The 56185-nt window shown below is 72.1% G+C and carries 55 protein-coding genes and 1 pseudogene (1 of these 56 running past the window's edge); 25 read left to right on the forward strand and 31 right to left on the reverse strand.

Annotated features, from left to right (window positions below; all coding sequences use genetic code 11):
• Positions 1–43 precede the first annotated feature (43 nt).
• Both G3I78_RS14770 and G3I78_RS14775 read right to left on the reverse strand, forming a co-directional pair.
• Entirely contained in the window at positions 44–808 is a 765-nt protein-coding gene (locus tag G3I78_RS14770) for a DUF4142 domain-containing protein (RefSeq protein ID WP_203615037.1), read from the reverse strand.
• Between the two features lie 169 nt (positions 809–977).
• The gene (locus G3I78_RS14775; protein ID WP_164424415.1) at positions 978–1790 is read right to left on the reverse strand and encodes a tat (twin-arginine translocation) pathway signal sequence; all 813 of its coding nucleotides are present in this window, start codon (positions 1788–1790) and stop codon (positions 978–980) included.
• 188 nt (positions 1791–1978) lie between these two features.
• On the opposite strand from G3I78_RS14775, the gene G3I78_RS14780 reads away from it, so the two are divergent.
• Entirely contained in the window at positions 1979–2653 is a 675-nt protein-coding gene (locus tag G3I78_RS14780) for a DUF6445 family protein (protein WP_164424417.1), read from the forward strand.
• 22 nt (positions 2654–2675) lie between these two features.
• Here G3I78_RS14780 and G3I78_RS14785 read toward each other — a convergent pair whose 3' ends face one another.
• The gene (locus G3I78_RS14785) at positions 2676–3143 is read right to left on the reverse strand and encodes a hypothetical protein (protein ID WP_164424419.1); all 468 of its coding nucleotides are present in this window, start codon (positions 3141–3143) and stop codon (positions 2676–2678) included.
• A gap of 146 nt (positions 3144–3289) precedes the next feature.
• Here G3I78_RS14785 and G3I78_RS14790 point away from each other — a divergent pair, with 146 nt between their 5' ends.
• Together G3I78_RS14790 and G3I78_RS14795 are read left to right on the forward strand one after the other, a co-directional pair.
• Positions 3290–3757, forward strand: a complete 468-nt coding sequence (locus G3I78_RS14790) for a hypothetical protein (protein WP_164424421.1) — start codon at positions 3290–3292, stop codon at positions 3755–3757.
• 73 nt (positions 3758–3830) lie between these two features.
• Positions 3831–6089 carry a LuxR C-terminal-related transcriptional regulator gene (locus tag G3I78_RS14795; protein ID WP_164424423.1) on the forward strand — a complete coding sequence of 753 codons (2259 nt, stop codon included), beginning with the start codon at positions 3831–3833 and terminating at the stop codon, positions 6087–6089.
• Positions 6090–6424: 335 nt separating this feature from the next.
• Here the strand turns inward: G3I78_RS14795 and G3I78_RS14800 are convergent, their stop codons facing one another.
• From G3I78_RS14800 to G3I78_RS14820, 5 genes are all read right to left on the reverse strand, one after another.
• On the reverse strand, positions 6425–6796 hold the full coding sequence (locus tag G3I78_RS14800; protein WP_164424425.1) for a DUF6479 family protein: 372 nt from the start codon (positions 6794–6796) through the stop codon (positions 6425–6427).
• Positions 6797–6803: 7 nt separating this feature from the next.
• Positions 6804–7202: a luciferase family protein gene (locus tag G3I78_RS14805; RefSeq protein ID WP_164424428.1), complete on the reverse strand. Its 399-nt coding sequence runs from the start codon at positions 7200–7202 to the stop codon at positions 6804–6806.
• 92 nt (positions 7203–7294) lie between these two features.
• Positions 7295–7681: a DUF4333 domain-containing protein gene (locus tag G3I78_RS14810; protein ID WP_343243755.1), complete on the reverse strand. Its 387-nt coding sequence runs from the start codon at positions 7679–7681 to the stop codon at positions 7295–7297.
• Positions 7682–7873: 192 nt separating this feature from the next.
• Complete coding sequence (locus G3I78_RS14815; RefSeq protein WP_164424430.1) at positions 7874–8653, reverse strand: class I SAM-dependent methyltransferase; 780 nt, start codon at positions 8651–8653, stop codon at positions 7874–7876.
• A 123-nt stretch (positions 8654–8776) separates the two neighbouring features.
• Entirely contained in the window at positions 8777–9280 is a 504-nt protein-coding gene (locus tag G3I78_RS14820) for a signal peptide protein (RefSeq protein ID WP_343243756.1), read from the reverse strand.
• A 302-nt stretch (positions 9281–9582) separates the two neighbouring features.
• On the opposite strand from G3I78_RS14820, the gene G3I78_RS14825 reads away from it, so the two are divergent.
• Positions 9583–12405 carry a hypothetical protein gene (locus G3I78_RS14825; protein WP_164424431.1) on the forward strand — a complete coding sequence of 941 codons (2823 nt, stop codon included), beginning with the start codon at positions 9583–9585 and terminating at the stop codon, positions 12403–12405.
• Between the two features lie 239 nt (positions 12406–12644).
• On the opposite strand, the gene G3I78_RS14830 is transcribed toward G3I78_RS14825, so the two are convergent.
• Positions 12645–13259, reverse strand: a complete 615-nt coding sequence (locus tag G3I78_RS14830; protein WP_164424433.1) for a phosphoribosylanthranilate isomerase — start codon at positions 13257–13259, stop codon at positions 12645–12647.
• Positions 13260–13387: 128 nt separating this feature from the next.
• Here G3I78_RS14830 and G3I78_RS14835 point away from each other — a divergent pair, with 128 nt between their 5' ends.
• Complete coding sequence (locus tag G3I78_RS14835; protein WP_164424436.1) at positions 13388–14956, forward strand: carbohydrate-binding protein; 1569 nt, start codon at positions 13388–13390, stop codon at positions 14954–14956.
• A gap of 45 nt (positions 14957–15001) precedes the next feature.
• Here G3I78_RS14835 and G3I78_RS14840 read toward each other — a convergent pair whose 3' ends face one another.
• From G3I78_RS14840 to G3I78_RS14850, 3 genes are read right to left on the reverse strand one after another with little or no spacing between them, the layout of a single operon-like run.
• The gene (locus tag G3I78_RS14840) at positions 15002–15316 is read right to left on the reverse strand and encodes an antibiotic biosynthesis monooxygenase (RefSeq protein ID WP_164424438.1); all 315 of its coding nucleotides are present in this window, start codon (positions 15314–15316) and stop codon (positions 15002–15004) included.
• A gap of 36 nt (positions 15317–15352) precedes the next feature.
• Positions 15353–16339, reverse strand: coding sequence for a CU044_5270 family protein (locus tag G3I78_RS14845; protein WP_164424440.1), 987 nt, complete (start codon positions 16337–16339; stop codon positions 15353–15355).
• Positions 16336–16965, reverse strand: coding sequence for an RNA polymerase sigma factor (locus tag G3I78_RS14850; protein ID WP_164424442.1), 630 nt, complete (start codon positions 16963–16965; stop codon positions 16336–16338). The genes G3I78_RS14845 and G3I78_RS14850 overlap by 4 nt, the downstream gene beginning before the upstream one ends.
• Positions 16966–17050: 85 nt before the next feature.
• Here G3I78_RS14850 and G3I78_RS14855 point away from each other — a divergent pair, with 85 nt between their 5' ends.
• Positions 17051–17401 carry a hypothetical protein gene (locus G3I78_RS14855; protein ID WP_164424444.1) on the forward strand — a complete coding sequence of 117 codons (351 nt, stop codon included), beginning with the start codon at positions 17051–17053 and terminating at the stop codon, positions 17399–17401.
• A 142-nt stretch (positions 17402–17543) separates the two neighbouring features.
• On the opposite strand, the gene G3I78_RS14860 is transcribed toward G3I78_RS14855, so the two are convergent.
• The 3 genes from G3I78_RS14860 to G3I78_RS14870 form a co-directional block, all read right to left on the reverse strand.
• Complete coding sequence (locus G3I78_RS14860) at positions 17544–18449, reverse strand: type II CAAX endopeptidase family protein (RefSeq protein WP_343243757.1); 906 nt, start codon at positions 18447–18449, stop codon at positions 17544–17546.
• A 106-nt stretch (positions 18450–18555) separates the two neighbouring features.
• Positions 18556–19215 (reverse strand): response regulator transcription factor, encoded by a 660-nt coding sequence (locus G3I78_RS14865; RefSeq protein WP_164424448.1) that lies wholly within the window; start codon positions 19213–19215, stop codon positions 18556–18558.
• Positions 19216–19338: 123 nt separating this feature from the next.
• Positions 19339–20541, reverse strand: a complete 1203-nt coding sequence (locus G3I78_RS14870) for a sensor histidine kinase (RefSeq protein ID WP_164424450.1) — start codon at positions 20539–20541, stop codon at positions 19339–19341.
• 200 nt (positions 20542–20741) lie between these two features.
• Here G3I78_RS14870 and G3I78_RS51185 point away from each other — a divergent pair, with 200 nt between their 5' ends.
• Positions 20742–20900 carry a hypothetical protein gene (locus G3I78_RS51185; RefSeq protein WP_203615111.1) on the forward strand — a complete coding sequence of 53 codons (159 nt, stop codon included), beginning with the start codon at positions 20742–20744 and terminating at the stop codon, positions 20898–20900.
• Positions 20901–20907: 7 nt separating this feature from the next.
• Here the strand turns inward: G3I78_RS51185 and G3I78_RS14875 are convergent, their stop codons facing one another.
• Positions 20908–22002 carry a substrate-binding domain-containing protein gene (locus G3I78_RS14875; protein ID WP_164424452.1) on the reverse strand — a complete coding sequence of 365 codons (1095 nt, stop codon included), beginning with the start codon at positions 22000–22002 and terminating at the stop codon, positions 20908–20910.
• Between the two features lie 50 nt (positions 22003–22052).
• Complete coding sequence (locus tag G3I78_RS14880) at positions 22053–22751, reverse strand: DUF4328 domain-containing protein (protein WP_164424462.1); 699 nt, start codon at positions 22749–22751, stop codon at positions 22053–22055.
• Between the two features lie 170 nt (positions 22752–22921).
• Between G3I78_RS14880 and G3I78_RS14885 the strand changes: the two genes are divergently transcribed.
• Entirely contained in the window at positions 22922–23416 is a 495-nt protein-coding gene (locus tag G3I78_RS14885) for a hypothetical protein (RefSeq protein ID WP_164424464.1), read from the forward strand.
• 100 nt (positions 23417–23516) lie between these two features.
• On the opposite strand, the gene G3I78_RS14890 is transcribed toward G3I78_RS14885, so the two are convergent.
• Entirely contained in the window at positions 23517–25115 is a 1599-nt protein-coding gene (locus tag G3I78_RS14890) for an alpha/beta hydrolase (RefSeq protein ID WP_164424466.1), read from the reverse strand.
• Positions 25116–25355: 240 nt separating this feature from the next.
• On the opposite strand from G3I78_RS14890, the gene G3I78_RS14895 reads away from it, so the two are divergent.
• From G3I78_RS14895 to G3I78_RS14915, 5 genes and pseudogenes are all read left to right on the forward strand, one after another.
• The gene (locus tag G3I78_RS14895; RefSeq protein ID WP_164424468.1) at positions 25356–27566 is read left to right on the forward strand and encodes an MMPL family transporter; all 2211 of its coding nucleotides are present in this window, start codon (positions 25356–25358) and stop codon (positions 27564–27566) included.
• Positions 27567–27656: 90 nt separating this feature from the next.
• On the forward strand, positions 27657–28892 hold the full coding sequence (locus G3I78_RS14900; protein ID WP_164424470.1) for a sensor histidine kinase: 1236 nt from the start codon (positions 27657–27659) through the stop codon (positions 28890–28892).
• Positions 28893–29033: 141 nt separating this feature from the next.
• Positions 29034–29189, forward strand: a complete 156-nt coding sequence (locus G3I78_RS14905) for a hypothetical protein (RefSeq protein WP_164424472.1) — start codon at positions 29034–29036, stop codon at positions 29187–29189.
• Positions 29182–29976 carry an inositol monophosphatase gene (locus G3I78_RS14910; RefSeq protein WP_164424474.1) on the forward strand — a complete coding sequence of 265 codons (795 nt, stop codon included), beginning with the start codon at positions 29182–29184 and terminating at the stop codon, positions 29974–29976. Before G3I78_RS14905 ends, G3I78_RS14910 begins: the two co-directional genes overlap by 8 nt.
• A gap of 122 nt (positions 29977–30098) precedes the next feature.
• Positions 30099–30641: pseudogene (locus G3I78_RS14915) on the forward strand (TerD family protein); the annotation flags it as partial.
• 4 nt (positions 30642–30645) lie between these two features.
• Here G3I78_RS14915 and G3I78_RS14920 read toward each other — a convergent pair.
• Positions 30646–31917 (reverse strand): acyltransferase, encoded by a 1272-nt coding sequence (locus G3I78_RS14920; protein ID WP_164424478.1) that lies wholly within the window; start codon positions 31915–31917, stop codon positions 30646–30648.
• A gap of 150 nt (positions 31918–32067) precedes the next feature.
• On the opposite strand from G3I78_RS14920, the gene G3I78_RS14925 reads away from it, so the two are divergent.
• The 3 genes from G3I78_RS14925 (at position 32068) to G3I78_RS14935 (ending at position 35797) form a co-directional block, all read left to right on the forward strand.
• Complete coding sequence (locus G3I78_RS14925; protein ID WP_164424480.1) at positions 32068–32787, forward strand: response regulator transcription factor; 720 nt, start codon at positions 32068–32070, stop codon at positions 32785–32787.
• Positions 32784–34241, forward strand: coding sequence for an ATP-binding protein (locus G3I78_RS14930; protein ID WP_164424482.1), 1458 nt, complete (start codon positions 32784–32786; stop codon positions 34239–34241). Before G3I78_RS14925 ends, G3I78_RS14930 begins: the two co-directional genes overlap by 4 nt.
• A 302-nt stretch (positions 34242–34543) precedes the next feature.
• Positions 34544–35797 carry a DUF3500 domain-containing protein gene (locus G3I78_RS14935; protein WP_203615043.1) on the forward strand — a complete coding sequence of 418 codons (1254 nt, stop codon included), beginning with the start codon at positions 34544–34546 and terminating at the stop codon, positions 35795–35797.
• A gap of 361 nt (positions 35798–36158) precedes the next feature.
• On the opposite strand, the gene G3I78_RS14940 is transcribed toward G3I78_RS14935, so the two are convergent.
• On the reverse strand, positions 36159–36380 hold the full coding sequence (locus G3I78_RS14940) for a hypothetical protein (protein WP_164424486.1): 222 nt from the start codon (positions 36378–36380) through the stop codon (positions 36159–36161).
• 682 nt (positions 36381–37062) lie between these two features.
• Between G3I78_RS14940 and G3I78_RS14945 the strand changes: the two genes are divergently transcribed.
• The gene (locus tag G3I78_RS14945) at positions 37063–37575 is read left to right on the forward strand and encodes an ATP-binding protein (protein WP_164424488.1); all 513 of its coding nucleotides are present in this window, start codon (positions 37063–37065) and stop codon (positions 37573–37575) included.
• Between the two features lie 100 nt (positions 37576–37675).
• Positions 37676–39031, forward strand: a complete 1356-nt coding sequence (locus G3I78_RS14950) for a hypothetical protein (RefSeq protein WP_164424490.1) — start codon at positions 37676–37678, stop codon at positions 39029–39031.
• A gap of 24 nt (positions 39032–39055) precedes the next feature.
• Here G3I78_RS14950 and G3I78_RS14955 read toward each other — a convergent pair whose 3' ends face one another.
• The gene (locus G3I78_RS14955) at positions 39056–39607 is read right to left on the reverse strand and encodes a hypothetical protein (protein WP_203614996.1); all 552 of its coding nucleotides are present in this window, start codon (positions 39605–39607) and stop codon (positions 39056–39058) included.
• Positions 39608–40144: 537 nt separating this feature from the next.
• Here G3I78_RS14955 and G3I78_RS14960 point away from each other — a divergent pair.
• Positions 40145–40507: a hypothetical protein gene (locus G3I78_RS14960; RefSeq protein WP_164424494.1), complete on the forward strand. Its 363-nt coding sequence runs from the start codon at positions 40145–40147 to the stop codon at positions 40505–40507.
• Positions 40508–40555: 48 nt separating this feature from the next.
• Here the strand turns inward: G3I78_RS14960 and G3I78_RS14965 are convergent, their stop codons facing one another.
• Together G3I78_RS14965 and G3I78_RS14970 are read right to left on the reverse strand one after the other, a co-directional pair.
• Positions 40556–40897: a hypothetical protein gene (locus tag G3I78_RS14965; RefSeq protein ID WP_343243758.1), complete on the reverse strand. Its 342-nt coding sequence runs from the start codon at positions 40895–40897 to the stop codon at positions 40556–40558.
• Between the two features lie 48 nt (positions 40898–40945).
• Positions 40946–41455: an ATP-binding protein gene (locus tag G3I78_RS14970; protein WP_164424498.1), complete on the reverse strand. Its 510-nt coding sequence runs from the start codon at positions 41453–41455 to the stop codon at positions 40946–40948.
• Between the two features lie 174 nt (positions 41456–41629).
• Here G3I78_RS14970 and G3I78_RS14975 point away from each other — a divergent pair, with 174 nt between their 5' ends.
• Together G3I78_RS14975 and G3I78_RS14980 are read left to right on the forward strand one after the other, a co-directional pair.
• Entirely contained in the window at positions 41630–42457 is an 828-nt protein-coding gene (locus G3I78_RS14975) for a helix-turn-helix transcriptional regulator (protein WP_164425268.1), read from the forward strand.
• Positions 42454–42669 carry a DUF397 domain-containing protein gene (locus tag G3I78_RS14980; RefSeq protein ID WP_164424500.1) on the forward strand — a complete coding sequence of 72 codons (216 nt, stop codon included), beginning with the start codon at positions 42454–42456 and terminating at the stop codon, positions 42667–42669. The genes G3I78_RS14975 and G3I78_RS14980 overlap by 4 nt, the downstream gene beginning before the upstream one ends.
• Positions 42670–42709: 40 nt before the next feature.
• Here the strand turns inward: G3I78_RS14980 and G3I78_RS14985 are convergent, their stop codons facing one another.
• From G3I78_RS14985 to G3I78_RS14995, 3 genes are all read right to left on the reverse strand, one after another.
• Entirely contained in the window at positions 42710–43777 is a 1068-nt protein-coding gene (locus G3I78_RS14985) for an ABC transporter permease (RefSeq protein ID WP_164424502.1), read from the reverse strand.
• Between the two features lie 55 nt (positions 43778–43832).
• Positions 43833–46274 (reverse strand): SpoIIE family protein phosphatase, encoded by a 2442-nt coding sequence (locus G3I78_RS14990; protein WP_164424504.1) that lies wholly within the window; start codon positions 46272–46274, stop codon positions 43833–43835.
• Positions 46275–46632: 358 nt separating this feature from the next.
• Positions 46633–47028 (reverse strand): cupin domain-containing protein, encoded by a 396-nt coding sequence (locus tag G3I78_RS14995; RefSeq protein ID WP_164424506.1) that lies wholly within the window; start codon positions 47026–47028, stop codon positions 46633–46635.
• A gap of 52 nt (positions 47029–47080) precedes the next feature.
• On the opposite strand from G3I78_RS14995, the gene G3I78_RS15000 reads away from it, so the two are divergent.
• The 4 genes from G3I78_RS15000 to G3I78_RS15015 all read left to right on the forward strand — a co-directional run bounded on the left by G3I78_RS15000 (position 47081) and on the right by G3I78_RS15015 (position 52212).
• Complete coding sequence (locus tag G3I78_RS15000) at positions 47081–48073, forward strand: helix-turn-helix domain-containing protein (protein WP_164424508.1); 993 nt, start codon at positions 47081–47083, stop codon at positions 48071–48073.
• Positions 48074–48236: 163 nt separating this feature from the next.
• Positions 48237–48656 carry a hypothetical protein gene (locus tag G3I78_RS15005; RefSeq protein WP_164424510.1) on the forward strand — a complete coding sequence of 140 codons (420 nt, stop codon included), beginning with the start codon at positions 48237–48239 and terminating at the stop codon, positions 48654–48656.
• Complete coding sequence (locus G3I78_RS15010) at positions 48653–51100, forward strand: tetratricopeptide repeat protein (protein ID WP_164424512.1); 2448 nt, start codon at positions 48653–48655, stop codon at positions 51098–51100. The genes G3I78_RS15005 and G3I78_RS15010 overlap by 4 nt, the downstream gene beginning before the upstream one ends.
• Before the next feature lie 101 nt (positions 51101–51201).
• Complete coding sequence (locus tag G3I78_RS15015) at positions 51202–52212, forward strand: RNA polymerase subunit sigma-70 (RefSeq protein ID WP_164424514.1); 1011 nt, start codon at positions 51202–51204, stop codon at positions 52210–52212.
• 96 nt (positions 52213–52308) lie between these two features.
• Here the strand turns inward: G3I78_RS15015 and G3I78_RS15020 are convergent, their stop codons facing one another.
• From G3I78_RS15020 to G3I78_RS15040, 5 genes are all read right to left on the reverse strand, one after another.
• The gene (locus tag G3I78_RS15020; protein WP_164424516.1) at positions 52309–52608 is read right to left on the reverse strand and encodes an SCO5918 family protein; all 300 of its coding nucleotides are present in this window, start codon (positions 52606–52608) and stop codon (positions 52309–52311) included.
• A 138-nt stretch (positions 52609–52746) separates the two neighbouring features.
• Entirely contained in the window at positions 52747–54132 is a 1386-nt protein-coding gene (locus G3I78_RS15025; protein WP_164424518.1) for a DEAD/DEAH box helicase, read from the reverse strand.
• A gap of 184 nt (positions 54133–54316) precedes the next feature.
• On the reverse strand, positions 54317–54520 hold the full coding sequence (locus G3I78_RS15030; protein WP_007383480.1) for a cold-shock protein: 204 nt from the start codon (positions 54518–54520) through the stop codon (positions 54317–54319).
• A 180-nt stretch (positions 54521–54700) separates the two neighbouring features.
• The gene (locus G3I78_RS15035; protein ID WP_164424520.1) at positions 54701–55024 is read right to left on the reverse strand and encodes a MerR family transcriptional regulator; all 324 of its coding nucleotides are present in this window, start codon (positions 55022–55024) and stop codon (positions 54701–54703) included.
• 855 nt (positions 55025–55879) lie between these two features.
• Positions 55880–56185: the 3' portion of an NAD(P)H-dependent oxidoreductase gene (locus tag G3I78_RS15040; protein ID WP_164424522.1), read on the reverse strand. It continues 288 nt past the right edge of the window; the window shows 306 of its 594 coding nt (coding positions 289–594); its start codon lies off the right edge, out of view; the stop codon is at positions 55880–55882.

Raw genomic sequence — 56185 nt, forward strand, 5'->3', positions numbered from 1 at the left:
CTGTTTCTCACAGCCGGCCTGATCCAAACGACAGGCCCTGGCGCTACCCGACGGTCGGCGTCGGGCTGGCGCCCGCGGCCGGGGTGGCGCCGCCGCTCGCGTTCTCGCCGGGGACCGCGAGCGGGGTGGACGTCGGGTTCGCCGGTGGGGTGAGCACGACCATCGGCGCACCCGGCTGCGGGGCCGGTGGCGTGAGGTCGACGTCGGGCAGCTTCGGCGGCGTGGTCTGCATGAACAGCGCCTGGTCGAAGTTGACGAAGCCCGTCTTCTCCATGACCGTGATGTGGTCGAGCACCGTGTCGTTGGCCATGTCGGCCAGCGAGCGCACCAGTGAGTTCTTGGTGGTGGAGCGGACCTTCGCGATCGTGTTGAAGATCGAACCGTGCGTCACCCGCAGGATGTTGGCGAAGTTCGAGTCGAACTGCTGGCCCGAGCTGGAGTCGATCGTGTTCACGAAGCCGACCTGCTGCGGGCTCGCCACGTTCGGGATGGTGATGTTGAGCATCGGGGCGATCTTGCGGCAGGCGGCGTCCAGGGCCGCGTGACCGTCGATGAGGTGCCTTCCCGCCTCCTTGACCTCCGGGGTCGTGCCCTTCTGGAGGGCGATCTCCCCCAGCGGGTACTCCCACAGGCCCGCCGCGCGCACCTTGACCACGAAGTCACGGTCCAGCTCGGTCAGCGGGCCCCACTGGGTCTGCGCGATGATTCTGTCCTGTGCGGTGGCCGCCTGGCTGACACCCAGCATCGAGGGGTAGGCGAGTGCGCCGAGGGTCAAGGTGAGGGCTCCGCCCACGAACAGCGTTCCCATCGCGTTGCGCGAGAGTGGCACCGTGCCTCCTGCCCGGTAGGGGATCCCCGCCGGGAGGCGGGTCGGACGCACTGAAGTACGGGACGGAAGACGCCGGTGTTCAATGTGTGACGCCTTTCATGGGCGGCCTACCGGGACCTCACAGGTCACCGGTGCCCGGCGGTCCAGGTCACCACCCCCCGGCGAAGAAGCCGGCGAGTGCGCGCGACGAGTCCGCCGCGCTCAGCGAGTTGGCCACGGTCACCACGAGCACGACGGCCGCGAGCAGCCCCGAGACGACGGCCCCGGAACGCGCCGCGCGCCGCCACAGCACCACGCTCGCGCCGGTCAGCGCGAGCGCGACCAGGGCGGCCAGTACGGCCAGCACGGCGTGGTAGACGGCGAAGTCGCCGATCATGGCGGTCAGGGCGGGGGAGCGCGGGCCGGTGTGGTCGCCCGCGAGCTGCCGGCGGATCTCGGTGAGCGTGCTGCCCAGTTCACCGTCGGGACCGCCGCCCGTCAGCATGGGCAGCAGCGAGGCGAACGGCGCCGCCGCGCCCTGCACGTTGGCCATCAGCGCGACGAGGGCGAACAGGCCGAACACCCCGACGAGGGTGCCGTACACCGGGATCGGGACGCGACCGCTCCGCCCGCCTTCCCGGAGGGCGGTCCGCTGACGGCCGTACCGGCGAAGGACGACGGCGAGCGCGCACGCCACCGCCAGGAGCAGCGCGGAGACGACGGCCTTGACGACGTGGAAGCGGAACCAGAAGTCGACCGTGCTCTCCAGCCCGGCGGGCAGCTCCCCGCCGCCGGAGCGCCAGTACGCGACGAATCCCCCGCGGAAGGACTCCCCGACGTTCGCCGTGCTGACGGAGGTCCGGGCCAGCGCGTTCGGCGCGAGGAAGAAGGCGACGAGACCCGCACCGGCGAGCGCGGTCAGCAGACCGAGCTGCCGCCGGAGCGCGGCGGCGGGGCGGGACGGAGGGGCGAGGCTGCTCATGCCGCGAAGCTATCCCGGAGGCGGGCGGCCGATCTGTGGTGCAGGCCCCCGAGTCGGGGGTGGGGGCAGCCTCAGTTCGGCGGTCTCCCCCTGATCCGGTGTGGTTGACCGAACGTTGACCGGTTCGCGGTCGAGTCCGGGGGAAATCGCGGGAGAGACCTGACGCGCCCCGGACCTAGATTCGCTGCATGTCCATGCCACAGCAGCGGTCCCTGCCCGTCCTCCCGTACCGCAAGCCCACCAAGGGCCGCGACTACTGGGTGATCGACGACGTACTCCCGGACGCCGACGCCGTACGGGAACGCTGTCTCGCCAAGGACGACTGGGTGAAGGGATATCCGTACACCTCGGAGACCTGGCCCGGGCTGCGGACCATGCCGGGGCTCGAACCCGCCGAACTCGCGCGGGTGGAACGGCTGGTGAGGCAGGCGACCGGGGCCGGGGAGCTGTGGGTGCAGCGGGCGCCCGGCGGGGGCACCCTCAACCACAACTGCGTCCAGGTCGTCGGGGAGGGCGAGAGCGAGCCCCGGCCGCACACCGACTCGCGGGCGCTGTGCCGGTACGCGGCCGTCCTGTATCTCAACCCCGGTGTCCCCAAGGACTGCGGCACCAGCTTCTACCGCCAGTCCATGCCGGGCGGCCGGCTCGGCGGGAACGTCGTGCAGGCCCCGCACAACAACCTCGTCGAGGCGCTCGGCACCCGGTTCGTCGCGCCGGACGCCTTCGAGGAGGACGTACGGGTGCCCCACAAGCACAACCGGCTGCTCCTCTACAACGCCAACCTCGTGCACAGCGCCACCGGTTACTCCGGCCGCACGCTGGAGGAGAAGCGGATGACGGCGGTGTTCTTCTGGATGGCGTGAACCGGGCCGGGACCGGCGGGGATCAGTAGCGGACGGCCCGGGACACCTTCGCCCGCACATCCCCCGACAACTCGTGCGTGCTGCGGGCGGTGCCCTTCCCGGAGCCGCCCGCCGGCACGTCCGACACCGTCACCACCACCGCGTCCAGCAGCTTGCCGCCCCCGTCGGTGAAGTCCACCTCGACGGCGAACGACTTCGCCGAGTCCGCGGAGTTGGCGACGGTGACCGCCACCGTCGTACGGCCGTCCGAGCCCGTCGCGGGCGTGCCGAGCCGTACGTCGCCCTTGGCGTCGACGCCGTTCCTGATGTCGTCGAAGCGTCGGCCCGCCTCCGCCGTCGCCGAGGACACCGCGTCCCCGGCCCGGGAGGCGGCCGAGGCGACCTTGCTCGCCACGGAGGACGGGGTGTCCCCGTCGGAGCAGGCGGTCAGGCCGGTGAGGCCGGTGAGGGACAGGGCCGTCAGCAGCGCGGCCGTCGTCCAGCGGGTCATGTCGCCTCCAGGTGGCTTTCCCCCAGTGAAGGGCCGTCCCCGTACGGCCGCACGCCCGCCGTCACCCGAATGGCCCACTCCCGTGGTGGTCGCCGGGGCTCCGCCGGATGGTCGAAGCACATCGACCACGAAAGGTGGACACGGCCATGACCCAGCAGCCGCACGCCACACAGCCGTCCGCGAGCACACCCCCGGCCCCGGCCCCCGCTCCCGGACTCGGCCCCACCCCGGCGGAGAACGCCTGGGCCGCCGGCGGTGTCGTCTTCGCCGGTGTGCTGATGCTGATGAACGGCATCCTGGCGATCTTCCAGGGCATCTCCCTGCTCGCGAAGGACGACGTCTGGACCCGCGTCGGCGACTACGTCTACAAGATCAACCTCACCGGCTGGGGCGTGATCCTGCTCTGCCTGGGCGCCCTCGCCGCCGTCACCGGCGCGTTCATCCTCAGGGGTGCCTCCTGGGCCCGGATGACCGGTATCTTCCTGGCCTCGCTGAGCATGCTCGCGCAGTTCCTCTTCCTGCCCTACGCGCCGGTGTGGTCGGTCATCATGATCGGCATCGACTTCTTCGTCATCTGGGCGCTCGCGGTCTACCAGCCGGAGAAGCGGGCCTGATCCGCCGAGCGGCATTCACGCTGGGCAGTCGCATGGTTACCCTGTGCTGAGCGGAGTGCTTACGGGGGGTGCCATGGGATTCGGCTTCGGGCAGCGGCGTGGCGGTCAACTCCCGGTGGAGCTGACCAGCTTCGTCGGACGGACCGGTGAACTCGCCCTGGTGCGTGAGGCGTTGCGGCGGGCCCCGCTGGTCACCCTGGCCGGGCCCGGCGGCGTCGGCAAGAGCCGCACCGCGCTGCGGGCCGCCGCCTGTCTCGCGGAGACCTTCGAGGACGGCGTACGGCTCGTCGAACTGTCCGCGCTGCACGACCCGGAGCTGGTCCCCGCGACCCTCGCGGGCGTCCTCGAACTGCCGGAGCAGTCCGGGCTGAGCGTGCTGGACGCGGTCGTCGAACACCTCAGGCAGCGGCGGCTGTTGCTGGTCCTGGACACCTGCGAGCACCTCGTCGACGCGTGCGCGATGCTCTGCGACATCCTGCTGCGCGAGGCCCCCGGGCTCAGCGTCCTCGCCACCAGCAGGCAGCCGCTCGACGTGCCCGGCGAACACCTGGTGCCGATCGCCCCGCTGCCCGCCGAGGACGCCCTCGCCCTGTTCGCCCAGCGCGCGGGCACCGTCACCGACCGGGAGCAGACCCTCGCCCTCGTCGAGCGGCTCGACGGCATCCCGCTCGCCCTCGAACTCGCCGCCGTACGACTGCGCGCGGTGCCGCTGGCCGAACTCGTCGCCCGTCTCGACCACCGCTTCGAGGTCCTCACCGGCGGCCGCCGCACCGCCCTGACCCGGCACCAGACCCTGCGCACCGCCATCGGCTGGTCCTACGAACTGTGCACTCCCCAGGAGCGGTTGCTGTGGGCCCGGCTCTCGGTGTTCGCCGGGTCCTTCGAGCTGTCGGCCGTCGAGCGGGTGTGCGCGGGCGGCGACCTGGCCGGCGGGGAGGTCGTCGAGGCGCTGATCGGGCTCGTGGACAAGTCGGTGGTCCAGCGGATCGGCGAGGACGGCGGCCGCTACCGGCTCCTGGACACCATCCGGGAGTACGGCGCCGAGCGGCTGGCCGGGGCGGAGCTGGACGCCGACGCCGTACGGCAGCGGCACTTCCGTCACTACGAGGAGCTGGCCGGGCGGTTCTGGGAGGAGTTCCTGAGCGCGGCGCAGGTGCGGCTGCACCGGGCCGTGCGGGAGGACGTCGCCGATGTGCGGGCCGCCCTGGAGTACGGCTGCTGCGGGGACGGACGGGCCGCGGACGCGGTGCGGATGGCGGCGCGGCTCGGCTTCCACTGGCGGGCGGCGGGCGCCCTGTCCGAGGGCCGGTACTGGATCGACAAGGGGCTCGCCCGGCTGCCCGAGGACTGCGCCGAGCGGGCCTGGGGACTGCTGATGACCGGCGTCTTCGGGGTGTGGACGGCCGATCTGGAGACCGCCCTGGAGCGGCTGCCGCAGGCCCTGGAGGTGGCCCGCAGGGCGGGCGAGGAGCGGGTGGAGCTGTTCGCCGACTCCTATCTGACCGGGCTCGCCCTGCTCGGCGGGGCCGGGGCGGAGGGCGAGGCGGCCATGGAGCGGGCCCAGCGCAGGCTCTTCGACACCCGGGACCCGCTGGGCATCGTCGTCACCCACTACGAGACCGCCCTGCTGCGCGCCGCGCTCGGCGACACCGACACGGCGACGGAGCTGTGCGAGGCGGGCCTCGCCCACCTGGAGGGCACCGGGGAGCGCCAGATCTACGGCTCCACCCTGACCACCCAGGCCGTCATCCTGGCCCTCACCGGCGAGTACGACCGCGCCGCCGACCTCTTCCGCCGGGGCCTGGAGGCCGCGAGCGAGGTCGGGGAGGTGCTGGTGGCCGCGCTCGCCTGTCTGGGACTGGCCTGGACGGCGGCCCGGGAGGAGCGGTGGGTGCGCTCCTGCTGGCTGCTCGGGTACGCCGAGCACGCGCGGCGGCTCAGCGGCGACCCGGTGGCCATGCTGCCGCGGCTCCTGGAGGAGCAGGAATCGGTCCAGAAGGCGGTGCGGGCCGCGCTGGGCGCCGAGGAGTTCGAGCGGTGGCATCGCGTGGGCGCGAAGATGCCGGGGCGGGCGGTGCTGGAGGCGGTCCGGGCCGGCCTCGACGAACCACCGGCGCCGGAGCGTGCGGTACCGGGCCCGCGCACCGCCTCGGCGGCCCTCACCCGGCGCGAGCGGGAGGTCGCCGCGCTGGTCGCACAGGGCCTGTCCAACCGGGAGATCGCCGAGCGGCTGGTCATCTCCAAGCGGACCGTGGACGCCCACGTCGAGCACATCCTCGCCAAGCTGGGGGTCGCCTCACGGACGGAGATTCCGGCGGTGGCGGGGCCGTGAGGTGTGGTTGCTCGACCCTGGGGAGCGGTCGCGCGGTTTTGGGCAGCCGTGCGTGCCGGGGCCCCGTACGTACCTGTCCTGTCGGCTAGGTACACCTATCTGTCGGCCCCGGTATACCGATCTTCGTCGTTCCGGTCGGTGGCCGGTCCCGCGCTGCGACATGCTGGTCGTGCCGCCGGGGGAAGGACGTGCGGGGTGTCGGCAGTGCTGGTCAACCCCACGGCTGTCATGGCAAGGCACCCGGTACCGCGCCTCCCCGGCGGCACCACGCAGCACCCCCTGGCGTGGGGCTGCCCTGGTCGGCGGGGCAGCCCCCACTCCGGGCTGCTGCGGGCTCACACGTGCCCGAGGCCACCGCTGCCGAAGCCGCCGCCCGAACCGGGCTGCCAGCGCTTGCGGTGCTGGTCCTTTCCTCGTCTGCTTCCCGAGTGACGGAGCTGGTACGGCATCAGCCGCTCCCGCCCGTCCGCGGCGGCCGGCATCTCGTCCGGCTCCCGCATCTCCCGGATCTCATGGACCGGCCCGGTCTCCGGGAGGTGCGGCTGCTCCTCGCTGAGCGGCCGCGGCAGCTCCCGGTCCTGGACCCGCATGCCGAACTGCACGGCCCACACCAGTGCGCCGGCGATGAACAGCCCACCGGCAAAGGCGGCGATCACGTTGAGTACTTCGCTCGACGAGGCCGCCAGGACAAACGTCGCCGTACTCATACTCCGATTATCGCCGAATCGGCTCGATCGGGGAGTTCCGCGGCACCACCGTGACCCGGTGGAAGTTGCACTCGGCCGGGCCGCCCGGCTGGGGGCCCTTCTGGTGGGCCTTGAGGGCCACGCTGACCAGGCTCATCAGCAGGTCGACGTCGGTCTCGCAGTCGAGATGCACGGTGACCCAGCGTGACCCCGGCACCAGCCGCACCGCGGTGGACTCCAGGAGGTCGGCGTGGAACCTGTGGATGGCCGGTTCGGTGAGATGCAGGTCCACGTCCCGGCCGGGGTGGAAGTGGACGATCTCGCTGGGTCCGCAACGCAGCGCCAGCCCGGCGCCGCAGCTGGGCAGGTCCTCACGGAGGTCGGACCACGCCGCCAGGCGATCCAGGGCACGCTCGGCCGGAGTCATGTCTCCATCGTCGCCCGATCACCGCCCCGCAACCAGGGGTTGAGTGAAATGTAACCGGGGCGTGAGGTGTCGCGTGCGCCACAAGTGACGCGTCAGCGCTCGAACTTCCAGGTGATGTGGGTGTCCGTCGCGTCGACCACCGTGACCGGGATCTCGACGGTCCTGCCGTTGTGCCGGGTGCCGGTGCAGGTCATCGTCGTCCCGGGGACGGCCTTGAGGCCGGTCGGGCAGGACGGGGCGTAGAGCTCGGTGCCGACCCAGGGCAGCGGGTGGTAGAGGCTGAGGATGCGGCCCGCGACGATCTTGGGTTTGAGGGCCGGCCGGCCGTCGACCGTCACCGTGTCGTACCGGTTCAGCTCGGTCGTCGAGCGGTTCTTCGAGACCATCACGTTGACCAGCGCGAAGAAGGCGAGCAGCGCGAGGGCCCCGCCGACGACACCGGCGAGGATCCCGGAGTTCGGCGGACGAAGACGGGGCACATCGGCCAATCTACGTGGTCAGGGGCGTGCGCGGGGGTGGAGGGTGAGCGGGGTCACGGTGGCGGGGCCGGGCGGGCTGGCGTGGGTGCCGGGGGTGGCGTGGTTGCTGTGGCCCTGTGTGTTCCACGTACTCCACCGTCCCGAGGCCCTTCCCACGGCCTCGCACATCCCTCGCCCGGTCCTCCCCGGTTCTCACCCGGTCCTCCCGCGGATCGCCCAGGCCCGTGCCGACAGGGTGATCGAGCCGTCGGGGGCGGTGGGGACGGCCGTGCGCAGGGTCTCGCGCAGGTCTTCGCGGTCGGCCAGGGTGAGGGCGGCGACATAGCCGGGGGCGGGGCCCTGGCCGGCCAGGAAGGGGCCCCACAGATCGGCGAAGTCGGCGAAGACGGTGGGGACTTCGATGGCCCGTACGACCACGTCGTCGAGTCCGGCGTCGGTCCACAGGTCGTGCAGGGACTGGGGACGGCAGTGCGGGAAGCGGCGGCCCTCGTCCAACTCGGCAGCGGCCGGGTCGAGTTCGGCGGCGGTGTCCCAGAAGTGCCGCAGCAGGCCCATGCCTTCGGCGTAGTCCCACACGTACGCGGCCACGAGACCGCCGTGCGGCCGGACCGCGCGGACCATGCCGGTGACGGCCGCGGCGGGGTCGGGCAGGAAGTTCAGGGTGAGCCCGCTGACCGCCAGGTCGAAGGCGCCGTCCCGGACCGGAAGCGCCTGGGCGTCCGCCACGACCGCGCCCCGGGCCGCCCGTACGAAGGCCTCGGAACGGTCGCAGCCCAGCACTCGGCCGGGGCGGCAGCGCTCCCGCACCACCGCCGACAGCACACCGGTCCCGCAGCCCACGTCCAGCCAGGCGAATCCGTCCGGCCGGCCGAGCCAGGCCGTGAACTCCCGCGCGACCGCCCTGCTCCAGCGGCCCATGAACCGGTCGTAGGCGGCGCCGGACGCCCACACGTCGTATCGCTGTTCGTCCATGCCTCCCACGATCCTCGCCCGACCGGGTTTCTTCTCGGCTTCGCGCCGGGAGGGCGGGGACGAGGGAGTTCACGGCCTGGCTCGGCCGGGACAGGGCGGCACCGTCCACGTGCCCGGGCGGGCTCAGCTGTAGAGCGCGACCCTCGGCTGGACGGTCCCCTGTGCCTGCGGGTTCAGGACCGTGATCCGGTACGTCCGGGTGAGGGTCTCGCCCGGGTGCAGGGTGTGCTGGGCGGAGGGCAGGTCGGTGAAGAGGGTGCCGGTCTGGGAGGCGGTCTGGACGGGCTGCCAGCAGCCGTCCGCCGTGCGCTGTTCGACCAGGACGTCCGAGGGGGTGAGGAACGGGCCCGCGTCGGGGGACTCCAGGAGGAGTTGCGGGGCGACCGCCCGGTCCGCAGCGGTGTCGTTGCGGTAGGTGACGGTGACCTTGTGGTGCTTGCCGTCGGCCGTGAGGGCGGTGGCGGGCCGGTCCACGAAGTCGACCGGTACGGCGGGCTGCTGGGCCTGGGCGACGGCTGCGGGGCTGGTCCGCACGGCCGCCGCCGCGGGGCCCGCGGCGGCCAGGCCCGCGAGGGCCACGGCCACGGAGACGAACGCGATCCTGATCTTTCCGGTGCTCTTCGACACGTTCACTGTTCCTTGGGGTACGTGGGGGAGTTCTCCGTAGATGAGACATCAACTAGTGGGAATGCGTTGCTCGTATCCCGTGGATATTTCGTGAATACCACCCAGTAGGTCATCTACGGCTTCCAATTCCGCCATAGCGGACTGATAGCTTCCGCGTCACCGGCCAGGGGGAACGTCGCCGGTAACCGACCTTCACAAATGAATCCAGGCGGAATTCCTTGCGTACCACGCGTGAAAACCCCAGTGGAAGGCACCGCTGGGTGCCGAGAAGCAGGCGCGGGAGAATACTCGCGGCCTCCGGCATGTCCGTATTGGCGCTGGCGCTCGTCGCTCCTCTCGCGTCCGCGGCCCTCACCAACCCCTCCGACCCGACCCCACCGGTCTCGGCGGACCACGTCACCGACACCTCCCGACTGCCCTCGGGCTGGCAGAAGTCCGGCGACCGGATCGTCACCTACGACGGCGACGGCACCGGACTGCACGTCCTGGTCGCCGACGCGGCCGACGCCTACAAGTGGCACACCGCGGCCACCCTCTCCGAGCCCGGCGTCGACACCGACCAGTGGATCGGCCAGACCTGTCTGACCGGCTCCGGCGACCGGGCCGTCGTGGTCTACGCGCCCCGGCAGGCCGTCAACGACCAACAGGGCTTCCAGCAGGGCGCGTTCGCCGCCGTGGTCGACCTGGCCGACGGCAGCGTGACCAAGCTGCCCGAGCTGGTCTCGCTCGCCTACTTCAACCCCGGCTGCGGCTCCGGCGAACAGGCCGTGCTGACCCGCCCGCAGGGCGACGGCACCGAACTGCTCACCGTCGACACCGCGCGGGCGAAGCTGGTGCGGCAGCAGACCGTCGCCGGGCAGCTGACCTCCGCCGTGCCCTTCGGGGACGGCATCGCGGCCGCCAACGGCGACTCCGTGGTCTCGGTGGACGCCAAGGGCGCCACCAGCACCCTCGCCAAGACCGGCGGCACGCCGTTCCGGCTGGTCCCGGACGCCCACAGCGGGCTCGCCTACCAGGTCCCCGACGGGGCGAAGGTGCAGGTCCGCCGGGTCACCTCGGCGGGCACCGACAAGGTCCTCGGCTCCGGCACGCTGGGCTCCCTCGCGGTGCGCGGCACCGGCGGCCGGGTCTTCGTGACCGGCACGGCCGCCGAGGACGCCGTGAAGTCCCTGCCGAAGAGCTGGCGGACGCTGGACGTACCGGCCACCGCCGAGGTCTCCAGCACCGGCGATCTCGCGCTGACCTCCGTCGGCAACGGCTCCGAGGCGTCCGGCGGCAAGAAGGCCGCCGCGGGCACCGCGCAGCCCGTCGGCATCGACGCGGTGCTGCCCGGCAGCGACACCCGCCTCGACTTCACGGTGAAGCCGAAGGGCGCCGCCGCCCAGGGCACCGAGCAGTCCCCGGCCCTCTCCGAGGGCGTGCACACGGACAGCGTGACCCCGGGCGACGACGACCCGTCGACCTCCACCACCGACCCCGACCGCGCCTGCGCCGTCACCCGCAACGACCCGAAGCTCCAGTCGCTCCAGCCCTCGACCGCGCAGGCCGAGTGGGCGACGGACCTCGCCGTGCAGGGCAAGCTCGACGTGCGCCGACGCAGCGGCTGGAACGGCAGCGAGCTCCCGTCGTACACCCCGCAGGGCCTGTTCCCGTCCACCCCGCTCAAGGGCGGCGGCCGGGTCCCCGCGCAGATCATGCTCGGGGTGCTCTCCCAGGAGTCCAACCTGCTCCAGGCCAGCTCCCGGGCGGCGGCAGGCGAGAGCAGCAACTTCATCCAGGGCGGCTACTACGGCAACGCCGGCAGCGTCCACACCGTCAACTGGGCCGCCGCCGACTGCGGTTACGGCATCGCCCAGGTGACCAGCGGCATGGCCGAGGGGGACACCACCTACACCGCCGAACAGCAGCAGGCGATCACCGTGGACTACGCGGCCAACATCGCCGCCGGTCTCCAGATCCTCCAGGACAAGTGGAACCAGCTGTACGACAAGGGCCTGCTCGTCAACGGCGGCGACCCGAAGTACCTGGAGAACTGGTGGCTCGCGCTGTGGGCCTACAACAGCGGCTTCAACCTGCCCAGCTCGACGGACGCGAGCGCCCCGTGGGGCCTTGGCTGGTTCAACAACCCGGCCAACGGCCTCTACCCGGCCGACCGCAAGATGTTCCTGTCCTCCGGCTACGACGACGCCCGCAACCCCAACCTGTGGACGTACCCGGAGCGGGTCCTCGGCTGGGCGGCCTACTCCCAGCAGAAGACCGACCCGGCGACCGGTGGGACCGTCAAGTCGTTCACCGTCGGCGACTGGCCCACGGGCAACGCGCCCGACGCGCAGCCGGCGTACGACACCTTCTGCGAGCCCACGGTCAACGACTGCGACATCACCAAGCCGCACAAGGTCGAGGGCTCCAGCCAGCCCGTGGGTCCCTGCCAGCGCGACGACTTCAAGTGCTGGTGGAACGAGCCGGTGAAGTGGACGGACTGCGCGGCCACTTGCGGCACCGAGGTGCTCAAGTACGCGACGCACGACCCCGAGCCGAAGGTCACCTCGCCGCGTCCGGCGGCCTGCGCGTCCACGCTCCCCGCGAACGCGCTGATCGTGGACGACGTGCCGAACACGGTGAAGTTCCGGGTCGGTTCGGCCAACCCCTGTGCGGGCCAGCGGAACTGGACCAGCCGGGGCACCCTGAAGTTCACCTTCGGGTCGGCGCAGCAGAACGGCGCGACCGTCTACCCGTCGAAGATCGACTTCCATCAGCTGGGCGCCGGGTTCGGCGGGCACTTCTGGCTCACCCACACCCGGGTGCCGAGCTTCACCGACTCGGTGGTCACCGGCACCTGGACGCCGGACCGGAAGATCGCCGGGTCGGCGGAGGTCATGGTGCACCTGCCCGACCACGAGGCGAACACGCCGTCGGCCACCTACCGGATCGACCTCGGTGACGGGACGGTCGTGGAGAAGACGATCTCCCAGGACACCGGGGGCAAGAACGCCTGGGTGTCGCTGGGGTCGTACGACTTCAAGGGCACGCCGAGTGTGTCGTTGCGGTCGGACACGGCGGACGGGACGGGGGACGCGTCGATCGCCTGGGACGCGCTGGCGTTCGTGCCGGTGAAGGGGAAGTAGTGCCTCTGCCGCGCCGTCGTGGCCGGTCGCGCAGTTCTCCGCGCCCCTGAAAGCCGTGACTGAACCGGCGTAGTCCACTGAGCGCCCGCCGTCGATCCACCGGAGCGACGGCGGGCGTTCCCCTGCACGCACCAGCCCTCTCGACACCGGCCACCCCCACCCACCTGGGGGCGCGGGGAACTGCGCGACCGGCCCCCACCGGACCCGCACCCGCCGACGGCCATCCCCCGGAGGGGGACTCACCCCAGAGACACCCCCGCGCGTGCCGCCTCCACGAACGCCGTGATCAGGGCCGGGTCCTTGACGCCCCGGCTCGCCTCCACCCCGCTGGAGACGTCGACGCCCCAGGGGCGGGTGACGTCCACGGCCTCGCGGACGTTCTCCGGGGTGAGGCCGCCCGCCAGGAGCCACTTCTCGCCCGCGCCCGCGATCTGCTTCCTCGACCAGTCCCACGCGATGCCGGAACCCGGCACCGGGGCGTCGAGGAGGAGCATGTCCTCGCCGAGTTCGCCGCAGCGCGGCACGGCGTCGCCGAAGGCCGCCGCGCGGATCAACGTCCAGCCGCCGCCGGAGAGTTCGGCGTAGTAGGCGCGGTCCTCGGGACCGTGCAGCTGGACCGCCCCGATGCCCGACCCGGCGGCCGCGGAGCGTACGTACTCGAGAGGTTCGCGGCGGAAGACCCCCACGGTCAGGATGTGCTCCGGCACCCGGGCGGCCAGCCGGGCGGCCGTCGCGGGGTCGATGCGGCGCGGGCTCTCGGAGAAGACGAACCCGATGGCGTCGGCGCCGGCCTCGACGGCCGTGTCGACGTCCTGCTCGGTCCGCAGGCCGCAGATCTTCACGAAGAGGGTCATGCGGCCAACCGTATCCAATTCGTATCCATGAACAACGATCACATACGTAACCGTTGACGCGGCCATGGCAAGCGCTTACCGTCCCGAAGGATAAGTGCCCCCGTCGCCGCACACCATGGAGACGAACGATGCACCTGAGATCCTTCATCGCATCCGCCGGCCTCGTCGCCGGCACGCTCGTCGCACTGTCCGGCACCACCGCGCAGGCCGCCACCACCCGGTACGAGGCCGAGACCGGCCCCGCCATCTGCACCGGAGCCATCGAGACCGAGTACGCCGGCTACTCCGGCAGCGGTTTCTGCAACGGCACCAACGCGACCGGCGCCTACGCCCAGTTCACCGTCTCCGCGGCCTCGGCGGGCACGGCCACTCTGAGCGTCCGCTTCGCCAACGGCACCACCACCGCCCGCGCCGCGGACATCATCGTGAACGGCTCCACGGTGTCGTCGGCGTCCTTCGAGTCCACCGGCGCCTGGACCGGCTGGACCAACAAGACCCTCACCGTCCCGGTGAACTCGGGCACCAACACGGTCCGGCTGAACCCGACCAGCGCCAACGGGCTGCCCAACGTCGACTATGTGGACGCCGAGACGTCCGGTACGACCACCCCGCCCGCCGCCGGCACCCTGTACGTGTCGCCGAGCGGCACCGACGGCGCGGCCGGCACGTCGACCGCGCCCACCACGCTCACCTCGGCGATCAGCCGCGTCTCGTCCGGCGGCACGATCTACCTGCGCGGAGGGACGTACACCTACTCCTCGACGGTGACCATCCCGGCCGGCGGCAACGGCACCTCGGCCGCCCGCACCACGCTCGCCGCCTACCCGGGCGAGACGCCGGTGCTCAACTTCGCGGCGCAGAGCGAGAGTTCGTCCAACCGCGGGATCCAGCTGAACGCCGACTACTGGAAGATCCAGGGCCTGGTCGTCGAGCGGGCCGGGGACAACGGCATCTACGTCGGCGGCAGCCACAACGTCATCGAGCGCACGGTGACCCGCTACAACCGGGACACCGGGCTCCAGTTGGGCCGTATCTCGTCCTCGACCCCGGCGAGCGCGTGGCCGTCGGACAACCTGATCCTGAGCGCCGAGTCGCACGACAACGCCGACTCCGACGGCGAGGACGCCGACGGCTTCGCGGCGAAGCTGACCACCGGCACCGGGAACGTGTTCCGGTACACCGTCTCGCACAACAACATCGACGACGGCTGGGACCTCTACACCAAGACCGACACCGGCGCGATCGGCCCGGTGACCGTGGAGTACTCCCTGTCGTACAACAACGGCACGCTCAGCGACGGCTCCCAGGCCGGCAACGGCGACCGCAACGGCTACAAGCTCGGCGGCGACGACATCGCGGTCGACCACGTGGTGCGCAACAGCATCGCCTACCACAACGGCCATCACGGGTTCACCTACAACAGCAACCCCGGCTCGATGACCATCACGAGCAACGTCTCCGTCGGCAACACCGAGCGCAACTTCAACTTCGAGAAGGGCGGTTCGGTGTTCCGCTCCAACACCTCGTGCGACAGCGGGGCCACCGACCGGTACGTCGGCGACGCGGACAGCTCGAACCAGTTCTGGTCCGGCACCAACGGCTCCCGCTGCTCCGCGTACACGGGCGCGCTGGGCTGGTCGTACGCCTCGAACGGCAGCCTGGTGGTGACCTTCGGCGGCAGGCCGGTCACGCTGTAGGGCACGACGGGGACCCCGGGCGCCGGGCCCGGGGTCCCCTCGCCGTCACTGCTGGGGCGAGGCCTGCTGGACCACTTCGAACGACCACAGCGCGGAGCCGCTCGCGGCGGGCTTGGGGCGGTCCGCGCCGCCCTGGTGGGACGTCGTCGTCGACCCCTCCATCCACGCCTTGAACGACTCCTCGTCGCGCCAGCGCGTGTAGACGAGGTAGGTGTCGGTGCCCTCGACGGGACGCAGCAGCTCGAACCACTCGAATCCGTCCGAGTTCTCGACGGTCCCCGCCCGAGCGGCGAACCGCTTCTCCAGCGTCTCGCGCTGCTCCTCGGGGACCGTGAGTACGTTGATCTTGACGATGCTCATGCCCGCAATTGTGCTGCAAGGGGCATCAGAAGGACGTCAGCGGGCGGCGGCCCGTGCGGGCACCTCGCCCTTCCCGTCGACCACCGCGGTCTCCAGCACGGCACTGGTGCCGGCCAGGGTCTCCCTGGTGATTCCCCGGTCCGGGTCGGTGATGTAGAAGCGGGAGCCGAGCAGCGCCAGGGTCTTCCTGTCGAAGATCCACTCGTCGCGGGTCGCGAAGCCGGTGTCGTCGAGGGTGATGGCGATGCCGTGCCGGCCGGTCGCGTCGACGGCGTCCGGGATCTCCCTGACCCCGGGCAGCTTCGCGGCCGCCCGGTAGAACGCGGCGGCGTTGACGGGCGGCATGACCGTGCCGCTGATCAGATCGCCGATCAGGGAGAACACCGCCTGGTCCGTCGACTCGCCCTCCACGGGCCTGGCCTCCTTCCGGAGCCGGGCGAGCAGGACGTCGGGGTCGGTGGGCAGGGAGGCGAGCCAGCGGTAGGTGGGGCGGGCGGCGCCCGGCGGGACCGGCTCGGTGGCGTCGACGGGGATGAGCTGCCCCGGCATGACCGCGTCCTTGCCGCTGGACCTGAGCCATCCGGTGATCCGCAGCGGTCCGGATGCCTGGGCGCTCCAGCGCTCCTCGGTGTGCAGCGCGCCGAGCCTGACCGGCCCGGTGAAGGTCCCCGTGTTCGCGCGCTCCAGCGACCGCACGTACACGAACTGGTCGTCGCGCACCGGGAGGGTGTCGCTCGCCATGGCCGCCGTGGCGATCCGGTTCAGGGTGCCGGAGGCGCCCGAGGTCTTCGCGGCGGGAGTGTGCCCGCCGCCGGTGAGCGTGGTGAGCAGGACTCCCGCTAGGGCCGCCGAGACCAGGGGCACCAGCACGGCCGGACGGACGAACCGGCGCCGTACGGAAGGCTGTTCGGCGTGCCGGGTGTCGTGATCGATCTGCTGCATCAGTACGTCCTTGACGTGACGGTGACGCTCCGGCGGGAGGTCCCACTCCGCCGTGGCCAGAAGGTCCTCGGCCTCGTTCATCGGGTCTCCTCCTTCAGGAACAGGGCCGCGAGCGCGGCCTCACTCTCCATCTCTCCGCGGGCGGTGGGCGGTTCCGCCTCCGCGCTCAGCCGGGCGAGCCGGGCTCGGGCCCGCGACAGCCGCGAGCGCACCGTGCCGACGGGCACCCCGAGGGCCTCGGCGGCCTGCCGGTAGTCGAGCCCGGCCGACACGCACAGCGCCAACACCTCACGGTCCTGCCGCCCCAGCCGCGCGAGCATGCGGTGCACCACGGCGAGCCGCCGCGCGTCGTCGATCCGGCCCGCGGTCTCCTCGGCGAAGTCCTCGACCGGCCGCGGCTGCGGACTGCGGGCCAGGAACGCGAGCCGCCGCCGCAGTCCCCGGTTGACGTTGTAGGCCTTGTGCGTGGCGATCCCGAGCAGCCAGGGCCTGAGCGAGCCCCCGTCCGGTTCCACCGTCTCCCGGGTCCGCCAGGCCGCGAGGAACGTCTCCGACATGACCTCCTCGGCCTCCGCCCAGTTCCCGGTCAGCCGCAGGGCATGGTTGTGGACGGCCCGTGCGTACAGGTCGTACAACTCCCCGAAGGCCGCCCGGTCGCCGTCCCGGATCCGGGCGCGGGGCGGCTCCACCGCATCTGTTTCCCTCACACCCGTAACGCTCCGGTCCCCTCTGCCGAGTTCCTGTGCACTGCATCACATGTCGCGTCCCGTGGAGCACATACGCTGCGGTGTCATGGAACAACGCGAGGTCATGCAGAGGGTCGTCGGCATCCTCACCGAGGCGCTTGAGATGCGGCGGCAGGTGCGTGAGCACCCCGAGCGGCAGGTCGCGTTGACCGGGGCGGTCTCCGCGCTGCTCGTGGAGACGCTGCCGCGGATCCAGCTGCCCGCGGACGCCAGCGGGCACGCGGCGGCGGACGCCGTGGTCGAGGAGCTGGGGCCGGCCATCGTGAGCATCGCCAACTGCTTCGCGTTCGCCTTCGTGCAGCTGGCCGAGGTCCATGACGAGGGGCGCGCGGAGGTCTCGGCCGCGGACGTCCTGCGCCACATCTCGCTGCGGTTCGCCGACGGCGGCGGGCAGTAGCCCTGTCGGGTTCTCCCCGAGATTTCCGGGGCGGAACGACATCCGCTCGGCCGCGAGCGACGAACAGCACCCGGGGATGCGCCTGAACGGGGTTCCCGGAGCGGCGAGGGAGGCGCCGGGAACCCCGTTCCGTGGCGGTGCGTCAGCGCTTGGGCAGGCCCAGCCGGCCCCGGGTCGCCGCCAGCAGGACCAGGGCCGCCGCCGTCGCGGCGATCAGTGTGGCGCGGGCGGCGTCGCTGTCGTGCAGCGAGGGGAACATGTCCGACCAGGCGAGCGACAGGAAGTTGTTGACGCCGGTGTGCAGCAGCATCACCAACGGCATGCTCTCGCCGGACCGGTTGAACACCCAGGTCATCACGCAGCTGAACGCGATCGTCATCGCCACGAACTGCACCGGCACGGTCCACGCCACGTGCGGTCCGCCGCCCCACTGCGTCAGGAACAGCGGCAGGTGCCAGCAGCCCCACAGCACACCGACGACCAGGGTCGCGGTCAGGGGGCCGTAGCGGGCCTGCATCCGGGGCATCGCGAACTCCCGCCAGCCGGGCTCCTCCGCGAGACCTGTGGTGATCATCTGGATGAGCAGTCCGGGGAGGTAGGCGGCAAGGATCGCCGCGGACGGCAGCGCGGGTCCGCGCCCGGCGAGCGCGGCCGAGGCGAGGGTGAGCGCGGCCGGCACCGAGACCAGCACGACCAGGTACCAGCGCCAACTCACCTTGAACCGCAGCATCCTGGCCCGCCACAGCCGTAGTCCCGCCCGTCCCTCGGTGAGGCCGGTGACGAGGAGCGCGGAGGCGATCGGGCCGAGGTAGGCGCCGGGCAGGACGCCGGTGAGCTGGCTGCCCGCGCGGCCGCCGGGGAAGGTGAAGTGCCAGACGCCCAGGCCGTTCTCGGACAGGATGTAGGGCGTCCAGGCGGCCCAGCTCAGCGCGAAGGTGAGCGCGAAGAACCAGAGCAGGGGGCGGCGGCGGACGGCGGCGCGCAGGCCGGTCGCCCGGTCGCCCGAGGGCGGTCGCTGCTGGGTGGTGACGGGGGCTTGGACGCTCACCGCGGGGTCCCTTCGAAGGGGCTGATGTGATGCCTCAAGCACACCAGCGCCGACCTCGCGGATCATTGCCGCGCGCGCCCCGAACTCCGGTACAGCAGGCTGTACTTCACCGCGCCCGGCGCGCGTCCTCCAGGTAGTGGAGCACGGCCGCCACCCGCCGGTCGACCTGGTCCGTGGGCGCGAGGTCGAGCTTGGCGAAGATGCTCCGGATGTGCTTGTGCACGGCCCCGTCGGTCACGAACAGCTTCCCCGCGATGGCGGTGTTGCCCAACCCCTCGGCCATCAGGGCGAGTACGTCCTTCTCGCGTGGGCTGAGCCGTTCGAGCCGGGCGTCCTGGTGGGAGCGGGTGAACAGCTGGGCGACGACCTCGGGGTCGATGGCGGTGCCGCCGGACGCCACCCGGTGCAGTGCGCCGAGGAACTCCTCGACCCGGCCCACCCGTTCCTTGAGCAGATAGCCGAGGCCGCCGACCCCGCCGGTGAGCAGCTCGGTCGCGAAGCTCTGCTCCACATAGGCGGAGAGCACCAGGACGGCGAGGCCGGGCCTGCGCCGCCGGGCCTCGACGGCCGCGCGGACGCCTTCGTCGGTGTGGGTGGGCGGCATCCGCACGTCGAGGATGGCCACGTCGGGCTCGTGCGCGGCCACCGCGTCGAGGGCGCCCTCCGCGGTGCCGGCCGTGGCGACCACGTCCAGCCCCTCGGCCCGCAGCAGCAGGGCGAGCCCCTCCCGCAGCAGGGCGTCGTCCTCGGCGATCACGATCCGCATGACAGCTCCATCTCCGGTTCCCCCGGGCCGTTCGCTTCGGCGGCCCGGCACACGTTCACGCACCGCAAGGCAGCTCCATCTCCGCTCTCCCCGGGCCGTTCGCTTCGGTGGCCCGGCACACGTTCACGCACCGCACGGCAGCTCCACCTCCAGCACCGTCGGACCACCGGCCGGGCTGGTCATGCCGAGGGTGCCGTCGTGGGCGGCGACCCGGCGGCGGATGCCGGTGAGTCCGGAGCCGGCGGTCTCGTCGGCGCCGCCCCGGCCGTCGTCGCGGACGGTCAGCGTGAGCCGGTCGCCGGCGGTGCGGACGGTGACCGCGGCCCGGGACGCCCCGCTGTGCCTGACGATGTTCGTCAGCGCCTCGGCGACCACGAAGTAGGCGGTCGCCTCCACGGAGGCGGCGCACCGGCGCGGGACGTCGACGTCGACCGCGCACGGCACCGCGGACTCCGCCGCGAGCCCGGTGAGCGCCCCCGCCAGGCCCCGGTCCGCGAGCACCGGGGGCAGGATGCCCCGGGAGACGCTCCGCAGCTCGGCCAGCGCCTGCTCGGCCGCCGACTGGGCGCGCTCCAGGAGTTCGTCGGCGCCGGCCGGGTCGCGGGCGACCATCCGGCGGGCCGCCCCGAGCAGCACGGTCACCGTGACGATCCGGTTCTGTGTCCCGTCGTGCAACGACCGCTCGATGCGCCGCAGTTCGGTGGCGTGGGCGTCCAGCGCGGCGGCCCGGGTGGCGGTCAACTCGGCGATGCGCAGGGAGAGATCGGCGTCGGGCCCGGCCGACAGGAGCCGCCGCCCCGGGTCCGCCTGGAGCCGTGCCATACCGGGCGTGAGGCCCAGGATGATCGCGGTCCAGCCCACCCCGAGCAGGGTCACGGCGAGCGCGTCGGGCCAGCTGTGCGCGCTGCCGATGCCGATGGACGTGGCGGTCGCGTTCTCCGGGGCGAGCGGCCAGTACAGCGGGAACGCCGTGTCCCGTACGGCGACCACCGGCAGCACGACACCGAGCAGCCCCAGCGGCAGGCCCAGCACGAAGTGCCGTACCAGCCAGCGCAGTTCGCGCCTGGTCGTGGGGTCGGTGACGGCGGCCCGCAGCCGGGTGGGGGGCGGCTCGGGCGGGACCACCTCGGGGCCCCAGCGGGCGAGCCGGACCCGCTCGGCGCCGGCCAGGGCGTGCAGCGCGCGCACCCCGCCGGGCAGCGCCAGCCACAGCAGCACGAACGGCGCCAGGACGGCCGTACCGAGTCCGGAGACGAGCTGTCCGAGGGCGGCGGCCGCGGTCGCCGCGGTTCCCGCGACCAGGCGCCCGAGGCCGATGGTGGTCATGCGCACCCCTCTGAGCGGAGGACAACGACCTTATGCCGAAGGGGGGTTCGGATCGCCGTCCCGAGCCGGAAAGTACAGCCTGCTGTACCCGGGACCGGGCGGAGTACGGGATCGGCCGGAGCGGGGGCCGGCTCGTAGCGTCGAGGGCGCCGAGAACGACCAGGCGATACCGAGAACGACCAAGCGATCTGGAGTACCCCGTGAACCTTCTTCTGTGGCCCCTGCTCGTGCTCAGCGTGCTCGGCAACGCGGTGGCGTCCTTCACCCCCGCCGACACCGCCGTCCACCTGGCCTTCGGCACGGTCACCGCGCTGACGGCGACCGCTCTCGTCGTACGGCGGCTGCGCATCGGCCCCTGAGACGGCCCTACTTGAGCCCGATCGCCGCGCAGTCCGCCGCGTAGGCGGCGGTGCAGATCTGCTGGACGGTGTAGACGCCGTCCTTGACGACCGTCTGCCGGATGTTGTCCTTGGTGAGGGCGACCACCGGGACCAGCAGCGAGGGGATGTCGTCCTGGGTGGGGCTGTCGACCTTGTCGCGGATCAGCGCGTCGAACTGGAGGTCGCGGCCCTGGACCTTGTACACCGCGATCTGCGCCGCGTTGGTCGCCTCCAGCAGGAACGACTTGTACACGGTCATGTACTGCTCGCCCGCCACGACCCGCTGCACCGCCGCCAGACTCGCGTCCTGCCCGGTCACCGGCAGGGTCTTGGTGGCGCCCGCCTCCTTGAGCTCGTCGAGGACCGCGCCCGCCATGTCGTCGTTGGCCGAGTAGACGGCGGCGATGTTGTTCAGCCCGATGGAGGCGATCGCCTTCTTCATGTTGGCCTTGGCGACCGACGGCAGCCACTCGCGGGTGTCGTACTCCTTGGCGATGACCACCTTGCCGTTGAGCTCGCTCAGCGCGCCCTTCTTGAACAGGGCGGTGTTGGGGTCGGCGGGCGAGCCGTTCATCATGACGACCTTGCTGGTCTCGGCCTTGTCGCCGAGCGCCTCGACGATGGCCCGGCCCTGCACCTCGCCGACCAGTTCGTTGTCGTGCGAGACATAGGCGTCGATCGGGCCGCGGGCGAGACGGTCGTAGGCGATGACGGGGATGCCCGCGTCCTTGGCCTTCTGGACGTCCGGCTCGATCGCCTCGGCGTCGACCGCGTCCACGAGGATCACGTCCACCCCGTCGGAGACCATCTGCTGGAACTGCTCGCTCTGCCGCTTGGCGCTCGCCCCGGCGTTGGAGTAGCTGACCTTCCCCTTGCCGTGGGTGAGGGCCGCCACCTCCTTCTTGATGAGGGGGTAGTCGAACTTGTCGAAGCGGCTGGTGTCCCGGTCGGGCAGCAGCAGACCGAGCGTGATGTCGTCGCCCTTCTTCGGGCTCACGGCGGTGTTGCTGCTGCCGACTCCGCACGAGGTCAGCAGGAGGGCCGACACGCAGACGGCCATGACGGAGGGGAGGTGACGCATGGCGATCCTGTGGGTGGGGGGCTGTCACGTAGGCGCAACAGTAAGTGCCCTCAATCCCGATCAAACGCCCTGACCGTTTCCTTCAACGGATCACCACTCGGCGTCCGCAACTGATCATCGATGCGCACAAGTTGTACGGCGGTCAGGGCGCGGATCATGAGGATCGCGGCGACGGCCGCGGCGACGACGGCGAGGTCGGCGACGAGCAGACCGGTCACTCCGCTGTAGGCGCGGGCGATGACGGCGTCCGAGTCGTCGACGCTCTCCAGACCGGCGCCGGTGAACATGCCGGCCAGCCACAGCACCCACCACACGTTCACCACGACCGGCAGCTTCCGGCCCGGGGCGGTCTTGCGGAACGCGTCGGCGACCAGGCCGCGCGGGATCCACAGGTTGGCCACCGGCACGATCCAGGAGGCGTAGACCCAGACGCCGGCGTACCGGGGGCGCTCGCTGGACAGGGCCCGCGCGTTGTCCCGCAGCCGCCACAGCCAGCCGATGAACGCGGCAGCGCACAGCAGGGTGATCAGATAGCCGACGCCGCTGACCAGGTGGTACGAGTTCTCCAGGGCGTTCAGCGGCCGGTGCCGTCCCTCGCCCTGGTCCGGCGGCCCGCTCGCCGGCACCCCGGCCACGGCCAGCCTGATGTGCCACACGGCCCGCAGCGCCCACGCGGCCCCGGCGAGCCCCAGCGCGACGACGGCGATCCGGGCCGCCCCACGCAGCGGCCGAACGGCGTTCTCACTCACGGTGTCCCCCTTCGAAAGGTCACTTCACCCCGTCATCGTCGCGAGGGCACCGAACGGTTCACGCGCCACCCCGTCATCGCACCGAATCCGCGAACGGCCGATACTGCTCTCCTGCGCCGCCGGCGCCGGCAGCCGCCCCGACCGTCCCGAGCAGCGAGGAAGTGACCGACATGCCTCTCGACGACCAGCGGATGTGGGCGCTTCTGCGGGAACTCGACGATCCGGACCACATGGAGTTCCCCCGCGGCTACGACCACACCGCCACCCGGGCCCGGTTCGACCGGCTCGCGGCCGGGCTGGACCGGTGCTTCCGCTGTGCCTGCTCCGTCGATCGCGGGGTCCAGGACGCCAGCCACCACGGGACGATCCTCGTGCCCGCCGCCGCGACGGACAGCGGCGACCACATCAGCGTCACCGTGAGCAACTTCGGCGACCTCGTCGCCGTCACCCTGGGCAACCCCGGCAGCTACGGCGAGGAAGAGGAGGACCTCCTCCTCGAAAGGACCGACCGGCAGCGCCTCGACGCCGAACTCGGGGCGCTCGGCTACGTCACCGTCTCGGAGCATCTGCTCCGGGCCCGGTACGACGGTGTGAGCAGGCTCGCCGCCTCCTACCCGGCCGCGTACCCGCCGACCTGGTGGACCCGCTTCTTCGACTACCTGTGAGCGCGGACTACCTGTGAGCGCGCGGGAGCGGCTCCGCGCACCGCACAGCCAAAAGGCCCGGGTCGCCGAACGACCCGGGCCTTCCTGGATGCCGTACCGGTCAGCGCAGTGAGCCGATGCGGTCCAGCCGCTCGTTCACGCCGTTGCGGAGTTCCGTCAGGGTCGTGCCCGGCGGGGCCACCGTCGGTTCGACGGACGGCGGCTGGGTCTCGTCCGCGCAGGTGGTGCCGCGGGCCGGGACCTTCAGGTCGACCAGGTAGCTCGTGATCGCGTCCGTGGCGCAGACGCTGCGGCCGAAGGCGGTGTGGCCCTCGGCGTCGAAGGTGAGCAGGCGGCCGTTGTCGAGCTCACGGGAGAGGGCCACCGCGTCCTGGTACGGGGTGTCCGGGTCACCGGTGTTGCCGACCACGAGGATCGGCGCGGAGCCCTTCGCCCGGAAGGAGCCGGAGTAGCGGCTGGGGTGCTCGCCCTTCCACTGGACGCAGGCCGTGGCGTGCTGGTGGTCGTAGGTCGGCGGACCGTAGGCCATGGCCGGGCCCAGCAGCGGGGCCAGCCTGGCGTTGGCCGTGACCTCGCGCTTGAGCAGGGCCTTGTCGGTCGGGTACTTCTTGTCGACGCACTCGACCGCGACGTTCGGGTTGAGGAAGTCGTAGCTGGCCGGGGACGGCGGGCGCAGCAGGAACGACGTGTTGTCGCGCAGCTGCGCCTTGCGCAGGGCCTCGCCGAAGGACGGCCATATGACCTTGCCCTCGTTGATGTTGAACATCAGCCGGTAGACCAGGGTGTAGCCGTTCGCCTGGCCCCCGTTGGCGGTGGGCACCGGGTTGGCGTCCAGGTCGGCCTTCAGCTTCTCGAACGCCCCGCGCGGGTCGCCGTCGCCGAAGCCGCAGGTCGCCTGGTCCGCCTTGCACCAGTCGAGGAAGCGGCCCATCGCGCCGTCCAGGGCGAGGTACTGCGGGCGGTCGTAGGCGTAGGGCCGGTTCGTGTAGTGCTCGGGGTCGTAGGACCCGTCGAGCGCCAGCGCGCGGACCCGCTTCGGGAACATCGACGCGTAGACCGTACCGATGTAGGAGCCGAACGAGCGCCCGTAGTAGGTGAGTTGCTTCTCGCCGAGGGCCTGACGCAGCAGGTCGATGTCCCGGGCGACGTACTGGGTGCCGATGTACGGCAGCACCTCGCCCGCGTTCGTCCGGCAGCCCTCGTCGAACTCGGCGGCCTGCTTGACGGCCGGCTCGTAGGCGTCGGGCCCGGGGACGCCCTTGGCCGCCGTGACGGCCTGGGTGTACGTCGGGTCGTCCCAGCACACGACCTGCGAGCTGCGGCCGACACCGCGCACGTCGTACCCGAAGACGTCGAAGTCGTCGCGCAGGGCCTTCGGCAGGTCCGCGTGGTTGCCGCGCACGAAGTCGACCCCGGAGTTTCCGGGGCCGCCGGGCTGGAGGAAGAGGGTGCCCTTGCGGTGGGCGGGGTCGGCGGCCGGCTTGCGTATGACGGCCAGCGTGATGGTCTTCCCGTCGGGATCCCGGTAGTCCAGGGGCACCTGGGCATTGGCGCACTGGAAGCCGTCCTGGCAGTCCGACCAGGTCAGGGTCGGCACGGTCGGTGCGTCCTGGGCGGCAGCGGACACCGGGGACCCGGTCCAGGCCACGGCGAGCGCGCTCACCCCGGCTCCGGCGAGTCTGAGTCGTCTGAACTTCACTGTTCTTGTTCCCCCTTGGGCTGGTCAAGCCTCAGAGAATCGGTTCTCTCACAGAGCAGACACAGAAAAACACGCGTCCCGGTTCCCACGATCGGCGGGTAGTCCCAGCGGCCTACCCGGGAACGGCCGCGTACTGCGTTCCGAGTACCGGGGATTGTCGGCAGGCGCACGACGACATCGCCGCCGTCGTCCCGACAGCCTGGTGGGACCGTTCGGCACCAGATGTGGAGATCCCCTGCCGTGGCTACTTTCCTTTATCGCGTGGGCCGACTGGCCTTCCGGCGGCGCTGGTACGTCGCCCTGGTCTGGGCGGCCGTCCTGGCCGCCGTCGGGCTCGGGGCGCTGAAGGCCCCGGCCGCCTCCGACGACGAGTTCTCCATGCCGGGGATCGAGTCCCAGAAGGCGTTCGACCTGATGGAACAGCGCTTCCCGGGGGCCACGGCCGACGGCGCGACCGCCAGGGTCGTCTTCGTCGCTCCGGACGGACAGAAGGTGACCGCGGCCGGCAACCGGAAGGCCGTGGAGGACACCGTCGGCGACCTGGCCGACGGCTCGCAGGTCGCCTCCGCGGTCGACCCCTTCCAGGCGAAGGCCGTCAGCAAGGACGGCACGACCGCGTACGCCACCGTCACCTACAAGGTCGGCGCGAGCGACCTCACCGACGCGAGCAAGGCCCAGCTGGAGAAGGCCATCGAGGACGCCCGGCACGCCGGGCTGACCGTCGACGCGGGCGGGACCGCCATGGACGACGGCGGGGGCGCGGGCGGCGCGGCCGAGGTCATCGGTGTCGCGATCGCCGCGGTCGTCCTCCTCATCACCTTCGGCTCACTGGCCGCCGCCGGACTGCCGCTGCTGACCGCGATCATCGGCGTCGGCGTCAGCATGGCCACGATCCTCGCCCTCGCCGACGCGCTCGGCCTGTCCACCACCACCGGCACCCTGGCGATGATGCTGGGCCTGGCCGTCGGCATCGACTACGCCCTGTTCGTCGTCTCCCGGTACCGGGAGGAACGCGCCAGGGGCCGGTCGGCCCAGGAGGCGACGGCCCTCGCGGTCGGTACGGCGGGCTCGGCGGTCGTCTTCGCGGGCCTCACCGTCGTCATCGCGCTGGCCGGTCTCGCGGTGGTCGGCATCCCGATGCTCACCAAGATGGGCCTGGCCGCGGCGGGCGCGGTCGTCGTCGCCGTGTTCGTCGCGCTGACCCTGGTCCCGGCGTTCCTCGGCTTCTGGCCGAGCGCGGTGCTGCGCCGCAAGGACCGCAAGAGCGGCCGGATCGAGGAGGAGGCCGGGGACAACGGCGGCACCCGCTGGGCCCGGTTCGTGCTGCGCCGCCCGCTGCCCGTGCTGATCCTCGGCGTGGTCGGCCTCGGCGCCCTCGCGCTGCCGATGACCTCCCTCCAGCTGGGCATGCCGGGCGACGAGGCCAAGTCGACCTCCACCACCGAGCGCCGGGCCTACGACGCGCTCGCCGAGGGCTTCGGGCCCGGCTTCAACGGGCCGCTGACCGTCGTGGTGGACGCCAAGGGCCACGACGACGCGAAGGGGGCCGCGGCCACCGTCGCCAAGGAGATCGGCGCGACGAAGGGCGTCGTCTCGGTCTCCCCGGCACGCTTCAACCAGGCCGGTGACACCGCCGTGTTCTCGGTCGTGCCGGCCACCGCGCCGACCGACGAGAAGACCAAGGACCTCGTCACCACCATCCGCGGCGAGCGCCCCGGCGTCGAGTCCGCGACCGGCGCCACCTTCGAGGTCACCGGCACCACCGCGCTGAACATCGACATCTCCGACAAGGTGCAGGCCGCGCTGGTGCCGTACCTGATCGTCGTCGTGGGCCTCGCGATCGTGCTGCTGCTCGTGGTCTTCCGCTCGCTGCTGGTCCCGCTGAAGGCGGCCCTCGGCTTCCTGCTCTCCGTCCTGGCCTCCCTCGGCGCGGTCGTCGTGGTCTTCCAGGAGGGGCACGGCGCCGGACTGCTCGGGGTGGAGACCACCGGCCCGATCATGAGCCTGATGCCGATCTTCCTGGTGGGCATCGTCTTCGGCCTGGCCATGGACTACGAGGTCTTCCTGGTCTCCCGGATGCGCGAGGCGTACGTCCACGGGGAGAGCCCGGACCAGGCGGTGACCTCCGGGTTCCGGCACAGCGCCCGGGTGGTCGTGGCCGCCGCGCTGATCATGATCGCGGTATTCGCCGGGTTCATCGGCGAGAGCGAGTCCATGATCAAGATGATCGGGTTCGGGCTCGCCTCCGCCGTCCTGCTGGACGCCTTCGTGGTCCGGATGGCGATCGTGCCGGCCGTGCTCGCCCTGCTCGGCGACAAGGCCTGGTGGCTGCCGAAGTGGCTGGACCGGATCCTGCCCCGGGTGGACGTCGAGGGCGAGGCGCTCACCAGGAACGCCGACCAAGCCGAGCCCGCGCCCGCCGGCGCCGGCCAGGAGACCGCACGCGTCTGACCCTCCTCCCCCCAGGGGCCGCCCGTGTCGTACGACACGGGCGGCCCCCTTCGATGACCATGGGTCCCAGTCCACCCACCGGAGAGCACGATGACCACCAGCCACGAGCGGCGCTACACGGAGCGCCTGGAGGAGTTCTCGGACCGGCGTCCCTTCCTCGTCGACCTGTCGCTCGTCCTGGCGCTGATGGGTTCCGCGACCCTCGGCGCCTCGCTCACGATCCCGGGCGCCGAGCTGCCGTCCGACGACCGGTTCGCCGTGGCCCTCATGGGCGTGTCCTGTCTCGCCCTGCTCAAGCACCGCACCCACCCGCGCCTCACGGTCGTGGTGAACGCGCTCTGCGCCATGGTCGTGATCGCGCAGGGGTATCTCCTCACCCCGCTGCTGCTGGGTCCCGTCATGGCGTCGCTGTACTGGCTGGCCACCCTCACCGAGCGCAGGACCATCCGCCAGTACGGCCTCACGACCATGGCGATGCTGACGCTCGCCGCGGCCTTCTCCGACTCCATGGACCATGTGTCGCTGATCCTGAGGACCATCGGCCCGGTGTTCTGGCTGCTGCTCCCGCTCGCCGCCGGCACCATGACCCGGCTGCGGCGGGCCTATCTGGAGGCCACCCAGGCCCGCGCCGAGCACGCCGAACGCACCCGGGAGGAGGAGGCGCGGCTGCGGGTCACCGAGGAACGCATGCGCATCGCCCGGGAGTTGCACGACGTCGTCGCCCACCACCTGGCGCTGGCCAACGCCCAGGCCGGCACCGCCGAGCACCTCGCGCTGACCAACCCGCGGCAGACCAAGCAGATCCTGCACGACCTCACCGGTACGACGTCGTCCGCGCTGCGCGAGCTCAAGGCCACGCTGGGCCTGCTGCGGCAGACCGACGACGAGGGCTCGGCCCCGCCGGAACCGGCGCCCGGCCTGGCCCGGCTGCCCGAACTGGTCTCCTCGTGCGCGTCCGCCGGGATCACCGTCACCGTCACCACGGAGGGGGAGCCGCAGCCGCTGTCCCCGGGCGTGGACCTGACCGCCTTCCGGATCGTGCAGGAGGCGCTCACCAACGTCACCAAGCACGCGGCCACCCAGACCGCGCACGTCCGCTTCCTCTACGCCGGCACCCGCCTGCTCATCACGGTCACCGACGAGGGCCCGCCCACCGCACCCGCCCCCGGCCCCGCCAAGGGCTTCGGCGTCATGGGCATGCGCGAACGCGCCCACTCCATCGGCGGCGAACTGCGCGCGGGACCGCGGCCGGAGGGCGGCTTCGAGGTGACGACGGCGCTGCCGTTGCAGCCTTCCGTGGCAGAGGGGGAGGAGCGCGAGGAGTAGGAGGAGCGGGCGGGTGATGGTCCAGCTCCTCGGCACGGTCGCTCTCGTGACCCGGCTCGACGCACTCGGGCCACTCGGCGGAAGCCGTCCGGACACCTGGGAGCGGTTGACCAGCCCTACGGTCGTACGGCCTGGTCGATCGTGCCGAACATGTTCTGCGGCTCGGCGGAGGCGACGGCCGCGGTCCGGGCCCGGGACGAGCGGATCACCCTGTTCCTGACGGCGGAACTGGTTTCCTGGGGCGTGGACGCGATCATCGGCAACGACGTGGAGGGACTGGTGACGAGCTGTGGCTGACGTGGATCTCGACCGGGCGCTGGAGGTCGCGCTGGAGCTCGCGGACTGGGCGGCGGAGACGATCCGGCGCCCGCGCGACCCCGCCGACGAGGTGCGGGAGAAGGACGGGCCCGCGGACATCGTCACCGCGACCGACGAGGCGGTGGAGAGGCACGTCCGCGAGACGCTGGCGCGGGCCTTCCCCGGCCACGGGATCGTGGGCGAGGAGTACGGCACCACCCTGGGCGCGGCCGACGCCCCGCACTGGGTGGTCGACCCGGTCGACGGCACCACCAACTACGCCCACGGACTGGGCTGGTGCTCCTTCTCGCTGGGCCTGGCGGCGGCTGACGGCACCCCGCTGCTGGGCGTGGTCGCGGACCCGTGGCGCGGGGAGACGTTCAGCGCGGTGCGGGGCGCGGGCGCCCATCTGAACGGCGTCCGCACCCACGCGGCCGCCCACACCACCCTGACCGGCCATGCCTTCCTCACCGAGTGGGCGGCCCACGCCCACTGGCCCGGCATGGACGCACTCCTCGCCGAACTCGCCGACCGGCACTGCACGGTCCGCGTGATGGGCTCCACCGCGCTCTCCCTCGCCCAGGTCGCGGCGGGCCGCGCGACCGCCGCCGCGATCGGCTCCTTCCACGCGGTCGACGGCCTCCCGGCACTGTTGATCGCCCAGGAGGCGGGAGCGGTGGCCCTGCCCGAACTCCCGGACCACAACGAACCGTTGCTGCTCGCGGCCCCCGGCGCGGCGGAGGAGGCGGCCGCGCTCTGGCGGGGCGCGGGGGTGGTGGCGGGCTGACGGACCCGGACCACTTCCTGCCCGAGATCTGACCAGGAGTAGACCCACCGGGGATACACCAAAGGGCTGGTCAGCGCACATACTTCAGGCAGGCGGGGTGGGCCCGCGGTGGTCCGACGGGGGGGAGCGGCTCGATGAACGCCGACGGCGACGGGCTCGGCAAGGTCCAGGTGAGACTCCGGTGGGACCCGAGCCCCTACGGGGAACCGGCCCGGCATCTCGACATCGTGGCCGCGACCTACGCGGCGGGCGACCCGTACGGGCGGCCGGAGTACGTCGTGTACCACGAGCACCGCTCGCCGGACGGCACCATCACCATGACCCGGCACAGCGAGAACGGCGTGGGCCTCGGCTATGTCGAGGTCATGGAGCTGGAGTTCGACCGGCTGTCCGCCGCGTACGGGCGGGTCGTGGTCGGGGTCGCCATCCACCAGAACGGCGGACCCCGCACCTTCGGCGACCTCTCGCACGCCGGGGTGGTCGTCGTCGAGGGCTACCGCCAGCTGCTGGCCGACGACTTCACCCGCGTCCCCGACGCCACCGCCGCCACGGTCGCGGAGTTCACCCGCGACCCCTCCGGCGCCTGGCGCCTGCGGGAACTGGTCCGGGGCTTCGACAGCAACCCGGAGGGGTTCATGGCGGAGATGGGCCGGGTACGGCAGTGAGCCGCTATCCGATGGTGGAGTTCGGGGCGACCGCGACACCGGGCACGGCGGGAGCCGGGCGCGGGGACCTCGACCGGTGGGCCCGGCGCAGGAACGGTTTCTCGATGGCGTAGTAGGAGAGGAGCGCCATCAGCACCGTCAGGACCACCGTCGCCGCCAGCTGCCCGTCCTCCAGACCGAGCGAGCCCAGCAGCCGTACGACGGGGTAGTGCCACAAGTACATGCCGTAGCTCAGATTGCGGCCCACCCAGGCGAGCGGGGCCAGCGACAGCACCTGGGACAGCCGGCTGTCGGGCCGCAGTTCGAGCCCGGCGACCAGCGTGGCGGACAGCAGCGCCACCAGCAGGAAACCGCCGGTGTACCAGAAGGCGGTCAGCGCCCCGGAGTCCCCGGTGATCGGCACCTGCCAGGCCACCAGCGCCAGCAGCCCGAGCGCGGGCAGGGCCAGCCGCCCGGCCCAGGTCCGCAGCCGCGCGAGCCGCGGGTCGTCCGTCCGCAGCCGCGCCAGTACGACGGCCACCAGGGCGCCGGCCAGCAGCTGGTCGGCGCGGGTGTCGGTGCCGTTGTAGATGCGGTGGGCGGCGTCCGGGTTCCACAGGACACAGCGCCACAGCAGGGGCAGCACACAGAGCGCGGCCGTGCACAGCAGGACCGTGCGGGCCCGCAGCCGGCGCAGCAGGACCAGCAGGACCAGCGGCCACAGCAGATAGAACTGCTCCTCCACACCGAGCGACCAGGTGTGCGCGAACGGCCCGATGGCGTTGGAGTAGGTCCCGGGCTCCAGGGCCCGTACGACGTTCGTCAGGAAGGTCGCCGCCAGCCCCGCGGACCCCAGGGTGGCCTCGCGGCCCAGCAGGGTGGTGGTCGCCACCAGCACCGCGCACACCGCGCACAGCGCCAGCAGCGCCGGGACCAGCCGCAGCCAGCGGCGCCGGTAGAAGGCGAACAGCCCGATGCCGCCGGAGCGGGCGTACTCGGCGAGCAGCAGCCGGGTGATGACGAAGCCGCTGATGGTGAAGAAGAGGTCCACGGCCACCGAGCCGCCCGGCACCAGATCCGGGTCCACGTGGTAGGCGAGGACCAGCGCGACCGCGAGGGTGCGCAGTCCGTCCAGCCCGTTCACCCGGCCGCTGCGCACCGTCGCCGACGGAAAGCCCCGGCCCGCACGTGATGCGGCCGGGGCTGCGGCTCTGCGGACGCCGTCCGCCGTGTCCGCCGTATCAGCCCGTCCGGGAGCGTGCTCCGTCGCGGCCGTCGTGTCCGGTGCCTTCGTCATGGAAGAGATCGCTTTCCACCTGCCGACTGAGTGAGGTAACCCGGTGCGCCTGTCCGCAAAGCACGCTCGCATGCGTCTTTAGGACCCACCTGTGATGAACCACAGGTTTCGCACAGGCTGTCCTTAGCGGAGCGATACAGGGTTCACGGCATGCCTGCCGGAATCAGCCAGGGCACCGTCCGCGTCCTGATCGTCGACGACGAGCCCGAGCTCACCGAACTGCTGGCCTGGGCCGTCGCCGAGGCGGGCTGGCAGCCCTTCCTGGCCGGGGACGGCCGCACCGCCCTCACCCTGGCCCGCGGCTGCGCCCCGCACGCCGTCGTCCTCGACGGGATGCTGCCCGACCTGGACGGCGTGCACGTCCTGCGCCGGCTGCGCTACGAGAACGCCCGCCTGCCCGTCCTCATGCTCACCGCCCGCGACGCCCTGGAGCACCGCCTCGACGGCCTCGCCGCGGGCGCCGACGACTACGTCACCAAGCCGTTCTCCCTCGACGAGGTCATGCTCCGGCTGCGCGCCCTGCTGCGCCGGTCCGGTGCCGAGCAGGACGCCGCCGACGAGCCCGTACGCGTCCTCGGCGGCCTGGTCCTCGCCGAGCGGACCCGCCAGGTCCAGCGCGACGGCACCCCGATCGCCCTCACCGCCAAGGAGTTCGACCTGCTGCACTACCTGATGCGCCACCCGCGCCAGGTGCTCAGCAAGGCGCAGATCCTCGGCGAGGTGTGGAACAGCTCGTTCGACAGCGAGGGCAACCTGGTCGAGGTCTACATCTACGGCCTGCGCGCGAAGATCGACCGCGGCCGGGCGCCGATGATCCACACCGTGCGCGGGGCCGGGTACGTGCTGCGGGCGGCGGACGGCGGGGCATGAGGTTCCGCGCCGGCGTCCGGTCGCTGCGGGTGCGGCTGGTGCTGCTCACCACCGCCGCGCTCGCCGTCGTCTGCGCGACCACGGCCCTGACGACGGTCCTGGTGCAGCGGGCCGACCTGCTGGACGACCTGGACCAGCGGGTACGGGACGCCGCCTCGCGCAGTCAGGGCGGGGTCCGCTTCCGCACCGGGACCACCACCGACCTCAGCTTCCTGGAGGAGCAGGGCCAGCCCGCCGGGACCGTCGCGGGCCGGGTCGAGGACGGCGAGGTCACCGTCGCCAAGGTGGTCGCCAGGGGCGGCACCCGCGAGAGCCTCACCGCCGCCCAGCGCGCCGCCCTCGCCGGCATCGCCGCAGACGGCACCCTGCACACCCGCACCCTTCCCGGCCTCGGCACCTACCGCGTCACCGCGGTCAGCGGCGACGACGCCGGCGTCCTGGCCGCGCTGCCCACCGCCGCCGTACAGGACACCGTCCACCATCTGATCGTCACCGAGACGGCGATCGCCGCCGGCGGTCTCGCCGTCGTGGGCTGCGTCTGCGCGGTGGTCATACGACGACAGCTGCGCCCCCTCGGCCGGGTGGCCGCGACCGCCGCCGAGGTCGCCGGGGCACCCCTTGACCGCGGCGAGGTCACCGGCCTCACCCGCGTCCCGGCCCGGGACACCGACCCCGGCACCGAGGCCGGACAGGTCGGCGCCGCCCTGAACTACCTGATCGACCGGGTGGAGTCCGCGCTGGCCCAGCGGCAGCGCAGCGAGGAACGCATGCGGCGCTTCCTCGCCGACGCCAGCCACGAACTGCGCACCCCGCTCGCCTCCATCGCCGGATACGCCGAGCTGATGGACCGGGGCGCGGCCCCCGTGGAGCCCGGACTCGCCTGGCGCCGGGTCTCCGCGCAGTCCGCCCGGATGACCGGACTCGTCGAGGACCTCCTGCTGCTCGCCCGCCTCGACGAGGGACGGCCGCTCCAGGAGCTGGACGTCGACCTCGCCACGCTGGTCGCGGAGACCGTGTGGGACGCGCGGGCGGCGGGCGCCGGCCACGACTGGCGGCTCGCCCTGCGCCTCGACGAACCGGCCACGGTGACCGGCGACCCGGCCCGCCTCACCCAGGTCGTCGCCAACCTGCTGGCCAACGCCCGCGCCCACACCCCGCACGGCACGCGGATCACCGTCACGGTGGAGGCCACGCGCGCGTGCTGCGCGATCCGGGTCCGCGACGACGGTCCGGGCATCCCGGCCACCCTGCTCCCGACGGTCTTCGAACGCTTCACCCGCGCCGACGCGTCCCGCAGCCGGGGGAAGAGGGGTGGCGGTGGGGACGGAGGCGGGGGAGCGGGGCTGGGGCTCGCCATCGCGGCGGCGATCGTGCAGGCGCACGGGGGGCGGATCGGGGTGGAGAGCGAGCCGGGGTGCACGGAGTTCGCGGTGACGTTGCCGAGGTCGGGCTGAGGTTGCCGTAGGGGCTTCTGTGCGGTGGGCCGGTGTTTTCCCAGGGGATTCACAGACGCGCAGGCCAGTCGCGCGCCGGGCCGGGGCGGGGGCGGGGTGGTTCAGCTGGGCCTCAGTTCGGTCCCCGAGGGTGGGCGTCGGTGGCCGCCCGACGACGGACGGGCCCATGACGAAGGGAGCCAGCGACGATGACCGAGGCTGAGACGGGGGCCGGGGGCACCGGGCGAGCGACGTCCGCGGGGACCGGGGGTGACGTGACCGGCGGGACCGCCCGGGGCGCGCACGCGGGCCGTCGTGACTTCATGCGGAAGGTCTTCCTCGCGTCCGGTGCCACGGCGGTCGCCACGATGGGCGGCGCCGGGGCGTGGTCCGCGCTCGCCGACGACTCCACGGGTACGGCCGACGCCTCCGCGAGCCCCGTCCCGAGCGGCGCGCCCAGCGGCGGCCCGGGCGGCGGTGCAGGCGGCCCCGGCAACCAGACGATCACCGAGGACTTCTTCGGCCTCACCACCGACGGTGAGCGGATCGACGACCTGTTCACGATCCACTCGACGGGGGTGCGGACCGCACCCGTGATCACGGCCGCGAACGCCTTCCTCGCCGGGCTCTCCGACACCCAGCGGACGTCGACGCAGTTCACCGTCCACTCCACCGAGTGGCGCCTGTGGAGCAACGTCGACTCCTACGGCCGTCAGGGCGTGTCCCTGGCCGACCTCACCGACGCCCAGAAGGCCCTCGGCACGGCCCTGCTGAAGTCGGCGCTGAGCGCGGACGGATTGGAGACCGCCGAGAACATCCGCAGGATCAACCAGGCGGCGGGCGAGGCGATCGGCAACACCACCGCCTTCAACGAGGACGCGTACTACTGGACCCTGATGGGCACGCCGTCCGCGGACGAGCCCTGGGGCTTCCAGTTCGACGGCCACCACCTGGTGATCAACTACTTCGTCCTTGGCGACCAGGTCGTGATGAGCCCCTGCTTCTGGGGTTCGGAGCCGACCTCGATGGCGATCGACGGCGAGACGGTCACGGTCTGCCACGAGGAGGTCACCGCGTCGCTGGCCTTCGTCAACTCCCTCACCGCGGACCAGCGGTCCGTGGCGATCGCCTCCGCGACCAAGACCAACGAGTCCATGAAGGCGGGCGCCTTCGCCGACAACACGGTCCAGGCGTACGAGGGTCTGCGCGCGAACGCCCTGAACGCCGCCCAGAAGCGCAAGCTGCTGGCCGTGGTGGAGGCGTTCACCGGCCGGGCGAAGGCGGACGCGGCGAAGGTGCGGCTCGCGGAGGTCCGGGCCCACCTCGCCGACACGTACGTCACCTGGGCCGGCGGCACGGCGGACGACTCGGCGTTCTACATCCGCGTCCACAGCCCGGTCGTCTGGGTCGAGGTCGACTGCCAGGGTCCGGGCCCGCTGGCCGGGGCGTACGGCGCCGCCCAGGGCGACGGGCCGACCCAGAAGCACGTCCACTCGGTGATCCGCACACCGAACGGCAACGACTACGGGAAGGAGCTCATCCGGCAGCACTACCTGACGTCACCGCACCATCGGTGAGACATGGATGTCCCGTCATGGCGGAGGGCCCGTACCCAGGTGGGTGCGGGCCCTTTGTCCACATGCCGGTGCTGTGCGGCCGGTGGCGGGTGCCGGATACCGGGTCCGGGTCCGGTGGCTAGGCGGCCTCGGGCCGGGCCTGGGCACGCGGGCCGGTGTCGCCCTCGACCGGGGTGCCGCCCTCGTCGTCCCCGAAGTCCGGGGCCTGGAAGGGGTTGGTGGTCGGCGGCGGCAGCACCGCGGGGGTGTGCCGGGGCTGCCCCTCCGGAGCGGAGAACAGCGAGGTCAGGTCTATGAGAGGGCTTCCTTCCGGTACAGGCCCGTGAAGGGACCTGGCGTGCCGTGACCGGGCACAGCGGTCCTACAGCTTGGTCATCTTCGAGTACGGGCTCAGAATCCGCATCTGTGACGAGCCGAAATCCACGAGCACAGCGATTCCGTCCTCGACACCGATCACGCGGCCGAGACCGTACATGTCGTGCGTGACCTGGTCCCCCACGGCGAAGTGCTTGGGTACCGGGGCGACCGGAGCCTTGAAGGGACTGGTAGGCAAATGACGCTTCGGTGCAGCAGGCTTTGTCATCGCACCCAGTATGCGCCTATGGAGGCTCGGCTCGCTGCGGGTGTTCACAACGGTTGGGCGACGCCTGGGACTCGATTGCTGCGGACAACCCCTGACCTGCGGTTCTCTCAGACCTACGAGGAACGACGTGAGCAGGGCGACGCCGTACCGACGATGACGCCGCCGTCAGCCGCCGTTGTCGGTGCCCGCCCGCAGGCTCCTGAGGCGCGGCCGGCTTCCGTGGGTTCCGGCTCTGCGATCTCTGCGATGAGCGGTCGCATCCCCGGTCTGTCCGGGGGTGGCCCGCAGAACCCGTCCGGGCCCCAACCGACGACCGGGCCGGGCCGATGACCAGGGGAGACCTGCCAGCGTCGGCCGCGCGACCTCGCTCCGGCGGGGGGCGAGGGGTGGTGCCGAGACCGAGTGCCGCGAGGCCGGTTCGACCGTGGTGGTTGCCCAACGACCCCTACGGCGCGTCCCGTTCTCGCCACCCACCGCACCGAGCCGTCGACGCAGCGTGTCCACAACACCGGATCACCGTGGTCCCACTCCTGGCTCGCACCGGCTCCCGAGGCCGCTCGCGCTGCCACGGACCGGAGCGCGGCCGTGGCGGTCAAACCGGTTCCGTGGCCCGGCGTGGCTGCGTCAGCATGGGGTGAGCGGTGGGAGTGAGCGGTGGGCTGAACTGTTGTGGAGGCAGTCGATGGACGACACGTGTGCCGGGCCGCCCAGGCTGATTCTGCTCTGCGGGCTTCCCGGGTCCGGGAAGACGACGCTGGCGAAGCGGCTCGCGGAGGAGATTCCGGCCGTACGGCTCTGTCCGGACGAGTGGATGGCGGACCTCGGCGTCGACCTGTTCGACGAGGTGACGCGGGACCGGCTGGAGGAGCGGTTCTGGGTACACGCCCAGGAACTGCTGCGGCTCGGCGGCACCGTGATCCTGGAGTTCGGGTTCTGGGCCCGCGCGGAGCGGGACGAGAAGCGCCGGGCGGCCCACGAGCTGGGTGTCCGGGTCGAGTTGCACTACCTCAAGACACCGTTCGACGAACTCGACCGCCGCCTGGAGGGCCGTAACGGACAGGCAGGCCACGGAACCGTCCCGATCACCCGGGCCCAACTCACCGCGTACGCGCACGTCTTCGAGGAACCGACCGAGCACGAGCTGAGCCTCTTCGATGTTCCGCCGCCCCACCGATCACGATCAAGAAGTCGGTAAGAACCCCGTACCGCCTACAACTTTCGCCCCCGACGGCCCGTCGAACTCGCGCCCGGCCCTGATCACAGCGCCGGAGTCCCTGTCCCAGCTGGGAGAAGTCATGAGTTCTGTCTCCGTCGGGCCCGCCCTGCGCCGCGCCGCCTGCGCCGGAGCCGTGGTCGCCCTGTCCGTCACCGGCCTCGGCACAGGCGTCGCCGTCGCCGACGACGAGCCGCAGAGTGACCAACTGTGGGTCCAGGCACCGTACGAGCAGGCGCTCACCGTCGCCCCGGCCGGCGGCACCGCCCAGTACCGTTCGCTCGCGCTCGGCCTGTACCACGACAACGCCGGCTTCCAGGTGACCGAAGGCCGTCTGACCGTCGACGTCTCCGGCCTCAGCGGCGTCGCCGAGGTGTCCTGGCCCGACAACTGCACTCCGGACGGCACCGGCACGAAGGCCGTCTGCGACACCGGCGACGTCCCGACTCGCTACACCCCGCAGGTCCGGCTGAAGCTGCGCGCCGCGTCCGGCGCGGCCGTCGGAACCCAGGGCACGATCGAGTACGCGGCCACCGCCACCGGCGGCCCCGACGGCACCCTCACGGCCCCCGACTCCTCCGCGGAAACCACGGTGACGGTCGCCTCCGGCCCCGACCTGGGCATCCCCACGCCCCAGGACCTCACGGCCGTGCGCCCCGGCACCCGCCTGACTGTCCCCACCGCCATCACGAACACCGGCAACGAGACCGCCCACGGCTTCACCCTCAAGATGTGGTCGACGTACGGCCTCGCGATCACCACCCGCTACCCGCAGTGCACTTACCCGGACCCGGACGCCAACACCCCGTCCTCGTCGGTGACTTACGTGACCTGCGCCTTCGACACCGAGATCCCCGCGGGCGCCACGGTGCAACTCCCCGCCCCGCTCCGCCTGAAGGCCACCCGCCACGCCCTCTACGACCGCTTCGACTACGAGGTCGAGCCCACCGACGGCACCACCGACCTCGACACCTCCGACAACGGCCGTTCCTGGCACGTCACCACCGACAACACCGCCGACTTCGCCGTCCACGGCACAAAGGTGACCGCCGCGGCCGGCGACACGGTCACCGCGGGCTTCCGCTTCACCAACCGGGGCCCGGCCTGGGTGGCCGACGTGGCCTCCGGCGACCCGGTCCCCGCGATCGACTACTACCTCCCGCCGGGCACGACAGCCACTTCGATCCCCACCACCTGCCACACCGCGCACAGCGCCGGCGACGACCCCACGGTCCCCCACTACACCTGCACCCTCCCCACCTGGACCAAGCCCCACCTGAAGGTCGACTTCCCCTTCCAGCTCCGCATCGACGACGCGGTCCCGAACGCGACCGGCCACGTCACGGTCCGCCCCTACGACGAGACCGCGACGACCTTCCCGTTCGACCCGAACACGAAGAACAACTCGACGAAGGTGATCGTGAACCCGTCGGCGTAAGGGGGAGGAGTCCGCGGGATCCGCTCAGGCGGGCGGCCGGGGTGCGAGAACCGCGATGTCATCGCCGAACCCCACCACCAGCCGCCCGTCGGACGCCATGGCCACGGCGGTCACCTCCGAGGGGAACTCCAGATCCGAGCCCACCTGACGACGGGCGACGAGGTCCCACACCCGTACGACCCGGTCGTCCCCGCCGGTGACGACGAGCGGGCGGCCGTCGACCACGGCCGAGGCGAGGGCCCACACGGGACCGGCGTGGCCGACCAGAGCCGCCCGCCCGGCCTCGTCCCACAACTGGACCCGCCCGCTCCAGTCACCGGTGACGGCGACCAACCGCTCCCCGACGGTGGCGGCGGCCAGCGACACCCGCTGCGCGCCGCCGCCGGCCGGGGGCGCGAGCTGCCCCCGACACCGGCCGTCGGCCAGGCTCCACGCCCGGACACTGCTGTCGTCGTGCAGGGTGACACCGACACTCCCCCCGTCTGCGACGGCCACCGCCACCACGGCCCCGACACGCTCCGCCGACGGATCGAGGCCTTCGACCACGTCACCCCTGACGGGATCCCACAGCACCACCCTGGGAACACTCTCCCGCCCCAGGAACACCAGGAACCGCCCCTGCACCACTGCCGTCGCGACAGCCCACCCCCCACCGTCGAGACTCCCCAGCCGCCGCCGCGCACCCAGATCCCAAGCCCCACCCAAAGCAGACGGCCCGACCACAACGCCGACACCTCGACCGCCCACGGCCACACCCCACACCGCCCCACCAACGACCAACGGCTCACCGATCCGCTCACCGGTCCCCAGATCCCACACCAGCACGCCCCCGTCATCACCCCCGCTGACGACGACATCCCGCCCACCCACCACACCCACAACCACCGACCGCACCGAGTCCCCGTGCCCGGCACCACCCCCACCACCACTGACCCACTCCACCCGCCACCCGGCCCCCGGGCTCACCACTCGCACCACCACTGTGTCCTTCCTCGGCCAACTGCCCAGCCCCTGAGACGACTTCGGCCGCCTCCACTTCACCGGGGTCCTTCCGGGTCCCCGGTCGGTACGCTGCGCAGCCCAGGCATTGTCCACGTGATGGGGGAGGGGCAAGTGAGGACCACAGATCCGGAGTACCCGGCCGCGGTCGAAGCGGCTGTCGAGGTATTGCGGGGGCGGGCCCGTCAGGGGAGGACGATCACCTACGGGGAACTGAGCGCCGAACTGGCGGAGCGGGGCTTCGACTCCGTTCCGCCGTATCGCGGGGTCATGACCTACCTGCTCAGGGATGTCTGCCTGCACGGCAACGCCGACGGGCGAGACCCCATGCTCTCGGCGATCGTGGTGAACAAGGCCAGCCGCGAGCCGTCCGAGCAGTTCTCCATCCTGGCCCGGAGCCTCCCCTTCTCCCGTTCGGGAGACTGGAGTTGGCGGGACGAGCAGGAGAGGGTGTTCGGGCGGTACCGCGAGGAGTGACCTGCCGCTCCGCCGACCTCCGCTCCAGGAGTTCGCTCCGAGCACCGGTCAGCCGAAGACGAGTTCGACTTCCCTCTCCAGGCAGAACCTGATGACGGCGACCAACTCCCGGACGTCGTCGACGCGTCGTCGTTCACCGGCATCACGCCGCCGCTGCTCCACGATCGCCTCCAGCCGGGGCAGCATCGCGACGCACTGAGCAGGCGTGAGGTCGGGCCCGGTGTCGTCCGGATGGTCGAGCAGTGGAGTCAGCGTGGTGGACACGCTGTTCCACGGACGGTCGCCGCCGAAGCCGTGCATGTCGGTGAGGGCGAACCCCTCGGCCTCGGCCAGCCACTCCCGGAACAGGTTGAAGCCCGTGTAGGACCAGGAGACGTCCGGGCTGGTCACGTCACCGTCTCCCGGAAAGAGTACGAGCCCCACCCTGTCCCCCTCACTTCACTGCCGCGGCCCCAGGATCGGTCGAGGAGAGGAGCACGGGCAACCGAAATGATCGCCCTTCACCTCGCACCACACCGTCTTGGTGTACGGATCTCCACAGGCCGTTCCCCAGTGCGTGGACAGCGCCTCGACGAGGAGGAGGCCACGGCCCGAGTCGTTCTCAGGGGAAGGGGCCGGGAGGGTGCCGGGGACCGGTGGGCGATCGGCCGGTCGGGGGTCGGTGACTTCGACGCGGAGGGTGGCGTCCTCGGGGTGGAGGGTGAGGCGGAGGCGGAAGTCACGGCCGGGAACGCGGCCGTGCCGGGCGGCGTTCGCGGCGAGCTCGGCGACCAGGAGGACGGCCGTCTCGTGGGCCTCCGTGCCGTACGGCCAGCCCCAGCCGTGCAGTTGCTCCGCCGCCAACCGGCGCGCCAGCCGGGCGCCTCTGGGCGTGGCCGACAGGCGGACGGCGAAGTGGTGGGTGACGGCGGGCGAAGCGACCGGCTGATGGTCGATATCGGCGTTCATGTCACTCAGCGTGGTCGGCTGACCCTACTCTGAACAGCGACGAAGGTGGTACGCGGCGTCACTGTCCGGGTGCTGTCCGGCGCTGTCCGGGCGGTGCGGCGTTACGCCCCGTACCGACGGGAGTTGGGTACGGGCGGCACGTGGAGGTGGCCGGGCGTGGGTAACGGTGACGGGATGGAGCCCTACGGCGCCGACGACGAGGAGTCGGCGGCGGTACTGCGGACCGTGGGCAGGGTCGTCAAGACGCGCCGGGAGCAACAGGGGCTCAGGCAGGCCGAGTTGGCGACAGCCATCGGATACAGCGAGGAGCAGGTGTCCTCGGTGGAGCGGGGGCGACGGGCGCCGAGTCCGGCGTTCCTGAAGGCAGCCGACGAGGTACTGAGCGCCGGCGGGCTGATCGACGCGCTGAAGAAGGACGTCGAGCAGGCCCGGTACCCGAAGAAGGTACGGGACCTGGCCAAGCTGGAGGCGGAGGCGGTCGAGATCTGCGCCTACGACAACTCCGTGGTGAACGGGCTCCTGCAGACCGAGGAGTACTTGACGGCGGTGTTCGCCTCACGGCGCCCGGCGTTCTCGGAGGAGGACGTGGAACGGCTTGTCGCAGCACGGCTGGCACGCCAGGGAATCGTCGGCGGAAACGGGATGATCCCCGCCTTCAGCTTCGTGCATGATGAGGCCGCCCTGCGCCGTCCGGTCGGAGGCAGGGCGGTCCTGCGTCGACAGCTCGAACGGCTGCTGGAGATCGGGCAGATGCGGAACGTGGAGATCCAAGTGCTGCCCATCCACTGCGAGGACAACGCCGGTCTCGACGGTCCCTTCCATCTGCTGCGGCTGAAACAGGGCACCACAGTGGCGCACAGCGATATCCAGCTCGTCAGCCGGCTGGTCTCGGACCGCAGGGAGATCCAGATCCTCGAACTGCGCTATGGGATTATCCGAGCGCAGGCTCTCACCCCGAGAGAGTCGCTGGGCTACATCGAGAAACTGCTGGGAGAGTCATGAGCCTCAAGCCCTTGGCCGGTGAAGCCACCGCGCTGGAGTGGTTCAAGAGCAGCCACAGCAATCCCGACGGCGCTGCCTGCATCGAGATCGCCCCCACCCCCACCACCATCCACGTACGGGACTCGAAGCACCTCCCGGGCCCCCAACTCGCCTTCGGCCCCCACCAGTGGTCCGCCTTCGTCTCGTACGCCGCCACCACCCGCTGCGCGTGACCCGGGGCACACCCGCCCCGGGTCACAGGAACAACACCCCTCAGCCCGCGGTGGCAGCGACCGCGCCCCGCCCTTCCCGCCACCACGAAGCCCCCAGGGCCAACACGACCCCGCCCACCGCATAAGCGACCAGCACCCACAGCGCCGCCCCCGTCGCATGCCCGGAGAAGTACACCGTGTTCCGTACCAGCGTCGTTCCCGCGCCCGGCGGGAGCGCCTGGCCGATCGCGCTCCAGAAGGCCGGCAGCAGGGGGGCCGGGTAGACGCCGCCCGAACTCGGGTTGCCCAGCACCACGAAGAGCAGGACGACCACGCCCGTGCCGAGGAGGCCGAGCAGGGTCTGGAGTGCGAGGGCGGTTGCCGCCGAGGCCATGACGACCAGGGTGCCGATTCCGCTCAGGGCCCAGAAGTGGCCGCCCAGGGCGTCGAACACCGGTCCCACGATCACCGCGCCGGCGATGCCCGAGACCACCGCGTACGGCACGAGCACCCCGAGCCGGATCAGTGTGCGGTGGCGGTTGGCCGGGCGGGAGCCCGAGGCCATGCCCATGATGGTGGCGGTGAGGTAGCCGCCGATCACCCAGCCGAGGACGAGGTAGAAGGACGTCATCCCGCGCCCGTCACCGGAGTTGGGGGAGCGGATGTCCGTGACCGTGATCCGGCGCTTCTCCGACGCCTCGATCTTCTGGGCGATCTGGGTCGCGGTCTGGGAGACCGAAGGGCCGCCGGCCGAGGCGACGAGGAGGGTGTCCTCGGTGCCGGTCGCGTTGAAGAGGAAGGCCGCGTCCGCGCGCCGGGTCAGGACCCGATCAGTGGCAACGGACTTGCTGGAGGCGGCCGTTGCCTTCACGGGGTCGCCGTCCAGGGCGTTGAGCTGGGCGACGATCTTCGCGGAGGCCTCCTGGGGGGCGACCACGGCGACCGGGATCCGGTGCGGGGTGGGGGAGTGGAAGGCGCCCACGTACGAGACGACGAAGGCCAGTTGGACCAGCAGGCCGCCGAGGACCAGGCCGAAGGCGCGGAAGGTGACGGCGTCCTTGAACTCGGCCGCGAAGCCGGAGGATTCCGTGGGGGGTCTGCCCGAGGAAGGGCTGGGGGGTGCGTTCACGGCCGCATCGTCGCACAGCTGGATGAATCCAACGTTCCGCTTGACGGACGGCGTCTCACCCCGCCGAGGCCGGCAGCCCCAGCTCCGCCCAGATCGTCTTCCCCGTCTCCGTCTGCCGGCTCCCCCACCGCTCCGCCATCTGGGCGACCAGCAGCAGCCCCCGCCCGCCCTCGTCGAACACCCGCGCCCGCCGCAGATGCGGGGCCGTACTGCTGCCGTCCGAGACCTCGCAGATCAGCGTCGAGTCACGGATCAGCCGTAGCACGACCGGATCGTCGCCGTAGCGCACGGCGTTGGTGACCAGCTCGCTCACGATCAGCTCGGTGGCGAAGGCCGCCTCGCCGAGGCCCCACGCCGACACCTGCTCGCCCGCCGCCTTGCGGGCGCGGGCCACCGCGGCGGGGTCGCGCGGGAGGTGCCAGGTGCGGACCTTCGCGGTGTCGAGGGCGGAGGTGCGGGCCAGCATGAGGACGATGTCGTCGGCCGGGCGCCCCGGCAGCACCGTCCGCAGCACCTGGTCGCAGGTCTCCTCCAGGGGCCCCGCCTTGTCGGCGAGCGCCCCGCGCAGCAGTTCGAGACCGACCTCGATGTCCCGGTCGGCCGCCTCGACCAGCCCGTCGGTGTAGAGCGCGAGCAGACTGCCCTCCTCCAGCTCCACCTCGACCGACTCGAACGGCAGCCCGCCCAGGCCCAGCGGCGGCCCGGCGGGCAGGTCCAGGAACCGCACGTCGCCGTCGGGGGTGACCACGGCGGGCGGCGGATGGCCGGCCCGGGCCATGGTGCAACGGCGCGACACCGGGTCGTAGACGGCGTACACACAGGTCGCGCCCACCTCGCCGGAGGTCGGGGCCGCCGCCCGGCCGCGCGCCTCGGGGCCCTCCTCGCGGTCGAGCCGTACGACGAGGTCGTCCAGCTGGGTGAGGAGCTCGTCCGGGGCGAGATCGACGTCCGCGAGGGTGCGTACGGCCGTCCGCAGGCGGCCCATCGTCGCCGAGGCGTGGATGCCGTGGCCCACCACGTCGCCCACGACCAGGGCGACCCGGGCTCCGGACAGCGGGATGACGTCGAACCAGTCCCCGCCGACGTCCGCCCCTGACCCGGCCGGGAGATAGCGGTAGGCCACCTCCATGGCGGCGAGGTCCGGCGGCCGGTCGGGCAGGAGGCTGCGCTGGAGGGCGAGGGCGGTGCGGCGCTCGCGGGTGTAGCGGCGGGCGTTGTCCACGCTGACCGCGGCCCGCGCGACGATCTCCTCGGCGAGCAGCAGGTCGTCCTCGCTGAACGGCTCCGGAGTGCGGTGCCGCAGGAAGTGCACCAGGCCCAGGGTGACCCCGCGGGCACGCAGCGGCACCATCATCACCGAGTGGATCAGATGCCGGTGCACGGACTCGGCACGGGCCCGGGAGGACCGGATCCACTCCTGGAGCCCGGGATCGCCGGGCTTCGGCAGGGTGCCGCGGCCCGCGACCAGGGCCCGCATCGGAGGCGTGTCCACCGGGTAGAACGTCGTACCGCCGGACGGGACCACCGACTCCGGGCACCCGTCGAGCACCGACCGCTGCGCGGTACGTCGTACGGTCACCGGCCGGCCCGCGGGGACCGGCTCCGGCTCCTCCCCCTCGGCGACCGACTCCAGCAGGTCCACGGTCACGAAGTCCGCGAACCCCGACACGGCCACCTCGGCCAGCTCCTCCGCCGTCCGGGTCACGTCCAGGGTGCTGCCGATGCGGAGGCTGGCGTCGTTGAGGACGGCGAGCCGGCGGCGGGCCCAGTACTGCTCGGTGGTGTCGAAGACGGCCGCCGACATCCCCCTGACGGTCCCGCCCTCGTCCTTGAGCGGCGACAGGAACATCGACCAGGCGTGCCCCCGGACCTCGCCGGGCGCCTGACCGTGGTTCTCGTGGAAGACCGGCTCACCCGTCCGCAGCACCTGCCGCTGGAGACGGTCGTACTCGTCGAAGGGCGGGTTCGGCTCGATCTCCCACAGGGTCAGGCCCCGCATCTCCGCGACGGTCCGGCCCATCACCCGGGTCATGACCTCGTTGGCGGCCACCAGCCGGGCGTCCAGGTCGTAGATCGCCACCGGCACCGGCAGCTGGGCGAGCGTGAGATCCCACAGGGCCTCCGCCGACACCTCGGCGGGCCCGGCCACCCGCTCCGCGGCGGCCCCGGTCACCAGCCACGGCCGCCCGCCGTCGCCGTCCGCGAGAGGCGTCCCCTGAAGCCGTACGACGACCCGGTCGCCGTCCCTGTGCCGCAACGCCACCTGTGTCGCCCACCGCAGCCCGCCGGCCACGTGGCGCCGCGCCGACTCGGGCAGGTCCGCCGCGAGCAGCTCCGCCGCAGGCCTCCCCACGATCTCCCCGGCCTCGTACCCGAGCAGCTCCCGCGCCCCCGCACCCCACACCGCGATCACCCCACGGCCGTCCACCACGACCGCCAGGTCCTCCGGTACCCGACCCTCCACGGCGCCTCCGCCTGTACCGCCCCAGCTGTCCATACCCCAAGCCTCCCGCCGCACGGCTCCCCTCTCAAGCGAGGAGGGGGTGCGGTGGGCTCGGCGTGGGGTGCCGCAGTCTTGCACGGGGTGGTGGGGGTGGGGGTGGGAATGGGTGATCTCGGGGGAGAGCGATTCGTCCGCTCCGGCACCGGGGCTCCGTTGCGGCTGTGCGGGCGGGTTCAGCCGTACTGGTGGGGAGGGAGTGCGGCGAAGACGAAGCGCTTCACGGACCGTGGCCGGGCCTGGAGCCGGCGCCGGGGCGGCCCGGTGTTCGTGGACCGGGCGCCGGAGTCGGTCGTGCGGCTCGGCCGGCAGGCCTTTCGCACTCCGTCGTCGCGTGACAGCAGCCGTCCGTCGCTCACGCGTTGAGGACGTGTCCGGTCGTCGCGTCGACGTGGGCGGGGATCTCGTCGTGGCGGTCGCCCACGGTCGGCGTCCCGGTCGGCTCGAACATGAGGATCGCGGCTCCGGACGGCGCGTACGGCTTGTGCTCCGTACCCGCGGGGACCGTGAAGGCCGCCCCCTGCCGCAGCAGGACCGCGCGCTCACCCTCGGGCTCGCGCAACGAGATGTGCAGTTCCCCGTCGAGCACCAGGAAGAACTCGTCCGTGTCGTCATGAACGTGCCAGATGTGTTCGCCCTCGACCTTGGCGACCCGGACGTCGTAGTCGTTGACGCGTGTGACGATGCGCGGACTCCACAGCGCGTCAAAGGAGTCCAGGGCCTGGCGAAGAGAGATCGGCTGGTTGCTCATGGCCTCATCCTCGGCGGCTTCGCACGGGCAGTGTGAGTGCTAGGAATTGCACATGGCGAAAGAATCCTCGCACGCCGCTCACTCGGCAGGCGTACATCGGGTGGTCGTGATCGTGGACGAGAACTCCAACCCGTTCGAGCTCGGCTGCGCGACCGAGATCTTCGGTCTGCGCAGGCCGGAGATCGGCCGCGAGCTCTACGACTTCCGGCTCTGCTCCCCCGAGCCCGCCACCCCGATGCGCGACGGATTCTTCACCCTCACAGCAGTCGCCGGCCTGGAGGCGGCCGATACGGCGGACACCTTGATCGTCCCCAACCGCCCCGACGTCGAGGTGCCCCGCCGACCCGCCGTCCTCGACACGATCCGACGGGCACGCGCGCGCGGCGCACGCCTGATCGGCTTCTGCAGCGGCGCCTTCACCCTCGCCGAGGCCGGAGTCCTCGACGGGCGCCGGGCCACAGCCCATTGGCAGTGGGCCGATGCCTTCCGCGCCCGCTTCCCTGCCGTCCGCCTCGAATCAGACGTGCTGTTCGTGGACGACGGCGACATCCTCACCGCCGCGGGAAGCGCGGCCGCACTCGACCTCGGCCTGCACGTGGTCCGCCGCGACCACGGCGCCGAGGTCGCCAATGCCGTGAGCCGTCGGCTGGTCTTCGCGGCGCACCGCGACGGCGGACAGCGGCAGTTCGTCGAGCGTCCCCTGCCCGACCTCCCCGACGAGTCCCTGGCGCCCGTCCTGGCCTGGGCGCAGGCACGGCTCGACACACCCCTCACGGTCTCGGACCTCGCGGAGCGGGCGGCGGTCAGCCCGGCCACGCTGCACCGCCGTTTCCGGGCACAGCTGGGAACGACACCGTTGATGTGGCTCACGGGGGAACGGCTCACCTTGGCCTGCCGACTGATCGAGCGGGGTGAATCACGTTTCGAGGTGGTCGCACGGCGGAGCGGTCTGGGCACCGCCGCCAACCTGCGCACGCTGATGCGCCGCGAGACGGGCATCACCCCGTCGGCGTACAAGCGCAGGTTCGGACCCGAGGTGAACTGACGGAGAGGACATCCAGCCCTGCCGAGCCGGCTGAAAGATCACACGTCCGAGTCGGCACAGGCGGACTCGCGCTCCGCATGACCGGTACGACAGCGGCTTCCGAGCGGCGTTTCCCCGGGCCGAGTTTGCGGTACGAGCAGGGCCGCAGGCCAAGGAGTTGGGGATGAGTGCGGAGATCGTTCAGTTTGTGGGGCAGGCGGGGCCGTATCTGACGGCGGCTCTGGGGGCCTATGGGGCGGGGGTGTTGACCCGGACGGAGAACGCCGCGGTGGACGCGACGGCGAACGTGGGGCGGCGGATGTTGCAGTCGCTCTGGCGTCGTCGGGACGAGCAGGGGCGTGCCGAACTAGAGGCGGCGGTGCAGGACGCGGCCGAGGAGGACGGCGACGGCGACGCGGCGGCTGCGCTGCGGCAGCAGTTCAGGCGGGCGCTGCGCGAGGACGCCGAACTGTTGCGGGAACTGGTCGCGTTGCTGCCCGCCGGCGCGGGACAGGTGACCGTGACCGCGTCGGGCGAGCGGTCCATCGCCGCCCAGACGATCGGTACCGCGATCACCGGTGACAACACCACGCTCGGGCCGTGAGCGGTGATCGGCCGTCCACGCCGAGTGGGCCACAGGCTTCGGGTCCCCGATCGATCGCCGCGGCCGACATCGCCGTAGCGATCACCGGTGACGGCGCCCGGGTGGTGATGCTGCCGCCCGAGGCGGTGCGGTGGGCGCGGGAGGTGAGCGCACCGCCGGGAGCGGCGAACCTGCCCTGGTCGGCGTCCGGCGTGTTCGTGGGCCGGGAGCAGGAGCTGAGGCGGCTGCGGGAGCTGCTGGCCCCGGAGGACGAGGCCGCCGCGGTCCGGCTCCCGTCGCGGACGCAGGCCGTTCACGGCCTGGGCGGGGTCGGGAAGAGCTCGCTCGCGCTGCACTACGCGCACGCGTACCGGCGGGAGTACACCCTGGTGTGGTGGATCACCGCCGAGTCCACCGAACAGATCGTCACGAGTCTGGCCGCGCTGGCCGTGCGGCTGTGCCCGCAGTGGGCGGCGGCCGTGGGCGTGGAGGAGCGTGCGGCGTGGGCGATCCTCTGGCTCCAGTGGCACCCGGGCTGGCTGCTGGTCTTCGACAACGTCGAGGACCCGACGGATCTGCGCCACTACCTCGGCACCCTCGCGGACGGCCATCACCTGGCCACCAGCAGGAAGGCGACCGGCTGGCACACCGTCGCCCCGGCCATGGCGCTGGGCCTGATGGACCCGGACGCGTCCGTGGAGCTGCTGTGCACGCTCGCCCTCGGACCGGAGCGGCCCACCCCGCAACAGCGACGCCAGGCCGGTGATCTGGCCGCCGAGCTCGGGTATCTGCCGCTGGCGCTGGAGCAGGCGGGGGCCTACCTCCACCAGACGGGTACCGCGCTCGGGGCCTACCGGCACCTGTTGGGACGCAGCCTCGACCGGGCGGCGGACGGCACCGACCCGGAGCGCACGATCGCCCGCGTCTGGCTCCACACCCTGACCGCGGTCGAACGCCGTGACCCGCTGGCCGCCAGGCTGCTGCACACGATCGTATGGCTGGCCCCCGACGACATCCCCCGCACCCTCCTCGCCGCGGCGGCCCCCGACCCGATCGCTCTGGGCGACGCGCTGGGCGTGCTCCACGCCTACAACATGATCGCCTTCACCGCCGACCGCCAGGGCATCACCGTGCACCGGCTCGTGCAGCTGGTGGTGCGCACCCGCGTCACCGCCGATGCCGATGCCGATGCCGATGCCGATGCCGAGGTCGAGGCCGGTGCCGGTGCCGCAGTCCCGGGACGGCAGGATGCCGAACAGGCTCTGCGACAGGCCGTCCCCGGCAGGAACGACACCGGCACGGAGGCGGACACCCGGTGGGAACGCCTGCTCCCGCACGTCTTCGCCCTGGTCCAGTCCGCGCCACCCGGCCGGCCCGTCTCGGCCGAGACCGCCGAGATCTACCGTGCCGCCGCCCGGTACCTGCACCGGCAGGGCCGCGACGCCCATTCCGTCCCCCTGCGCGTCGCCGACCTCGCGCAGGCCGAGCAGACGCTGGGCGACACCCACCCGTCCACTCTGGCCGGCCGCACCGGACTGGCCGGTGCCTACGAGGAGGCGGGGGATCTGGAGCGGGCCATCGCGCTGTACGAGGCCACGCTCGCGCAGCAGGAGCGGGTGCTCGGCGACGCTCACCCTGACACTCTGATCAGCCGCAACAACCTGGCCGGCGCGTACGCGGAGGCGGGGGATCTCCAGCGGGCCGTCCCGCTCCTGGAGTCCACCCTTGCCCAACGCGAACGGGAGTTCGGCGAAACCCACCACTTCACCCTGAACACCCGCAACAACCTCGCCCTCGCCTACGAGCAGGCGGGGGACCTGGAGCGGGCGATCCCGCTGTTCGAGTCGACGCTCGCCCTGCGCGAACGGGTCCTGGGCGACGCCCACCCCTCCACCCTGACCAGTCGCAACAACCTCGCCCTCGCCTACAGGAGAGCGGGGGATCTGGAGCGGGCGATCCCGCTGTACGAGGCGACGCTCGCCCAGCGGGAGCGGGTGCTCGGCGACACCCATCCCCAGACATTGGTCAGCCGCATCAACCTCGCGGGTGCCTACCGGGCGGCGGGTGACCTGGAGCGGGCCGTCCAGCTGTACGAGGCCACGCTCGCCCTGCGTGAGCGGGTGTTCGGCGACACCCACCCGGACACCCTCGTCACCCGCAACGGCCTGGCCGGCGTCTACCGCGCGATGGGGGATCTGGAGCGGGCGATCCCGCTGTACGAGGCGACGCTCGCGCAGCGGGAGCGGGTGCTCGGCGAGACCCACCCCCGCACGCTGAACAGCCGCAACAACCTCGCCATCGCCTACGAGGACGCGGGGGACCTGGAGCGGGCGATCCCCCTGTACGAGGCCACGCTGGCCCAGCGGGAGCGGGTGCTCGGCGAGACCCACCCCGCCACCCGGGCCAGCCGGACCAACCTCGCCGGTGCCCGCAGGGCTGTCGAGGCCGCGCGGCGATCGGACTGAACCGGCTCGGCCGGCCGTACCGTGCGACCCCGAGTGATGAGTTTCGGCGCCCGCGCCCGTCACATCTATGACGGGACACGACGAGGCGGACGGATGACGTGATGAGCGCTGACACACGGGCCGAGGAGCTGGGCGTGGGCGGGCTGGGCGAGATCGACGAGGCGGGGTTCTCGGGGCTGGCGGAGCGGTACCGGCGGGAGCTGCATGTGCACTGCTACCGGATGCTCGGGTCGTTCGAGGACGCCGAGGACGTCGTACAGGAGACGTTCCTGCGGGCCTGGCGGCGGCGGGAGACGTGCGAGGGGCGGTCGACGTTCCGGGCCTGGCTGTACCGGATCGCCACCAACGCCTGTCTGGACCTGCTGGCCAGGAGCCGCCCGGAGCCCGCGACCGGGGGCGAGGTGCGGTGGCTCCAGCCCTACCCGGACCGGCTGCTCGACGAGCTGCCCGCGGGCAGCGCGGACGAGCCGGAGGCCGTCGCCGTCGCCCGGGAGACGATCGAGCTGGCCTACCTGGTCGCGGTCCAGCACCTCGCGCCGCGCCCGCGGGCCGTGCTGATCCTGCGGGACGTGCTCGGCCGGCCGGCGAAGGAGGTCGCGGAGATCCTCGGGGACTCCGTCAACTCCGTGAACAGCGCGCTGCAACGGGCCCGCGCGGGCATGCGGGAGCACCTGCCCGCCGAACGGCAGGACTGGACCGGCGGTGAACAGGACGCCGGGACCCGTGAGTTGGTGCGCCGCTACACCGACGCCAGCGTGGCCACGGACATCGGCCGGGTCACCGCGCTGCTGCGGGACGACGTCCGCTGCTCGATGCCGCCCACGCCGGGCCTGTTCGTCGGCCGCGACGCGGTGGTGAAGGACTGGGTCGACAGCGGCTTCGAGGGCATGACCGGCCTGCGCGCCCTCCCCACCTCGGTGAACCGGCAGCCCGCCGTCGCCTTCTACCTCTGGCGGCAGGAGGAGGGCGCCCACCTGCCGCTGACGATCGACGTCCTGCGGATCACCGGCGGGGCGATCACCGAGATCGTCACGTTCCACGCCGACCGCTTCCCACGGCTCGGACTGCCGGAGCGCCTCCCGGCGGACGGCACGGATCAGCCGCCGGCGTAGGCGATGTCCGGCCGCGGCGGCGTCGTCATCCCCGCCCCCAGGAAGTAGTCCACCTGGTGCGACTGCAGGTACCCCTTGAACGTCATCGCTCTCGGCCTAGCCCAACGGCCCGTCCGCCCAGGCCCCCGCCGCCGAGTCACCGAACGGCTCCGGGCGGGCCGCGGGCACCTCGTGGCAGGTGAAGCCGAGGCGGGTCAGGGCCCGGCTCACCTCGTTCGCGGTGAAGTCGCGGCGGTCCTGGCGGGTGATCACCTGCCCCACCTGCTTGACCGGGTAGACACGGCCGCCGACGGTCACGCAGGAGCCGGTCGCGGCCTCGGGCTCGACGCCCTCCATGGACTTCTCCACCTCGGCCATGGTCAGGTCGAAGGGGAAACGTGCGATGACGATGCGCATGGTGCCTCCACAGGGAGCGAGCGGTTGAAGGTCCTACGGATGGTGGGGGTGTCGTACGGATCGGGTCCGGCCGTTCCGTACGGTCGGCCCGGCCGGCCGCGCTGTCTCCCGCGGCCGGCCCGATCCGGACGGCAGGCCCTAGCGGCTGGTCCGCGACGAGCGGCGGCGGCCCCTCGCGCCCCGGCTGCGGGAACCGGCGGGGGACGTGCCGGTGCGCCGCTGGGGTTCGGGCGCCGGGACCGTGATCGTGACCGGCACCCCGGACGGCGTCCGCGCGCCCGTGATGCGGCTCAGTTCCTCCTCGCCCGGGCGGACCCGGGTGGTGCGCGGGGTGATGCCGGCGTCGGACATGAGGCGGTCCATGCTGCGCCGCTGGTGCGGCAGGACCAGGGTGACGACGGTGCCGGACTCGCCCGCGCGGGCGGTGCGGCCGCCGCGGTGCAGGTAGTCCTTGTGGTCGGCGGGCGGGTCGAAGTTCACGACGAGGTCGATGTTGTCGACGTGGATGCCGCGGGCCGCGACGTTGGTGGCGACCAGGACCGTCACCTGGCCGTCCTTGAACTGGCCGAGGGTGCGGGTGCGCTGCGGCTGGGACTTGCCGCCGTGCAGCGCCGAGGCGCGGACGCCCATCGACAGCAGGTGCTTGGCCAGCCGCTCCGCCGCGTGCTTGGTGTCCAGGAACATGATCACGCGGCCGTCGCGCGCGGCGGTCTCGGTGGCGGTGGCCCGCTTGTCGTCGTCGTGGACGTGCAGCAGGTGGTGCTCCATGGTGGTGACGGCGCCCGCGGACGGGTCGACCGAGTGCACCACAGGGTCGTGCAGGTAGCGCCGCACCAGCAGGTCGATGTTGCGGTCGAGCGTGGCCGAGAACAGCATCCGCTGGCCGTCCGGGCGGACCTGGTCGAGCAGTGCGGTGACCTGGGGCAGGAAGCCCATGTCGGTCATCTGGTCGGCCTCGTCCAGGACGGTGATCTCCACCTGGCGCAGGACGCAGTCGCCGCGCTCGATGAGGTCCTTGAGCCGGCCGGGCGTGGCCACGACGACCTCGGCGCCGGAGCGCAGCGCCGCCGCCTGCCGGCCGATCGACATACCGCCGACGACGGTGGCCGCGCGCAGCCGCAGCGCCCGGGCGTAGGGGGTGAGCGCGTCGGTGACCTGCTGGGCGAGTTCCCGGGTGGGGACGAGGACCAGGGCGAGCGGCTGGCGGGGTTCGGCCCGGCGGCCGTCGAGACGGGCCAGCAGGGGCAGGCCGAAGGCGAGCGTCTTGCCGGAGCCGGTGCGGCCGCGGCCCAGGACGTCCCGGCCGGCCAGCGAGTTCGGCAGGGTTGCCGCCTGGATCGGGAAGGGCACGGTCACGCCCTCGGTGCGCAGCGCGGCCTGCATCTTCTCGGGCAGGTCGAGCTCGGCGAAGGCCGCCACGGCGGGCAGCGCCTCGGTGCGGCTGGTGGGCAGGGTGAACTCGTGACTGGGCCGCCGGGTACGGGGACGGGACGTGTTGCTCCCGGGGCGACGGGTGCGGTTCATGGCGTGGGAGGACCTTCCTCGATGCGTGCGGCACGTGTCGAGGAATTTCTCCGAGGGCAGTGCGAAACCGCCCGAGAATTCCCAGGAAAGAGCCGAGGGAAATAGCGCAGAAACAAGAGGTGAAGCAACGGGTCGGGGCCCGCACCCTAGGGTGCGGGCCCCGACCGTCGAGTACGCGTCAGCGTCAGGCGGGAACGATGTTCTCGGCCTGCGGGCCCTTCTGGCCCTGCGTGACGTCGAAGGTCACCTTCTGGCCTTCCTGAAGCTCGCGGAAGCCGGAGGTGGCGATGTTCGAGTAGTGCGCGAACACGTCGGCGCCGCCGCCGTCCTGCTCAATGAAGCCGAAGCCCTTTTCCGCGTTGAACCACTTCACGGTGCCAGATGCCATATTGAATCTCCCTAGGGGTGGCCCCGTGAATCCTGATAGATAATCACCGGAACCAAAACTGCAATTTCTATCACGGTAACACACGGTAGGACCCCCGATCCACGCCGCCGAAAATTCTCGCGCCGGGCGGACCGAAAACCTCGCCGCGCGCGGTGCGTGATTCTGCTGCGGCTGGGACAGTTATCTGCGGGCCAGCTCCTGGCGCATCTCCTCGTTCAGCCGCAGGGCTTCCTCCAGCCGGTCCTCCAGCACGATGATCCGGCAGGCGGCCTCGATGGGGGTGCCCTGGTCGACGAGTTCGCGGGCCCGGGCGGCGATGCGGAGCTGGCCGCGGGAGTAGCGGCGGTGGCCGCCCTCCGAGCGCAGCGGGGTGATCAGCTTGGCCTCGCCGATGGCCCGCAGGAAGGCCGGTGTGATGCCGAGGATGTCGGCGGCCCGGCCCATGGTGTAGGCGGGGTAGTCGTCGTCGTCCAGATGGTCGACGGGGGAGGTCTCGGCGGGCATGGCACCTTCGTTTCGGAAGCACGGCGAGGGGCCCGGCGGGCTCGGCACGGCTTCGGTCCCGTCCATGTGGTGCCCAGGCGGTCACAACCCTAACGTCGGCACCTACGAAAATGTGGCGCAGCTCCGGCAGATTGTCCCGCCCGCGGAGGCCCGCCCCGAGGGCAGCCCCCGCCCCGGCCTCAGGAGAACAGCAGGCGCCAGGTCAGCGGTCCCGGTGTGCCGTCGGCGTCACCGCGGAGCTCCTTGCGGGAGTGGTGGTCGCCGAAGCCGCGCTCGACCAGATGCTTGCCGAGCGGGAGGACATGGGCGTCGGAGGCGCCGGCGACGAAGTACTTGCGGCCGGGAAGGCCGGGACCTTCGGCTTGGTCGGCGTCGGCGTCGGCGTCGGCGTCGGTGTCTGCGTCGGCGTCTGCGTCGGCGTCTGCGTCTCGTCGTCCACGTCCAGATCGGCCCTGGCGTACTTCACAGCCGGGCGAAGCCGATCGCGCCCGGGTCGCCGTGCACGTTCTCCGGGACGTGCAGGTGCCCGCAGATCCCCGTGAACGCCTCCCACCGCGCGGTCCAGGGCGCGCACCCACAAGGTCATCGGGCCCACTCCGCCCGGCGGGACCAGACTGAGCGTGGCCGGATCGCCGAGGGTGCCGGTGCTTGAAGCAGCGGGTGTCCGTGTACGGGGCGACGGGGCGACGGCCTGCGGGATGCCGTGCTCGCCGATGTCCGTGCCGACGACCATTACGTAGCAGGGCGCCGACCAGTCCGACACGGCGGGCACGGTGGAGGTCGTTGCGGTGGTGGTCCGGCACCTGTGAATGCGGCGAGAGTCGGACCAGGAGCCCGGCGTGCCCCGCCGCGTGCTCAGGCCGGGTACGGAGTCCGCTCCCGGGCCGTGCGAAGTGCCTCGGTCCACCAGGCGAGTTGCTCCAGCAGGGTCTTGGCGTAGGCGGTGGTCTCCGGGGTGAGCGGGGTGCCGTTCTGCCACGTGGTGTAGCAGTTGGGGAAGGAGAGGCCGTCGCGGATGGTGACCGCGTGGAGTTCGGTGAGGACGTTCTCCAGGTGCAGGACCGCGTGCCGGCCGCCCGCCGCGCCGCCGTAGCTGACGAAGGCGACGGGCTTGGCCGCCCACTGGGTGAAGTGCCAGTCGATGGCGGCCTTCAGGGACGC

The organism is Streptomyces sp. SID13726 (assembly GCF_010548375.1).
In the GTDB taxonomy this organism is placed as follows: domain Bacteria; phylum Actinomycetota; class Actinomycetes; order Streptomycetales; family Streptomycetaceae; genus Streptomyces.

Coding starts and splice junctions, on each gene's coding strand:
- G3I78_RS14825 (WP_164424431.1), top strand. CDS start 9,583: ATGTCCGTATTGGCGCTGGCGCTCGTCGCTCCTCTCGCGTCCGCGGCC.
- G3I78_RS14870 (WP_164424450.1), bottom strand. CDS start 20,541: ATGACCACCATCGGCCTCGGGCGCCTGGTCGCGGGAACCGCGGCGACC.
- G3I78_RS14990 (WP_164424504.1), bottom strand. CDS start 46,274: ATGGACAGCTGGGGCGGTACAGGCGGAGGCGCCGTGGAGGGTCGGGTA.
- G3I78_RS14770 (WP_203615037.1), bottom strand. CDS start 808: ATGGGAACGCTGTTCGTGGGCGGAGCCCTCACCTTGACCCTCGGCGCA.
- G3I78_RS15005 (WP_164424510.1), top strand. CDS start 48,237: ATGAGTGCGGAGATCGTTCAGTTTGTGGGGCAGGCGGGGCCGTATCTG.
- G3I78_RS14815 (WP_164424430.1), bottom strand. CDS start 8,653: ATGGACGAACAGCGATACGACGTGTGGGCGTCCGGCGCCGCCTACGAC.
- G3I78_RS14930 (WP_164424482.1), top strand. CDS start 32,784: ATGAGGTTCCGCGCCGGCGTCCGGTCGCTGCGGGTGCGGCTGGTGCTG.
- G3I78_RS14935 (WP_203615043.1), top strand. CDS start 34,544: ATGCGGAAGGTCTTCCTCGCGTCCGGTGCCACGGCGGTCGCCACGATG.
- G3I78_RS15025 (WP_164424518.1), bottom strand. CDS start 54,132: ATGAACCGCACCCGTCGCCCCGGGAGCAACACGTCCCGTCCCCGTACC.
- G3I78_RS14780 (WP_164424417.1), top strand. CDS start 1,979: ATGTCCATGCCACAGCAGCGGTCCCTGCCCGTCCTCCCGTACCGCAAG.
- G3I78_RS14790 (WP_164424421.1), top strand. CDS start 3,290: ATGACCCAGCAGCCGCACGCCACACAGCCGTCCGCGAGCACACCCCCG.
- G3I78_RS14775 (WP_164424415.1), bottom strand. CDS start 1,790: ATGAGCAGCCTCGCCCCTCCGTCCCGCCCCGCCGCCGCGCTCCGGCGG.
- G3I78_RS14900 (WP_164424470.1), top strand. CDS start 27,657: ATGACCACCAGCCACGAGCGGCGCTACACGGAGCGCCTGGAGGAGTTC.
- G3I78_RS14855 (WP_164424444.1), top strand. CDS start 17,051: ATGGAACAACGCGAGGTCATGCAGAGGGTCGTCGGCATCCTCACCGAG.
- G3I78_RS15015 (WP_164424514.1), top strand. CDS start 51,202: ATGAGCGCTGACACACGGGCCGAGGAGCTGGGCGTGGGCGGGCTGGGC.
- G3I78_RS14830 (WP_164424433.1), bottom strand. CDS start 13,259: ATGACCCTCTTCGTGAAGATCTGCGGCCTGCGGACCGAGCAGGACGTC.
- G3I78_RS15000 (WP_164424508.1), top strand. CDS start 47,081: ATGGCGAAAGAATCCTCGCACGCCGCTCACTCGGCAGGCGTACATCGG.
- G3I78_RS14795 (WP_164424423.1), top strand. CDS start 3,831: ATGGGATTCGGCTTCGGGCAGCGGCGTGGCGGTCAACTCCCGGTGGAG.
- G3I78_RS14885 (WP_164424464.1), top strand. CDS start 22,922: ATGCCTCTCGACGACCAGCGGATGTGGGCGCTTCTGCGGGAACTCGAC.
- G3I78_RS14970 (WP_164424498.1), bottom strand. CDS start 41,455: ATGAACGCCGATATCGACCATCAGCCGGTCGCTTCGCCCGCCGTCACC.
- G3I78_RS14875 (WP_164424452.1), bottom strand. CDS start 22,002: ATGCGTCACCTCCCCTCCGTCATGGCCGTCTGCGTGTCGGCCCTCCTG.
- G3I78_RS14980 (WP_164424500.1), top strand. CDS start 42,454: ATGAGCCTCAAGCCCTTGGCCGGTGAAGCCACCGCGCTGGAGTGGTTC.
- G3I78_RS14840 (WP_164424438.1), bottom strand. CDS start 15,316: ATGAGCATCGTCAAGATCAACGTACTCACGGTCCCCGAGGAGCAGCGC.
- G3I78_RS15035 (WP_164424520.1), bottom strand. CDS start 55,024: ATGCCCGCCGAGACCTCCCCCGTCGACCATCTGGACGACGACGACTAC.
- G3I78_RS14845 (WP_164424440.1), bottom strand. CDS start 16,339: ATGAACGAGGCCGAGGACCTTCTGGCCACGGCGGAGTGGGACCTCCCG.
- G3I78_RS14800 (WP_164424425.1), bottom strand. CDS start 6,796: ATGAGTACGGCGACGTTTGTCCTGGCGGCCTCGTCGAGCGAAGTACTC.
- G3I78_RS14805 (WP_164424428.1), bottom strand. CDS start 7,202: ATGACTCCGGCCGAGCGTGCCCTGGATCGCCTGGCGGCGTGGTCCGAC.
- G3I78_RS14925 (WP_164424480.1), top strand. CDS start 32,068: ATGCCTGCCGGAATCAGCCAGGGCACCGTCCGCGTCCTGATCGTCGAC.
- G3I78_RS14785 (WP_164424419.1), bottom strand. CDS start 3,143: ATGACCCGCTGGACGACGGCCGCGCTGCTGACGGCCCTGTCCCTCACC.
- G3I78_RS15030 (WP_007383480.1), bottom strand. CDS start 54,520: ATGGCATCTGGCACCGTGAAGTGGTTCAACGCGGAAAAGGGCTTCGGC.
- G3I78_RS14945 (WP_164424488.1), top strand. CDS start 37,063: ATGGACGACACGTGTGCCGGGCCGCCCAGGCTGATTCTGCTCTGCGGG.
- G3I78_RS15020 (WP_164424516.1), bottom strand. CDS start 52,608: ATGCGCATCGTCATCGCACGTTTCCCCTTCGACCTGACCATGGCCGAG.
- G3I78_RS14950 (WP_164424490.1), top strand. CDS start 37,676: ATGAGTTCTGTCTCCGTCGGGCCCGCCCTGCGCCGCGCCGCCTGCGCC.
- G3I78_RS14995 (WP_164424506.1), bottom strand. CDS start 47,028: ATGAGCAACCAGCCGATCTCTCTTCGCCAGGCCCTGGACTCCTTTGAC.
- G3I78_RS14835 (WP_164424436.1), top strand. CDS start 13,388: ATGCACCTGAGATCCTTCATCGCATCCGCCGGCCTCGTCGCCGGCACG.
- G3I78_RS14940 (WP_164424486.1), bottom strand. CDS start 36,380: ATGACAAAGCCTGCTGCACCGAAGCGTCATTTGCCTACCAGTCCCTTC.
- G3I78_RS14920 (WP_164424478.1), bottom strand. CDS start 31,917: ATGACGAAGGCACCGGACACGACGGCCGCGACGGAGCACGCTCCCGGA.
- G3I78_RS14975 (WP_164425268.1), top strand. CDS start 41,630: ATGGAGCCCTACGGCGCCGACGACGAGGAGTCGGCGGCGGTACTGCGG.
- G3I78_RS14865 (WP_164424448.1), bottom strand. CDS start 19,215: ATGCGGATCGTGATCGCCGAGGACGACGCCCTGCTGCGGGAGGGGCTC.